This window comes from Enterococcus sp. AZ063 (genome assembly GCF_051715045.1).
Classification (GTDB): domain Bacteria; phylum Bacillota; class Bacilli; order Lactobacillales; family Enterococcaceae; genus Enterococcus_D; species Enterococcus_D casseliflavus.
Map to the genome: position 1 here is coordinate 634,387 of NZ_JBIOTA010000001.1, position 57,671 is coordinate 692,057.

The 57,671-nt window shown below is 43.5% G+C and carries 51 protein-coding genes, 1 rRNA gene and 1 other RNA gene (2 of these 53 only partly in view); 40 read left to right on the forward strand and 13 right to left on the reverse strand.

Translation table 11 applies throughout. The annotated features are described in order from the left end of the window. The 5 genes in view from IGK61_RS02890 to IGK61_RS02910 are tightly spaced (at most 53 nt apart) and all read left to right on the forward strand, a layout consistent with a single transcriptional unit that may run on beyond the window. A protein-coding gene (locus tag IGK61_RS02890; protein ID WP_438844677.1) for a lipopolysaccharide biosynthesis protein crosses the window boundary here: on the forward strand, nt 1-1,099 show its 3' portion. It extends 317 nt beyond the left edge of the window; 1,099 of the gene's 1,416 nt are visible here — the last part of the coding sequence; its start codon lies off the left edge, out of view; its stop codon occupies nt 1,097-1,099. Continuing rightward, nucleotides 1,096-2,127, forward strand: a complete 1,032-nt coding sequence (locus IGK61_RS02895) for a glycosyltransferase family 4 protein (RefSeq protein ID WP_438844678.1) — start codon at nt 1,096-1,098, stop codon at nt 2,125-2,127. The genes IGK61_RS02890 and IGK61_RS02895 overlap by 4 nt, the downstream gene beginning before the upstream one ends. Nucleotides 2,128-2,159: 32 nt before the next feature. After that, nucleotides 2,160-3,257: a non-hydrolyzing UDP-N-acetylglucosamine 2-epimerase gene (gene wecB / locus IGK61_RS02900; RefSeq protein WP_438844679.1), complete on the forward strand. Its 1,098-nt coding sequence runs from the start codon at nt 2,160-2,162 to the stop codon at nt 3,255-3,257. Nucleotides 3,258-3,271: 14 nt separating this feature from the next. Then, complete coding sequence (locus IGK61_RS02905) at nt 3,272-4,732, forward strand: helix-turn-helix domain-containing protein (protein WP_438844680.1); 1,461 nt, start codon at nt 3,272-3,274, stop codon at nt 4,730-4,732. Between the two features lie 53 nt (nt 4,733-4,785). Further along, entirely contained in the window at nt 4,786-5,148 is a 363-nt protein-coding gene (locus IGK61_RS02910; RefSeq protein WP_438844681.1) for a DUF7006 family protein, read from the forward strand. A gap of 117 nt (nt 5,149-5,265) precedes the next feature. Here the strand turns inward: IGK61_RS02910 and IGK61_RS02915 are convergent, their stop codons facing one another. Beyond that, complete coding sequence (locus IGK61_RS02915; RefSeq protein ID WP_167827352.1) at nt 5,266-6,753, reverse strand: helix-turn-helix domain-containing protein; 1,488 nt, start codon at nt 6,751-6,753, stop codon at nt 5,266-5,268. Nucleotides 6,754-7,235: 482 nt separating this feature from the next. On the opposite strand from IGK61_RS02915, the gene IGK61_RS02920 reads away from it, so the two are divergent. From IGK61_RS02920 to IGK61_RS02970, 11 genes are all read left to right on the forward strand, one after another. Further along, the gene (locus IGK61_RS02920; RefSeq protein WP_008377999.1) at nt 7,236-7,631 is read left to right on the forward strand and encodes a DUF7006 family protein; all 396 of its coding nucleotides are present in this window, start codon (nt 7,236-7,238) and stop codon (nt 7,629-7,631) included. Nucleotides 7,632-8,010: 379 nt separating this feature from the next. Continuing rightward, nucleotides 8,011-8,235, forward strand: coding sequence for a hypothetical protein (locus tag IGK61_RS02925; RefSeq protein WP_240934954.1), 225 nt, complete (start codon nt 8,011-8,013; stop codon nt 8,233-8,235). A gap of 1,185 nt (nt 8,236-9,420) precedes the next feature. Next, nucleotides 9,421-9,789, forward strand: a complete 369-nt coding sequence (locus tag IGK61_RS02930) for an LPXTG cell wall anchor domain-containing protein (RefSeq protein ID WP_167827353.1) — start codon at nt 9,421-9,423, stop codon at nt 9,787-9,789. A 12-nt stretch (nt 9,790-9,801) separates the two neighbouring features. Then, nucleotides 9,802-10,626, forward strand: coding sequence for a WxL domain-containing protein (locus IGK61_RS02935; RefSeq protein WP_142968082.1), 825 nt, complete (start codon nt 9,802-9,804; stop codon nt 10,624-10,626). Nucleotides 10,627-10,649: 23 nt separating this feature from the next. Continuing rightward, the gene (locus tag IGK61_RS02940; RefSeq protein WP_167827354.1) at nt 10,650-11,576 is read left to right on the forward strand and encodes a WxL domain-containing protein; all 927 of its coding nucleotides are present in this window, start codon (nt 10,650-10,652) and stop codon (nt 11,574-11,576) included. Between the two features lie 92 nt (nt 11,577-11,668). Beyond that, entirely contained in the window at nt 11,669-12,733 is a 1,065-nt protein-coding gene (locus tag IGK61_RS02945) for a WxL protein host-binding domain-containing protein (protein ID WP_167827355.1), read from the forward strand. 1 nt (nt 12,734) lies between these two features. Further along, nucleotides 12,735-15,755, forward strand: a complete 3,021-nt coding sequence (locus tag IGK61_RS02950; protein ID WP_167827356.1) for a WxL domain-containing protein — start codon at nt 12,735-12,737, stop codon at nt 15,753-15,755. Nucleotides 15,756-15,836: 81 nt separating this feature from the next. Further along, a complete protein-coding gene (locus IGK61_RS02955; RefSeq protein WP_167827357.1) occupies nt 15,837-17,255 on the forward strand; it encodes an HTH domain-containing protein in 1,419 nt (472 codons plus the stop codon). Nucleotides 17,256-17,330: 75 nt separating this feature from the next. Then, a complete protein-coding gene (gene lepB / locus IGK61_RS02960; protein WP_151196460.1) occupies nt 17,331-17,810 on the forward strand; it encodes a signal peptidase I in 480 nt (159 codons plus the stop codon). 74 nt (nt 17,811-17,884) lie between these two features. Next, nucleotides 17,885-18,649, forward strand: a complete 765-nt coding sequence (locus IGK61_RS02965; protein ID WP_438844682.1) for a hypothetical protein — start codon at nt 17,885-17,887, stop codon at nt 18,647-18,649. A gap of 47 nt (nt 18,650-18,696) precedes the next feature. Continuing rightward, nucleotides 18,697-19,863, forward strand: a complete 1,167-nt coding sequence (locus IGK61_RS02970) for a hypothetical protein (protein ID WP_438844683.1) — start codon at nt 18,697-18,699, stop codon at nt 19,861-19,863. Between the two features lie 54 nt (nt 19,864-19,917). Here the strand turns inward: IGK61_RS02970 and IGK61_RS02975 are convergent, their stop codons facing one another. Next, on the reverse strand, nt 19,918-20,367 hold the full coding sequence (locus tag IGK61_RS02975) for a MerR family transcriptional regulator (RefSeq protein WP_008378019.1): 450 nt from the start codon (nt 20,365-20,367) through the stop codon (nt 19,918-19,920). A gap of 89 nt (nt 20,368-20,456) precedes the next feature. On the opposite strand from IGK61_RS02975, the gene IGK61_RS02980 reads away from it, so the two are divergent. Further along, the gene (locus IGK61_RS02980) at nt 20,457-21,506 is read left to right on the forward strand and encodes a zinc-dependent alcohol dehydrogenase (RefSeq protein WP_438844684.1); all 1,050 of its coding nucleotides are present in this window, start codon (nt 20,457-20,459) and stop codon (nt 21,504-21,506) included. 114 nt (nt 21,507-21,620) lie between these two features. Here the strand turns inward: IGK61_RS02980 and IGK61_RS02985 are convergent, their stop codons facing one another. Both IGK61_RS02985 and IGK61_RS02990 read right to left on the reverse strand, forming a co-directional pair. Next, nucleotides 21,621-22,799, reverse strand: a complete 1,179-nt coding sequence (locus IGK61_RS02985; protein ID WP_167827361.1) for an NAD(P)-dependent malic enzyme — start codon at nt 22,797-22,799, stop codon at nt 21,621-21,623. 30 nt (nt 22,800-22,829) lie between these two features. Beyond that, nucleotides 22,830-24,158: a 2-hydroxycarboxylate transporter family protein gene (locus tag IGK61_RS02990; RefSeq protein WP_015509017.1), complete on the reverse strand. Its 1,329-nt coding sequence runs from the start codon at nt 24,156-24,158 to the stop codon at nt 22,830-22,832. A 167-nt stretch (nt 24,159-24,325) separates the two neighbouring features. Here IGK61_RS02990 and IGK61_RS02995 point away from each other — a divergent pair, with 167 nt between their 5' ends. After that, entirely contained in the window at nt 24,326-25,855 is a 1,530-nt protein-coding gene (locus tag IGK61_RS02995) for a Spo0B domain-containing protein (protein WP_167827362.1), read from the forward strand. After that, on the forward strand, nt 25,852-26,535 hold the full coding sequence (locus tag IGK61_RS03000; RefSeq protein WP_156236320.1) for a response regulator: 684 nt from the start codon (nt 25,852-25,854) through the stop codon (nt 26,533-26,535). The genes IGK61_RS02995 and IGK61_RS03000 overlap by 4 nt, the downstream gene beginning before the upstream one ends. A gap of 266 nt (nt 26,536-26,801) precedes the next feature. On the opposite strand, the gene IGK61_RS03005 is transcribed toward IGK61_RS03000, so the two are convergent. After that, a complete protein-coding gene (locus IGK61_RS03005) occupies nt 26,802-28,295 on the reverse strand; it encodes a helix-turn-helix domain-containing protein (RefSeq protein WP_438844685.1) in 1,494 nt (497 codons plus the stop codon). Nucleotides 28,296-28,504: 209 nt separating this feature from the next. On the opposite strand from IGK61_RS03005, the gene IGK61_RS03010 reads away from it, so the two are divergent. The 7 genes from IGK61_RS03010 (at nt 28,505) to IGK61_RS03040 (ending at nt 38,753) form a co-directional block, all read left to right on the forward strand. Then, the gene (locus IGK61_RS03010) at nt 28,505-30,751 is read left to right on the forward strand and encodes a VWA domain-containing protein (protein WP_438844686.1); all 2,247 of its coding nucleotides are present in this window, start codon (nt 28,505-28,507) and stop codon (nt 30,749-30,751) included. 172 nt (nt 30,752-30,923) lie between these two features. Continuing rightward, a complete protein-coding gene (locus IGK61_RS03015) occupies nt 30,924-31,724 on the forward strand; it encodes a MurR/RpiR family transcriptional regulator (protein WP_005232001.1) in 801 nt (266 codons plus the stop codon). A 113-nt stretch (nt 31,725-31,837) separates the two neighbouring features. Then, nucleotides 31,838-33,208: a glycoside hydrolase family 1 protein gene (locus IGK61_RS03020; RefSeq protein ID WP_167827365.1), complete on the forward strand. Its 1,371-nt coding sequence runs from the start codon at nt 31,838-31,840 to the stop codon at nt 33,206-33,208. 5 nt (nt 33,209-33,213) lie between these two features. After that, a complete protein-coding gene (locus IGK61_RS03025; protein WP_008378054.1) occupies nt 33,214-34,503 on the forward strand; it encodes a PTS sugar transporter subunit IIC in 1,290 nt (429 codons plus the stop codon). Nucleotides 34,504-34,611: 108 nt separating this feature from the next. Further along, the gene (locus tag IGK61_RS03030) at nt 34,612-36,318 is read left to right on the forward strand and encodes a glycoside hydrolase family 3 N-terminal domain-containing protein (RefSeq protein WP_167827366.1); all 1,707 of its coding nucleotides are present in this window, start codon (nt 34,612-34,614) and stop codon (nt 36,316-36,318) included. Between the two features lie 24 nt (nt 36,319-36,342). Next, the gene (locus tag IGK61_RS03035; protein WP_240934957.1) at nt 36,343-38,409 is read left to right on the forward strand and encodes a glycoside hydrolase family 2 TIM barrel-domain containing protein; all 2,067 of its coding nucleotides are present in this window, start codon (nt 36,343-36,345) and stop codon (nt 38,407-38,409) included. A 146-nt stretch (nt 38,410-38,555) separates the two neighbouring features. Further along, the gene (locus IGK61_RS03040; RefSeq protein WP_254777467.1) at nt 38,556-38,753 is read left to right on the forward strand and encodes a hypothetical protein; all 198 of its coding nucleotides are present in this window, start codon (nt 38,556-38,558) and stop codon (nt 38,751-38,753) included. A gap of 125 nt (nt 38,754-38,878) precedes the next feature. On the opposite strand, the gene IGK61_RS03045 is transcribed toward IGK61_RS03040, so the two are convergent. Together IGK61_RS03045 and IGK61_RS03050 are read right to left on the reverse strand one after the other, a co-directional pair. Next, nucleotides 38,879-40,663: an ABC transporter ATP-binding protein gene (locus IGK61_RS03045; protein ID WP_074536570.1), complete on the reverse strand. Its 1,785-nt coding sequence runs from the start codon at nt 40,661-40,663 to the stop codon at nt 38,879-38,881. Beyond that, nucleotides 40,656-42,389: an ABC transporter ATP-binding protein gene (locus IGK61_RS03050; protein ID WP_074536569.1), complete on the reverse strand. Its 1,734-nt coding sequence runs from the start codon at nt 42,387-42,389 to the stop codon at nt 40,656-40,658. Before IGK61_RS03050 ends, IGK61_RS03045 begins: the two co-directional genes overlap by 8 nt. 106 nt (nt 42,390-42,495) lie before the next feature. Between IGK61_RS03050 and IGK61_RS03055 the strand changes: the two genes are divergently transcribed. The 6 genes from IGK61_RS03055 (at nt 42,496) to ffs (ending at nt 46,811) form a co-directional block, all read left to right on the forward strand. Next, a complete protein-coding gene (locus IGK61_RS03055; RefSeq protein ID WP_080646970.1) occupies nt 42,496-43,299 on the forward strand; it encodes a MerR family transcriptional regulator in 804 nt (267 codons plus the stop codon). A gap of 99 nt (nt 43,300-43,398) precedes the next feature. After that, on the forward strand, nt 43,399-44,148 hold the full coding sequence (locus IGK61_RS03060) for a YczE/YyaS/YitT family protein (protein WP_015509025.1): 750 nt from the start codon (nt 43,399-43,401) through the stop codon (nt 44,146-44,148). A gap of 137 nt (nt 44,149-44,285) precedes the next feature. Continuing rightward, entirely contained in the window at nt 44,286-45,653 is a 1,368-nt protein-coding gene (locus IGK61_RS03065) for an RsmB/NOP family class I SAM-dependent RNA methyltransferase (protein ID WP_074536568.1), read from the forward strand. Between the two features lie 68 nt (nt 45,654-45,721). Next, a complete protein-coding gene (locus IGK61_RS03070; protein WP_005227636.1) occupies nt 45,722-46,057 on the forward strand; it encodes a hypothetical protein in 336 nt (111 codons plus the stop codon). Nucleotides 46,058-46,188: 131 nt separating this feature from the next. Next, nucleotides 46,189-46,695: a tRNA adenosine(34) deaminase TadA gene (gene tadA / locus IGK61_RS03075; protein ID WP_074536567.1), complete on the forward strand. Its 507-nt coding sequence runs from the start codon at nt 46,189-46,191 to the stop codon at nt 46,693-46,695. A 29-nt stretch (nt 46,696-46,724) separates the two neighbouring features. Next, nucleotides 46,725-46,811, forward strand: an RNA gene (gene ffs, locus IGK61_RS03080) — signal recognition particle sRNA small type. A 213-nt stretch (nt 46,812-47,024) separates the two neighbouring features. Here the strand turns inward: ffs and IGK61_RS03085 are convergent. Beyond that, complete coding sequence (locus tag IGK61_RS03085; protein WP_005227640.1) at nt 47,025-47,432, reverse strand: type II toxin-antitoxin system death-on-curing family toxin; 408 nt, start codon at nt 47,430-47,432, stop codon at nt 47,025-47,027. After that, entirely contained in the window at nt 47,429-47,671 is a 243-nt protein-coding gene (locus IGK61_RS03090) for an addiction module antitoxin (RefSeq protein WP_005227642.1), read from the reverse strand. The genes IGK61_RS03085 and IGK61_RS03090 overlap by 4 nt, the downstream gene beginning before the upstream one ends. Before the next feature lie 326 nt (nt 47,672-47,997). Here IGK61_RS03090 and IGK61_RS03095 point away from each other — a divergent pair, with 326 nt between their 5' ends. The 4 genes from IGK61_RS03095 (at nt 47,998) to IGK61_RS03110 (ending at nt 51,498) form a co-directional block, all read left to right on the forward strand. Further along, complete coding sequence (locus IGK61_RS03095) at nt 47,998-49,380, forward strand: bifunctional metallophosphatase/5'-nucleotidase (RefSeq protein WP_074536565.1); 1,383 nt, start codon at nt 47,998-48,000, stop codon at nt 49,378-49,380. Nucleotides 49,381-49,470: 90 nt separating this feature from the next. Then, nucleotides 49,471-50,091: a YutD family protein gene (locus IGK61_RS03100; RefSeq protein ID WP_074536564.1), complete on the forward strand. Its 621-nt coding sequence runs from the start codon at nt 49,471-49,473 to the stop codon at nt 50,089-50,091. 1 nt (nt 50,092) lies between these two features. After that, entirely contained in the window at nt 50,093-50,863 is a 771-nt protein-coding gene (locus IGK61_RS03105) for a TIGR01457 family HAD-type hydrolase (RefSeq protein ID WP_061053784.1), read from the forward strand. Then, the gene (locus IGK61_RS03110; RefSeq protein WP_074536563.1) at nt 50,860-51,498 is read left to right on the forward strand and encodes a TIGR01906 family membrane protein; all 639 of its coding nucleotides are present in this window, start codon (nt 50,860-50,862) and stop codon (nt 51,496-51,498) included. The genes IGK61_RS03105 and IGK61_RS03110 overlap by 4 nt, the downstream gene beginning before the upstream one ends. A gap of 56 nt (nt 51,499-51,554) precedes the next feature. On the opposite strand, the gene IGK61_RS03115 is transcribed toward IGK61_RS03110, so the two are convergent. From IGK61_RS03115 to IGK61_RS03125, 3 genes are all read right to left on the reverse strand, one after another. Next, nucleotides 51,555-52,064: a phosphatidylglycerophosphatase A family protein gene (locus tag IGK61_RS03115; protein ID WP_005227653.1), complete on the reverse strand. Its 510-nt coding sequence runs from the start codon at nt 52,062-52,064 to the stop codon at nt 51,555-51,557. A 108-nt stretch (nt 52,065-52,172) separates the two neighbouring features. Then, nucleotides 52,173-52,814, reverse strand: coding sequence for a bis(5'-nucleosyl)-tetraphosphatase (symmetrical) YqeK (yqeK, locus tag IGK61_RS03120; protein WP_074536562.1), 642 nt, complete (start codon nt 52,812-52,814; stop codon nt 52,173-52,175). A gap of 5 nt (nt 52,815-52,819) precedes the next feature. After that, on the reverse strand, nt 52,820-53,797 hold the full coding sequence (locus IGK61_RS03125) for an NAD(P)/FAD-dependent oxidoreductase (protein WP_008378083.1): 978 nt from the start codon (nt 53,795-53,797) through the stop codon (nt 52,820-52,822). A gap of 140 nt (nt 53,798-53,937) precedes the next feature. Between IGK61_RS03125 and IGK61_RS03130 the strand changes: the two genes are divergently transcribed. Continuing rightward, entirely contained in the window at nt 53,938-54,525 is a 588-nt protein-coding gene (locus IGK61_RS03130; RefSeq protein ID WP_005227659.1) for a peptidylprolyl isomerase, read from the forward strand. 90 nt (nt 54,526-54,615) lie between these two features. Here the strand turns inward: IGK61_RS03130 and IGK61_RS03135 are convergent, their stop codons facing one another. Continuing rightward, entirely contained in the window at nt 54,616-55,797 is a 1,182-nt protein-coding gene (locus IGK61_RS03135) for a MalY/PatB family protein (RefSeq protein ID WP_074536561.1), read from the reverse strand. Nucleotides 55,798-55,890: 93 nt separating this feature from the next. Between IGK61_RS03135 and IGK61_RS03140 the strand changes: the two genes are divergently transcribed. From IGK61_RS03140 to IGK61_RS03150, 3 genes are all read left to right on the forward strand, one after another. Further along, entirely contained in the window at nt 55,891-56,271 is a 381-nt protein-coding gene (locus IGK61_RS03140; protein WP_005227662.1) for a CvfD/Ygs/GSP13 family RNA-binding post-transcriptional regulator, read from the forward strand. A gap of 67 nt (nt 56,272-56,338) precedes the next feature. Beyond that, nucleotides 56,339-56,701 (forward strand): hypothetical protein, encoded by a 363-nt coding sequence (locus tag IGK61_RS03145; protein WP_005227664.1) that lies wholly within the window; start codon nt 56,339-56,341, stop codon nt 56,699-56,701. A 565-nt stretch (nt 56,702-57,266) separates the two neighbouring features. Then, a 16S ribosomal RNA gene (locus tag IGK61_RS03150) occupies nt 57,267-57,671 on the forward strand; it runs 1,154 nt beyond the window's last position.

Consider the following 57,671-nt stretch of genomic DNA (forward strand, 5'->3'; position numbering starts at 1 on the left):
GTTTGAATCTCCACACTACACCCGTGCGATTTATTTATTTGCTCTTTCGTCGGGGTTGCTGATTTTTGAACGGTTTCTTTTGTTAACGGTTCGAATGCAAAACAAAGCGATCCAGTTCTCCGTATACAGTATTTTAGTGAAATTCATGGTCTTGTTCATCACGCTGCTGTTTCTCTTTTTTGGTCCGCCGACCTTTATTACGGTGGTCTATGGCATGCTCTTCGGTCAGATTATCGGTGATTGTCTATTGATTTTGGCAAACCTGGCGCTTTTTATGCCGCTCATTCGCCAAATCGATCGCAACCTGATCAAAAAGCTGAGTCGTTTTGGCTTGCCGACGGTGGTGGGAACCTTCCTCTATAGCTTGTTGATGATTATCGACAAAATGATGCTGCGCTATTTTGCTGATTTTGCCGCATTGGGCATCTATACGGCTGCCTTCAAAGTGGCGAGTGCCTTGATGATTCTACAAGTTAGTTTTGCCAATTTTTGGATTCCCACCTCCTATGAATGGTTCAAAAAAGGCAAGCCGTTGATCTATTACGAACGCGTCAGTCACTTTATCATGTTCGTCTTGTCGATTTTCTTTTTACTGATGGTCTTTTTCAAAGAAACGATCGTCATTTTATTGTCGCAGGACTACTTAGAAGCCCAGTACTTGTTTCCCTTGTTATGTTTTTATCCCTTGATGATGACGATCAGTGAAACGACCAATCTGGGGATCGTTTTTTGTAAGAAAAGTCATCTGAATATTGCAGCCTCTTTGCTAGCGGTCTTAGCCGCCTCCTTTTGTCATCTCCTGCTCGTACCGACAATTGACGCCACAGGAGCGGCTTGTGCCACGGCATTAGGGTACTTGGTCTTCTTTTTTGCCCGTACATATTTTTCGATGACCTATTGGCAGGGATTCTCAGTCAAACGGCAAATCAGCTTGTCGATCGTGCTGTATTGCTTTGCACTGTTTACGGCATTCAATCGCATTCTTTGGCTGGAAAAGAGCCTTGTGTTGCTGCTGCTGCTCTTCGTCGTTGTTCTTTATCGTAAGGAACTAAAGCAGGTAACTAGATTTGTACAAGAAAGGAAAATCAACAGAGCATGAATATCTTACTTATCGGTCCAGATCCAGCAGCAAAAGGGGGGATCGCAACGGTCATTCATAATTTCCAAAAAGCAACAGCGCCAGAGGACGTGCGGTTTGTCGTTCACAAGACCTGGTCGGAAAATGGGAAATATTGGACGCAGCTTAAAGCGTTTCTGACGTTTCGTCGGCATATCAAAAAAGAAAGGTGCCAGATCCTTCATTTCCACGTTGCGCAAAAGGGCAGCTTTTATCGCAAGAGTTTGCTGTTGTTGTTAGCACCGAAACACTGCAAGACGATTTTTCATATGCATGCTTCGCAATTTGATCAGTTTTATCAAAACAGTCCTTCTTGGGCAAAGGGGTGGATTCGTTTCATTTTGTCTCGGGTGGATCAGCTCGTAGTGCTCAGTAGTAGCTGGGCAGCTTTTTACCAAACGATTACAGATACCCCCATCGAGGTCCTGCCAAATGCCGTAGCGGTGCCAGAGGAATCCCTCTATAATCCCACCGCCAAATGGATCATCACTCTTGGCAGGATTGGGCAAAGAAAGGGCAGTTTTGATCTGTTGGCAGTTGCCAAAGCAATGGCTGTTTCCTTCCCTGAGGTTCGCTTTATGTTATTTGGCGATCAAGAAAACCAACAGGTTGCCCAACAACTCCACGAAGAAGCCCTCACCAATGTGTTCTTAAATGAATGGGTCGCAGCCGCTGCGCTGCCAGCTGTTTTTCGTAAGGCAGCCATCCATTTTCTCCCTTCTTATCACGAAGGCTTGCCGATGGCGATCTTAGAAACCATGGCGGCAGGAATCCCCAATGTAACGACGAAGGTGGGGGGAATCCCAGAGTTGATCCAATCGGGTGAAAACGGCTACCTAGTAGCAGCCGGTGATACTCAAGCAATGATCGAGACCTTGAGCGGTCTGTTAGCTAACGAGGAAGAACGAATCAAAAGCAGCCAACAAGCCAGAGCAACGATTGAGCAACAGTATGCCTTAACGCCTTATATGAAGCGCTGGCAGAAGATTTACAAAAAGCAACTTGATTAATGTTCAAATTGTTGAAAAAAAGGAGAGGTACGATGCAAAAAATAAAGGTATTATCTATTTTTGGTACACGACCAGAAGCCATCAAAATGGCGCCGGTCATCAAAAAACTAGCAAAAGATCCACGCTTCCTATCAAAGATCGTCGTGACAGGGCAACATCGAGAAATGCTTGAGCAAACGTTAGCTGCGTTTGAGCTGACCCCTGATTATGACTTGGCTATCATGCGAGAAAATCAAACCTTGTCCAGTATCACCAGTCGTATTTTAGAAGGACTCGAAGGTATTTTTCAATCAGAAGAACCAGACGTAGTGTTGGTCCATGGCGATACGACGACGGCAGTCGCAGCTGCGCTGGCCGCTTTTTATCAGCAGATTTTGATTGGTCATGTGGAGGCGGGGCTGCGAACGGGCAACAAGAAAGATCCGTTTCCAGAAGAAATGAATCGACGATTGATTGATCAACTAGCGGATTTTCTCTTTGCACCGACGGATCAAAGTCAGGCAAATCTGCTAAAGGAAAATCACCCCCACGACCGCATCGTCGTTACTGGCAATACGTCTATTGACGCTTTGTACCATACCTTGGCACAAAAAAAAGCGCGAAAACCAATCAGTGAGAAAAAAATCCTCTTAGTTACGATGCACCGACGAGAAAATATTGGGCAACCCATGGAACAAGTATTTCGTGCACTAAAACGCATCGCTATTGCTTATCCAGCACTGACGATCGTCTTTCCCATGCATAAAAACCCCCGTGTTCGTAGACTTGCTCAGCGTTATTTAGAAGGACAGCAAAATATTGAGCTGATCGAACCGTTGGATGCCCCTGCGTTCTACCAATTACTGGCAGGCAGCTACCTTGTTTTAACCGATTCAGGTGGGATTCAAGAAGAAGCGCCCTCCTTGGGGATTCCCGTCTTGATCGTACGTGAAACGACGGAACGCCCAGAAGGGGTGGCAGCAGGGACCTTGAAACTGATCGGTACTAATGAGGAGCGTGTGTATTCAGAAATCGTTCATTTATTGTCTGATGAGGCAGCGTACAAACAAATGGCGCAAGCCAAAAATCCCTATGGAGATGGAGAGGCGAGTGAGCGGATCGTGGCTGAATTAAAAAGTTATTTCGAGTAGAGGAAGGCGAACCTATGAGACAATTCCAATCATCTTTTGTCATTAGTAAAACGACGCTAAGATGGCTACATTTGCTAGAACATATGGAGCATACTTCTCATACACCAATCCGTGGATTGTCAAAAGTGATCAAAAGCTCTAGCCGAACTATCATTGAAGATTTACAAAACATTAAAGAATATTTCGAGGATGCTATCGACATGGAAACGTCAAACAGCGGCTATCAGCTGCAAGTCATCGATACAGAAAGCTACTTAGAAAAAAAGCGGAATTTGATCAGTAACGAGCCGTTGTTTCGCATCTTTGAGAGCATTTTTTTAGGGGAGATATTGACCATCAATGAGTGGTCAGACATTTTGTTTATTTCCCCTGCCACGTTGATGCGTTACTTTCGAAAGATCGACCCGATTTTAGCGCAGTACCAGCTAACGTTAAACAAAACCACCGTTGATCTTATTGGTGAGGAAGTCAATATTCGCCATTTTTTTCTGAACTTTTATTATGAATCCGATAGTACGCCGCATACCGTATTTCCGCCGTTGATCATTCACGAGATCGGTTTAAATTTGAAAAAAGAAGAATTCGACAGCAATTTCTCTAATCTCGCCTTTGAGGAAATCAGTTATATGCTTTATATCATTTTAGAGCGAACCTCTCATGGCCATTACGTCACGATCGATCCAGCCATCGTCAAGCAGTTTCGTAAAGAGTATTATCTTGAGCTGAAAAAAATAAAGACGATGTTATCGAACCATTTGCAAACAACGATCGCCGAAAAAGAGATCATCTACTTTTATGCGTTATCGATGGGAAAACGGACGGTGTTTGATATTGATATGGAAAGAAATTTTTGTGCCAAGTTAGGCAAAGATTCTCAGGTCTTGCAACTAACACAGCGTTATCTAAAGGAGACGATCGTACCGCCGTATGCGCTGGAATATAGTACGGTTTTGATCCATTCTTTTTTCGCTACGGTCCTACTAAAGAATAGATTTTCCCCGATTTTGAATAAAGTGATTCCCGATTTGATTTCCTTTGTAAAAAAACAATTTCCAGAAGAAATGGCACAAAATACAGCGTTCTTACAAAAACAATTCAAGCAACTGAAGGGTCTGTCTTTAGACATGATCGTAGATATCAGCGCAGTGTTTACCATTCACATGGACTGTGTGAAAGAATTGTACTGGGGGAAGCCTAAAAAAATCGCGTTCCTGTTAGAAGGGAATCAATTTATCTCGCAACGAATCCAGGTCACTGCCCGTAAGTATCTAGGCAGTTATCAGAAACTCTTTTTTCCGAATGTATTAGATATCAATCTCGGTTATTTTGAGGCGAACCAATTTGATATCGTCGTCACAAATTATAACGAACATATATCGAATTTTTCTTGTTCTGGCGTGTATTTACTGTTCAATAAAATCCCGAACTCAACCGATTGGCGTAGACTCATGTCATTGATCGATTTTAAACTTTAACAATGGTCTAGGTGCAAAATAATTCACAGATGAAAGATAGGAATGATGCAATCATGATGAAAAAAGGACATATGACACCAGAAGCCTATTTAAATAATTACAGCGAACTTTGTTACTTGCAGGAATTTCCCCTAATCAAACAAGTATGTACAGAGTTGCAAACACGATTCAAAGAAATTTGCTATACCGAGTACGATAATGTGCTACAACAAATGGCAGATCTATTAGAAATCGATGCCCAACTGCAAATGTTTTTAGAGTTTTTCCGACATGATTTTTTTAAAGAAATCGAATTAGCAGAAAAAGAGATCGTCGAAATGATCAAAAAGGACAAAAATGTCTATTACCGCCAAATGGCAGGGATCGGTACGAACCAAAAAGCGCCCCATGGGTTGATCTACCTCAGCGAGAAATGAACACTCTGATCGGCTTGATCGATCAGAGTTTCAACCACTCGTTGTGTAGGAGATGTTCTTATAAAATAATGTTTTGTAGCTGCAACGATTCCGCAAGATAGTGCCTAAGAAAATGACCTATGCGTTGTTCAAAACGACCAGACGCAAGATTCGTGGATTGATTTGGTTAAGTAATCGATTCCAATCCGTGGCATCTGGAAAAGATTTTAGTAAGATACACTCGACTTCAAGCAAATATTCCATCGTATATTCCGAATAGTTGGTTACTAGCAGATCAATTTGCTTTTCCTTTAAATAGGCTGGGGAGAGTTCGCTGGCATCAGGATAATACAACGTGTGGAAGCGTCCTAGATATTTCCGTACGATACTTTCGGCATATTCGCAGACATATTCATTTCCTTCAAAAATCACGGCGATCGTCCGTTGTGTCCCCCAATTTTCTTCTTTGATCGCTTCCATGTGAATCGTTAGACTGGCACAAAAGTCTTCGAGATAGGAGGGCGAATAGAGCTTTTTGACTAGCTTATGCTTTGCCAAAAATGCATAGTTTCTCTTATATTCGTGGGAAAACTTGTCTTTGACGAATTGGGTAAGATCGTCAATATTGACGTTCATGATGGGAGAGAGCATGTCGCGTATTTTCACGATCGTAAAAAACGACTCTAACCAGTGCAAGTCTTTTTGTTCATCGTAGGAATTGCCGCGATTAATGGCATAGAAATCTTTTGCCACTTGTTTGATCTCAGGCCAGCGATTGTAGGATTGGCAAAATTCTTCGATCGAAGGATGATTGATTTTTCGGCGACAGATAAGGCAAAGAAGCAAATAAATGATTTCATCTTCAGGTAGGCGATAATGAAAATAAGAATAAAGGATCTCCGTCAACGTATCGGGTGAAATCAATGAATCGTAAGCATAAAAAATCTCCTTCAGCTCAGGAGAAAGTTCGACCTGCAACCCTTTCTTGCTGCGTTCCAGCGTAATGTAGAGAATATAGGAAAAGTAAGAAAAGGTAGAAGCTGGCTGTTTTTTTGAATGCAAAAGATTCGTGATCTCAATCACGGCATCTTGGACATCCAATGACGGGAAGATCGTATTGACATTGATATCGGACTCGTAATAAAACAGACAAAAAAAGCGGCGAATATCGATCTCAGAACCCACCAGTGTGACTGGATTCGTTGACAAACGAAGGTTGAAGGGCTTTAATAAACCATTCATTTTTTTTAAGTAGCCAAGCAATGCTTGTTCAGAAAGATTAAGGGTCAGGCTCCAATCTAGCACCGATTGTAATTCATCGAAAAAAATACTTTCTAAAATCATAAAAAAAGGTTCATCTTTGACTAGATTTTGTTTTTGTTTGATATATGCCTCGGGATCCAGTTCTTCAAATAAATAACCAAACTTCGAGGAGTAGATTTCGATTGCATCATTGAAATGTTCACGAATCATAGCAATGTCCGCAATGATCGTGCGAGTACTGCTTTTTGTTACTTCTGATAAATCGCCCAATGTTGAAGACGGATTCTTCTCAAATTCATTTAATAATTGCAATCGTCGAATTAAAGAACGATTTTTGATAAACTTTAGCTGAAAATTTTTCATAGATGCCCCCGTTGAATTTTAAAAAGAATTAATCATATTATAAACAATTGGTTAAAATACTTCAATTTTTATGTTTATTTTTAATTTATTTGACTAAATATAAAGTTTTTATTATTCTAATGGATGTAAACGTTTGAAACTATTTGGAACAATGTAGGTTTTTTCACCGACAGGTGAAAATTGCTATTTTTTTTTAAAGAGATTTGACGCTATAGTGAGACCATAGTCCGATGCTTAGGAGTATTTGTTTTTTCTCAAGAGGAAACCTGTGAATTGTTGGTTGGATCAAAAGAGAGAAGATGGAAAATAAATGGAACTAGCAAGTGCGTGAATGTGCCATCAATACCTAGAAATGCAGTGTAGTTGAAGGCTGTCCACGAATGAGATAGAAGGAAAAGACATTGATTGGTTGAAGAAAATCTACGGTTACTAGAAGAGGGAAACTGGGAACGATCGTACAGATAGATTACGAGGAGGCTAATATGCTGGCAGAAAAGATAGCGGGAGCAGAAGAATATTTGGCGCATTTTCAAACAGAGCTAGAAAAACAAGGGGTGTTACGCTTTTTTCCAAAAATAAATGCCTTTTATCATCGGTTAGCAAAAGAGTTTTTAACGATTTTTCATAGCAAGGAAGAAAACCTGTTTGTTCAGTGGGGCCACTTATTGGCGATTGATGCACAATTGCAAATATTGATGGAAATCAGCAACAATCGCAAAGAGGGATTGCTAGATGACCTTGGGATGAGTGAGGAAGAAGTCATTGAAATGATAGAAAATGACCATAAGTATTTTTACCGTGAGATCACGGGGGCAAAGTTAACGCAAAAACCCAAAATGGGCTTGATTTATTTGAGTGAACACTTAGCGGAGTCCTGAATTTTTATGTCTAATACGTCGAGTAGACCTGAGAGTTAGGAAAAAAATTGAGATAAATGGGAAACGATGATGTTCAATAGACTATTGGGGAAGTTTTATAGATAGTTTTTTGGAGAAATAAATGGAGAGTAGTAGTGGGGCTAAAAGGATGATTTTCAGGTGGAACGTACCCTTGAGAATGACAGAGAGCAGATGGACTACTCAAACAACGCAGTGGGGAAGGCAATTGGTTGGTCTTCCTTGCTTGAGTAAGAGTTGTTTTTAAGAAACAACAGATTGACCGCTAAAGTCAACGACAAAGGCGAATGTTTTTTGCTCTTCATTAAAATAATTACTGTGTAAGACGTGAAAAAAAGCAAAAAGCGCTTGAAGGTAGGACATGAACGGAATGAAACTTTTTATTATTTTTGCCTACTTGTCGGTAGGCATATCGGTGGCACAATATGGCATGTATTATTTCTTTCCCAGCATATCTGTGATCCTTCGCAGCTGGTTTCAATTGGGGCAAACCATTCTTTTGCTGGGCTATTTCTTTCTGCTGGTTATGTATTTTTGGGTACAGCGTGGCAGAACAAGGAAAGAGAAGCAATCTTTAGGAGAATGATCGAGAATTAAACAGCAATGATCTACAAAGAAGCGTTTTTACAGTAGGAAGAAATCGCTTGTTTGTAAGCAAAAGTATACATAAAATAGTACGACCGAGACGAGCCTTTCGTGGGCTCTTACTTAACATAAACAAATCTGCAGCAAACGTTTGCTTCTTTTGGTGAAACTAAGAAGGGATCGTTTGCTGTTTTTTTGTGCTAACAAATAGGCCTGTTTTCAAATGTCCCGTGGAGAGCTTTTTTCAAGGAAATGAAAAATTCTTAAGGGGGAGGCCGGAAGAATCGATTCATTCTGTAAATAGTAATCAAAAATGGGCGAACGAAGAACTATATACGAGAGAGTCAATAAAATGCTTCGTTGAGGAATGGCTGATTTGGCCAAGCGGCATTTCAAGGGAGTACCGAAGGATAATAGATAGAGAAGATAAAGCAATGGACAGAAACACCAAAGTTTTTAGCGCTGCAGTAGCTATTGGAGTATGCGTTGGTTTGGCTGCATCTGTATTGGCAACAACAGAGTACCGGGAAAGGGCTGGATAAGTGAAAATGAATGGGAAAGGTGGCGCTCCGAAAGAAGAACCATAGCTGATGATCCGCCAATCGTCGAGGAACCACCCAACTGTTTTCCGTGGAGAAATACCAAACGAGCAGGAGATGACCACTGACAGGCATGCTTCATGTTCTTATCAGTTTAGTGATTCTAAGAAAACGACATAGAAGAAAGAATACCCGACAAACGTAGCTTGGGGGATCAGATGAAAAGAGAGGAACGTTCTTAATAAGGATAATCCCCCCCCTTGTTTTTTATCGTTATTTTATTGTGGCTTTTAAAGAATGGAGAACTGCAGGTGCTTTGGAAATTGATATATGATTTTTCTATGGTAACAAGCATTTTGGTAGATGTTAAGGATTTCTCGCTTTAGCCAGATTCTATGGCGAATTATTTATTTAAAACGGGGGTTTGTTTTTTTATTTAGGCATAGATTTCATCAGCCAGTGAATTTATTGATTTTTCCCGCATCACAAAGATAGCTATAATGAAGTATATCGAGGATAAAAACCAGCGTTTTTGGAAGCCAACTGAAACAAAGACCAATCGTCTTTGTTCAAGGTTACCGTCTAAGTAAAGGTGTCTAAAAAAGGGTGGTTTTTAGGCTTGATGATGTCAAAAAGGGGGAGGGAGAATGAAAAGAGCGAGGGGGAATTTTTTGGTCAAACTGATGATCTTCGCTGCTTTTTTTCAAGTGATCAGTGCTTCGACGATTTTAGTTTCGGCACAAGAGGAGCGTTCCGTCGATACAGAAGGCTCAGTCCAGTTCACGGGTGTCTATGAACCAGACAAACCAGAACCTTCACCACCGACCGGACCGACGCAACCTGGCGGGGATGGGGGACGTTTGCCGCAGACAAATACCCGAAAAAGTTCCAGTGCCACGGCACTCGGATCATTGCTGCTATTGATCGCTGGCTATTCAACAGTGAAGAAGACACGCAGGTACCAAAAAGAACGAACAACCTCAAGAACACAAGAAAAGTTGAGTAATAGAGAATAAGGGAATGATCTTATGAGATTTTTGCGATTTGCAACGAGCACCGTACTTGCCGCAACCCTTTTGACTGGTGGGATCCAAGGGACCGCCGCTGAAGTAAGAGTCGCTGAAACCGATGGGCAAGTCAGTTTTGTGCCCAATGATCGAGACCCGACGGAAGTGTTACCGCCTGATCCAGGCCCCGATGGCCCCGATGTGGAGATACCGCCGATCGGACCAGATGGACAAACAGGACCATTGACGATCGCTTATGCGCCGACTTTGGATTTTGGTACCCAAGAAATCTCCAACCGAGATGCCGTCTATTCGATGGTGGCAGAAAAGCAACAATTAGCGGATACCCAAGGGGAAGAAAACCAAGTACCGTATGTTTCCTTCGCCCAAGTACAAGATACCCGTGGGTCAAATGCTGGCTGGCGTTTGACTGTAGCACTAAGTGCGTTTGAATCAGGGACGCAACACAACGAACTGCGAGGGGCACAAATCATCTTTGCCTCACGAGAAGTTGACTACAATAGCCACAATCAAGAAAACGCACCGGACGCACATGAAGCCGGCTTGCGTTTGGATGCCAATGGTTCAGCACAAGCTGTTCTGACTGCTGATGCCGGCAAAGGGGCAGGCACTTCATCCGTCGTTTGGGGCTACCAAGATGAGTTGAATGCGCAGGTCCAAGCCCAGGCGCCGGTGGTTCGCAATGAGGCGATCCAATTGTTCGTCCCGGGAGCGACTGCTAAAGATGCAGCCTTGTATGTGGCGACTTTGACGTGGCAATTGACGACCACTACCTCGCAATCAGGAGAAACAGTTCCAACGGCGCAAGCCGATGAAACAAACTAAAAGAAAAGAAAGAAGGAATAAAAATGAAATGGATTCGATTAGCAACAGTCGCAACACTGACCTCTACGATCTTCGCAGGCGGTGTACAAGTAGTAGCAAATGATGAACCAACACCGAACCCAGAGCCGAGTGAGGAAAGACGTAGTCAGGAAACAGAAAACAATATTGAGTTCCGAGCTGGTGATGGGGAGAGCGTAGAGGTCGTTCCTCCTGTACCGTATCCACCAGTAACAATCGTTGATCCAGATCCACCAACCGGACCGTTAACGATTGCCCATGTACCGAAAAAATTTGATTTTGGCATACAAAGAATTTCAACTACTAATGAATTTTATCCAATAATCGCTGAACAAGAAAAGCTTGTCATCGGTGATGATGATGAGGAGGAAATCTCAAGAGATAATGACGAAGAGGTAAGAGTACCATATGTATCTTTTGCACAAATCGTTGATACTCGCGGATTGATTGATTCACAGTGGGAACTGAATCTTGATTTAACAGAGTTTACTACATCAAGCGGGAGTAATTTGAGAGGGGCTTATTTAGAACTCCTTGAACCAACTATTGTTCACAATGGGGCTACTGAGGAAGAGCTGCAGGCACTGCCTGATGACCATGAGGATAAGGATTATTTACTACAATTACTTCCTAATGCCTTTACCACACCAAACGAATTAGGAAACCAGAGTTTGATTATCCCTGCAAACTCGACCAACGTTCCAGTGATGTCTGCTACCGAAGGTCAAGGGCAAGGTACATCGTCTATTTATTGGGGAGATCAAGAGGAATTGACTGCTGCTCATGAGGCAGGAACAGATCCAGTTTTGAATCAAGCTATTCGCCTGCATATCCCGGGAACGGCTACACCACAAGCTGCTGAATATACGGCAACACTAACTTGGCATTTAACAAGTGCGACGGATGGAAATGGCGAAACAGTACCAGACTAAGACGACTAATCTTCAAAGTAACGCAACAATAATGTGAAACAACTGGCAGGAGTAGACCGTTATTCCTGCCTTTTTTGGAAGGAGAAACAACAGTGATTGAACAACCAACAAACCAACGCTGGCTGCGGCTTTTGACTGCAATGATCGTGCTATGCTCATTGATTGCTTGGCCGACACCAGTACGAGCAAATGATGACATTGAATCAGAGTTGAATTTTTTTGTAACCCCGATATTCCCTGACAGTCAGATCGAAGGCGGTGCTAGCGGTTATTTTGATCTGAATTTAGGCGCAGGGGAACAAGAAGAATTGCAGCTACGCATCCAAAATACATCGGAAGAAACCATCGATGTCGAAGTATCGGCTCATACTGCTTTCACGAATGTCAATGGGGTAGTAGAATACGGTCGTGATGCAGAAGCTCCTGACCCGACATTGCCTGCCTCGATTGCCGAATTGATTGAAGCACCAGGGGTCATCACCTTAGAAGCCCAAGAAGAACGGATCCTTACACTGCCTCTGACGATGCCTGAGGAAGAATTTGAAGGGATTTTGGCTGGGTCGATTCGGGTAGAAGAGGTCCGCGATGCTGGGGCAGCAGAGTCGGAAACAGAAGGCATCGGGATTCGTAATGAGTTTGCCTTTATTTTAGGAGTCGTCGTAAGCAATAACCGCTCGTCAACGGATCCGGGACTTGAATTGCTGGACGTTTTTGCCAGTCAAGTCAATTATCGGAACGTGATCAGTGCCAAGATTCAAAATTATACACCGACTTTCGTCAACCACATAGAAATTGATGCCGAGGTTCGTGCCAGCGGTAGCGACACCGTCTTGTATGAAACACAGCGCACAAGTATGCAGATGGCACCAAATTCGCAGATGGATTTTCCGATCCCTCTAAATGGCGAGCGTTTCCGTCCGGGGGACTATGTCCTGACTATGACGGCCCGTTCACAAGGAGAGGAATGGCATTGGGAAGAGCCCTTCACGATTGCGGCTGCTGATGCCCGACGTTTAAATGAGGAAGACGTGACATTGGAACCAGAAACCAATTGGTGGCTGATTGGCGGAATCGCCGCACTTGTTTTGTTATTGATCATCGTTGTTGTTTTAATCATTAACAAGAAAAAAAAGACAAAGGAAGGTGGGGATCAGTAAAATGAAAAAGAAAACACTAAAGATAGTACTATCACTTATGGTAGGACTATTTAGTGTTTACTTGTTTTTTCCGTCTATTCGTGTGTTCTTTTTTGAACCACTACATGCATGGCAAGGAAGAGAAGGTACGTTAGGCGAGGTGTTCACTGGATCTTCTTTTGAAGAATCTTTAGAGGATCAAGAGGAGTTGGTGGTTTCTTTTCTGGAAGAAATCCAGCAAGCCTATGTTGGAGAAGTGTTTCCGATCATGTTTTTAACAAACCTCCCACTAACAAGCATCGATATCCAGCTGCCTGCAGCCACGATCATAGAAGAAACACTTTTAATGGAAGAAATAGTGATCACCCAAACCGAAGATCCCGAGCAATGGCTTCTGAACTCCGAAGTGCCGTTGACGTCGTTTAGTCTACCACTGATGATAGAATCCGTAGGTACTTATGAAATAACGGTAGCAGAGACAGTGCTTACCTTGAACGTGGAAGAAAGAAAATCCGGAGATGAGGGGGAGAGGCCCCCTATGGAAACGGACGACCACCCGAGTGGCACTAACTTAGCAGCGGATCCTGTCACATCAGATGGTTCATTTTTTGATGACATCGAGGTGGATGAAGGCAATCTTGATCTTTTGGAAGATAGGCGAAGAGAACAAGAAGTAGGCTCCTGGCTAGAATTTTTAGAAGCTGTCATGGACCCAGAGGTGAATCATATAAAGTTGATCGACAGCTTTGAATCTAGTGATAATCCGATTGAAGGTATAGCTTCAGGCGTATCAGGAAGTACAATTAATATTTCGAGTGGAGACTCTTATGTCTATATCAGCCAACCGGGAATCTCAAGAACTCTTATTATTGATGGACAAGGAAAATACCAAATTGATTTTCGTGCGGTTGCTGTTGGCTTCTTGGATAGTACGATGGTACCAGAATCTCCTTGGGATATTTCGTTTCAAAATATTACCCTTTATCATGGGAATTATTACGGACCTATGAACGTTACTACTTTGGGTGCTAACAATCAAGCCATATCCACCATGCGGTACCATAATGTTGAAAACATTGGGAATCAGCTTTTGCATTCCCTTGGTACAACCGCAGTGCTTTCAGGAAAGGTTGCCTCACATCAAGCACGAAGCTACCGTTCGACTTTTAATGAAAATTGGCAGATCAATGCTTGGAATCAAGCAAATTTTGAAGTCCATCGACTTTTGATTAGTCCCAATGCAGAAGTAGAATTGTCGACGATCAGTTCAGGAAATTTATTTTATCATGGTTTTAATCATCCAGAACTGATTATTGGAGAGAATGCCAAAGTTTCCATGAAAGCAAACTTTGAGGGGAGTAGAGGGGAAGCCGATGGTGTGAATGTCTATTTTGGAAATAGTGGTGGGAATCTGACTGTTGGCAAGGGAGCCGAATTAAAACTTGACACTCAGATCAACGCCTCTGCGATTTCCACACTTCATGGAAACCATACCATTGATCTCTTGGAAGACAGCAAGGTGCATATCCAATCCTTAGAGAATCGAAGCCACACCAATGGATGGAATTGGAATATTCTTTCATTTCAAGGAGGCAACACCCATATCAAACTAAAGGAACGTAGCATGTTAAAAATTGATGCGGAAAATCAACCCAACTTATCGGCACATGTTGTTGGCTTCTGGGAACCTCAAAACAGTATCACCGTTGGCAAAGATGCTGTTTTAGATATTCGTTCGGACAGTCGCAATGATTCTCAAAATTTGATCTTTTTTGGAAATCTTTCGAAGTTGACATTCAATGAGGCTCAAAAGGTCAATTTAGAACGAATGGCGCCACTTTCTTTTAATAACGGAAGTTTGATCAACTTAAATGGAACCAATGAACTGGAAATCGAATTTCAAGGAATCAAACAATGGCAATACGGTGAGTTTGATGAGGTGCAGCCTACCCATGAGTGGATGCCTTTGATTCATATGAGTACCAACTTTACTTGGATCAATCCAACAATCAACAGTGTCGTAACTTTGGATCCAACAGTGGAACAAGGGGTACGTAGTCATTTTTCGACTCATAGCCAACGATTGCTTTTCGAGCAAATTTCTGAAGTTGAAATAGAGTTGAATCCATTAACGGAAGATCCGACCTTATCAAATTCTCGGATCATCTCTGGAAGAGCAAATCCTAATAGCTATATTCGTTTTGAGCGGGAAGCATTTATGCCCGAACCAGATCCTTCCATTGGCACTGTAACGGATCCAGATGGACGCAGAGAATTCTTTCACGTCCAAGCTGATGAAGAGGGAAACTTTCAGTTTGATTTATCCGAATTTCCAAACTTCCAACATTTTCGTCACGAAGAGCTAGTGACAGCCGAGGCGTTTTTGAATGGGAGATGGGGAAAGGATTCGGTGATTGTAGAGAAAATCGACATTGTGGACCCGCGGGATCCTTTTCGCCCGGATGAAACGGTCGATCCTGTGAATCCTCCTGTTTTGCCAGAAAACCAGGGATTTGTCAGCATCGACTTTATTTCTCAATTCGATTTTGGAGAAGTACCAATTCTTTCAAGTACCACTCGATATCCAGCAAAGCCGCAGGCGTTGCGGGAAGTTTATGAGGATGTGCATGAAGGGGACCGCCCCAATTATATCCAAGTATCGGATCGGAGGGTCGCTACTACTGGTTGGACACTGAGTGCTCGCTTATCTGAAGAGGGTTTTGTGGGTACGCATGATGAAAGGCAACGACTAAGAGGGGCAAGCGTTTATTTGTCAAATATCCATATGGTAACCACTGGTTCGAATGAGTCGGAGACGCCAGACTATCAAGAAGCCATTGAACTTATTGCAGGTCAAAGTAAAACCTTGGCTTCGGCTCAAGAGAATCGTGGTGGAGGGACGTGGATCCAACATTACGGCTCAAGTGAAACCATGGAAAACAGTGTGGAACTGGAAGTCCCGCTTGGTGCCAACCCCCAAGCAACTGCCTATCGCGGCACGATTTATTGGGAATTAAGCTTTGTTCCTGGACCTGAGTCATAAAAGTTTGAATAAGAAGGAAGCAGAAGCTGCTGGAAGTCGCCTGCAGCTTCTCTTCTTTCGAATGTGTGGGGAGGTGAAACGATGAGAAACAAGCCGTCTTTATTGATGAACAGTTTATTTTCAATGACGTGCAAGCGGCAATTGACGATTTTGCGGCAGTTGGAATGTTGCGGTCCTTTAAGTGGGCAACAGCTGGCACAAGCGTGCGGTGCTTCACGGCGGACGATTATTTCAGACATTGAGGAACTACGTCAACTGTTTGGGGCTTCGACGATCCTTGCATCGGCGAGCAATGGTTATGAATTGGTGATCCAAGAATTGGCGGAGTATCAGGAAAAAAAGCGAGCATTGCTGGCGGATGACCCAAATCTGTTGTTTCTGCATTTCTTGTGTCAGCAAGAAACGGGGATACCTGAAAAACTGGCTGCCATCACAGGGTTAGGCAATCAAACTTTTTTGAAACAATGCCGCCAGCTTCAGACCTTGTTCGCTGCTTATGAGCTGACTTTGAATAAAAAGCAGTGGTGCCTAGAAGGGGCAGAAGGAAACATACGGTATTTTTATAAAGCCTTTTATTTTGAGGAAGAGGAACAGCCCCACCAACTCTTTGAGCAGCTGGCTGAGACGTTGACACTGCGGTATCGTCCATCCTTGCCAATCGATCCAGTGGTTTCGCTACAGTGGATGAAGGTCTTTCTTTTGCGGGCGCAACAAGGTGGGCGCTTGGAGGAAAATTGGGAAATGGCTGACTTTTGTCGGTTGTTTCTAGAAAAAACGGGCTTTGTCATCGAAGGCTTGGAGGTCTGCAGGTCCTTGTCGCAGCAAGAACGGTGTGTCCTATTGTTTTTGATGATGGCAGATGAAGGGGTACTTTCGTTTTTATTAAAACATCCGTGGATCGAAGAAACGGTGCCGTTTGATCCAATCGATAGTTTGCGAGAAACTTTTCCTAAGCAAGCAGACAAATTGATAGAAGACCGCGTGTTCATGCAAATCACGTTAGCAGTCATGTTACTGGATCGTCTCTTCCATGTGCCACCTCCTTTGCTGCGGGATCGTCAAAAGCCAGCAGTGTCGGGTAATGGAAAGTCTAAGGTACTTTCTAGCGCTGCTTCTCACTATTTGCTGACAATAGGCGAGTCCTATCTAAAGAAGCAGCAGTTAAAAAACAACCAGCTGATGATCACCTATCATTTGTGTGGAAATGAGAAAATCAAAGGCTGGATCAAACAACGTCTGAGGGATTGGCTGGTTGGACAAGGAGTGGATGTTGTCGTCGAGACTACGAGTGAGCTGTCCATTTTCACCGCCCGCCAGGTGGTAGTCACTGATCAACCGCTCTTTTTGCTGGAATTGGAACAGCCCATCTATCGGTTGGAACGACCGATTGAGCCAAATTCCATCGAACGCCTCGGCAAGGCGATTTTAGCCGATTTTCTTGGTTCATGTGAAGGCTCTGTTCCTAGTGAAGAGCTTCAAGCAGCGTCTGCCTCTCGCTAAAAGGGTAGAGCCAACGGTATAATCAGTCAAACGCTACGTACGACGTAAAATTATGGTAGAGGAGCAACAGGTATCATGGGTCGATTCCAAAAGCAATGGGCACTTCGTGTGTTGGGAATAAGTTGTCTGCTACTGCTGCTGTTCTTTTTCTTTTCAAACTACAAAATTGCTCGTGTCAGCGGTGAGTCGATGGCCCCCATTATTCAAAACAACGAGTTAGTCGTTATTCAAAGGAATCAGTTGCCGCATCGTTATGATCTCGTCGCTTTTGAGCATGAAGGGCTGCTGATCGTAAAACGAGTGATCGGGGTTCCTGGGGATTCCTATGCGCGCAGTGGCAATCGCTTGCTATTGGGTGCCTCAGGTTCCTATTATGATTTTTCCTATACTTTTACGCTGACGCAAGAAACGGCGAGGGAACTGCCAATCGGAGGCATCTTGCAACCAGGTGAGTATTTCGTCGTCGGGGATGCGATCATGCACTCAATCGATAGTCGTGAATTTGGGATGGTGACGAGCGAGGCGCTTCGTGGGATCGTCTTGAATTTATTTTAAGGGTTCAACGAGGTCAGTCAGCGTGTCGGATTGAAAATCGAGACTTATTTAGAGACCGAAAGCTGGAAAGGGGGATGTCCGTGAAGATGGTTTATGGCAGTATACTGATGCTTTGTTTTGTGGCGATCGGGGTACTTGCTCAACGGGGATACCTCGAAATCTTTGTTCGAAGGCTTGAGCGGCAAACAAACATGACGGAGTTGGAAAAAAGAAAACTGGCTTTTTTTAAGCATAAGATTCGTAATGAACATCCGTTAGCGTTGCTAATGGTCAGTGGTCTGTTTCTTTTAAGTCTGCTGCTTTTTACCTTTCCCCATTTTTCCTTACAGACGCAAGTTCGTAGGATTGAAAAGGAAAGCCAGCAGCTGAAACAGGGAATCTTACATTTACAAAAAGAACAGATGGAAGGGATGCAACAATCGTTATCGGTGTACCCGTCTGCGGGGCTCCCTTTTGAAAGCCTTGCTTGGCAGACGCTGCTGATGGCGGATGATCGAGAAGCACGGTTTCAGCTAGAAGAAGAATTTGGGGCGCAAGTGACGCCCTTTTTAGGACCGACAGTCGTGCTGATCCATATTGATCAACCGCTGCAAGAAATCACCTTAACGAGTGCCAGTCATTTGCACTCGGTTGCCGATTTTTCCACTTGGGAGGCCAACTTGGAACGAATCATCGATGATCTATCACAGGCACAAGGCGTGCAACGGTGCCATTTCGTTTTACAAGTAGCAGATACGCCCGATACATCATTTGAACAAACGATCGTCCGCGATGCACAAGGACAGTGGCAAGTACTCGACCGAAAAGAGCTTGTCCAAGCTTCAGAAACGGGAACTTAGAATGAAACAATCAAAAGAGTTATTGACGAAAAGGAGGGATTCATGGGATGAGTAAGAAGAAGGGGCGTGGGTGGTTTTCTGCTCAGATACTATTCGATGAAATGAACCAAGTATCATTGAAAGAATTAAAAGGATTTGAAGAAACGTATGAGAAAGAAAAAGGATCCGCTGAGGCAGCTGTTGCCAATGGACCGGCGAAAGAAGCCTTCGCCGATACTTCAAAAAAGAAGCCTACTAATAACGACCAAGAAATGACGGGTACCAGTAGTAAACCCCAAAAAGGCAAAAAACAAGGGCAACGAAGCGGACAGGCGCCGGCACCGTCTCCTTCAGCACAAGCGGAACTAGAGGAACGATTGGAGCCAGAAGGATCGCCTAAGCACTCGACGCAATCCTGGTCGTCGGAAACGGGCATGCCCCATCCGTCATCAAGCAGTAAAGGGAAGAAAAAGCGTAAAAGCACCAAAAAGCGCAATGAAACCGTCAATGCACCCTTGCCTAGCTATCAAGAAAAACGCTCTTTTGAAGCGTTTACCGCGGAAGCAAACGGGGAGCAGTTGGAACTGGCGCCTGTCTCACCAGCAGATATGAGCTTTGAACAAACCCATCAAGAGTTAGCATTGGCACGAACGAGAATCACAGAACTTGAAAAACGGCTCCATGCAGAAACCTTGCATCGCTCACAGTCGGATATCCAGCAAGTGAAAGAAAAAGCGATTTTTGAACGCTTGGATTGGGCAAGAGAAAAACAATGGTATGAAAGCAAAGCCCAAGAACAAAAACAGCTGCTGCTCCAAAAAGAAGAGGTCATCACAAATTTGGCAAATCAACTCGCTGAAAAAGAAGCACAGCTGGAGGAGCAGGCTCGAGGCGTTCAGGAAGAAGAAGCTGCTGCGCTTCGCAAAGCGGTCAATGAGCTGCAAAAAGAAAACCAAGAGTTACAAAAAGAAAATCAGCAGTTTCAAGCGGAGATGCGAGAGATCTTGCTGTTTGCTAGAAAGAAAGCAGACCGGACACTTGAAGAAGCGCGGGTTGAAGCAGAACGGATGATCTACAACGCTGAAATGCGCTTGAATATCGCCCATCGTACGGCAAAAGAGATCCTTGATGAAGTGAGCGATACGAAAGAGAACATGAATACTCTCTTTGATTATTTGTATGAACAAGTCTATTCACTAGCAGACAAGCAAGTATTTGAAAAGTACCAAGAATAGGTTTGCTTCGGATCACTAGAAGCAGGCAGATAGTCCTGTGAACGTTACATAACGTTAGCGATCTTCGCTTTGGGCGGTGATCGCTTGAAACTTTTCTTTGTTTCTCAACGACATTTTGATTGGGAAATGGATTTGTTCTGTACCGGCTGCGATCGCTGATTCATAATACCAGCACTTATGGTCGATCAACGCCATCGATTGCTGCAAAGCGTCTATCTGCGCTTGCAGCGCTTTTTTTTGTTCAAGAAACATTTTATGGCGTTCTTGCAGCGAGTCATCACCAAGGCGTGTCAATTGTGCATAATCTTTGATCTCTTTAATGGTCATGCCTGTTTCCTTCAGACATTCGATCAATTCCAGCATCTCAATTTCGGTATCTGAAAATAAACGGTAGCCAGATTCTTTGCGCGCTAACGTCGGCAAAAGGCCTTCTTTGTCGTAATAGCGGATGGTTGACGTAGGGATATTTAAGGCTTTCGCAACTTGGGATATCGTATAGGTCATTTTTTTCACTCCTTAACATTGACTTTAAAGTTAACTTTAATGTTAGTATGACAGTAAGCAAAGGAAAAAGCAATGAGGAGGAAACAGAAATGACAGAAAAAACCATGAAAGCTGCTGTATTAAAAGGACCAAAAACGATCGAGGTCAAACAAGTCCCTGTGCCGAAAGTGGAAGAAGGACTGATCGAGATCAAAGTTTCAGCTTGCGGCGTCTGCGGCAGTGACGTGCATATGTGGCAAGCAGGGAAAGGTTGGGGCAAAACAGGGGAGTCCGATTTTATCATGGGTCACGAGTTTTGCGGTGTCGTGACGGATGCAGGCGATAGTTCCTTTAAAATCGGCGATCGTGTTGCTTTTTGGGCCAATCTTTATTGTGGGAAATGTGATATGTGCCAAAAAGGGCAAGAGCATTTGTGTCGGGAAGTAAATGGCACCAATTATATCGGCTTTGTCTGCAATGGCGCCTATGGCGAACGGTTTGTCGGAAAAGCGTCCAATGCTTATAAATTGCCAGACACAGTTTCAGATACAGCGGCTAGCTTGATTGATCCCTTGATGGTTGCCTATCATGCCGTCCGCAAATCCAACATCAAGTTAAATGACAAAGTCTTGGTTTCTGGAAGTGGGATCATTGGCCAATTGATTGGCGAATTGGCAAAAAAAGCTGGGGCTTCATATGTGGCGATGTCCAAAATCAACGATACAAAAATAGAGAAAGCCAAGGAATTGGGAATCTTTGACGATTACTTTGACGCCAAGGATCCAAACCGTGGGGAAGTATTGAAAGACGCGTCTGCTGGTGGGTTCGATTTGATTTTTGAAGCAGTCGGTTCCAGCAGTTCCTTAGCGACGTGCATTGAGGCTGCTCGTCCTGGTGCAACGATCGTGGCGATCGGAAATTCCGTTGCTCCCGAAATTCCTTTTTCATTAAATCGGTTGGTCTTGCAAGAAATCAAGCTCATCGGCAGCGTTTCATGCACCCGCCAAGAATTTGAACAAACGATCGACTTGATTGCTAGTGGCATGATCGATCCCACAAAATATATCACGGATGAATACCCATTGGAAAAACTGCAAGAGGTGCTAGAACGCCAAACGTTAGAAGATGATCCATTGGTCAAAGCGGTTGTGACGTTTTAACGCTACCTGCGGCACAGAAGTGAAGAACTTCTGTGCTTTTCGTTTATAAAAAAGCATCTGGAATAAAAACACAAGCCCCCTCTCAATGTTGATTTGTTGAGAGGGGGCCAATCTTCATTTTATGGCGTAACTATTTTTCCCAGCATTCTTCACGCTTTCTGCCACGACTTTAGCAACATCAGGCTGAAACGCATCTGGAATGATATTGGTCGGAGTCAATGCTGATTCGGGGATCAAACTAGCGATCCCTTGTGCTGCTGCGATCTGCATCTCGATCGTGATGTCTCTTGCTCGAGCGTCTAATGCGCCTCGGAAGATTCCTGGAAAGGCCAAGACATTATTGATCTGGTTAGGGAAATCACTGCGACCAGTACCGACGATAAAGGCGCCAGCTGCCAGTGCTTCATCAGGGAAAATCTCTGGCGTTGGATTCGCCATCGCAAAAATCACTGGTTTTTCTGCCATCGTTTTGATCCATTCAGGGTGCAACACACCAGGAGCGGACACGCCTACGAAGACATCTGCTCCTTTGAGGGCATCTTCTAGTGTTCCTGTTAGCTGTTGACGATTTGTGACTTTGGCAATTTCTGCGTGATGGGGCGCAAGTTCATGGTTCGTTTCTGAAAGGATCCCTGCTTTGTCGACGACCGTGATGTGTTTGATGCCAGCAGCCAGAAATTTTCGGGTAATGGCAAGGCCAGCAGAACCACCGCCGTTGATCACGATTTTGACCTCTTCAAAGGATTTGTCGATCAGCTTCAGGCTATTGATCAAAGCGGCTAAAACGACGATGGCAGTCCCGTGTTGGTCATCGTGGAACACGGGGATCGGTAATTCCTCAATCAAGCGTCGTTCGATCTCAAAGCAGCGAGGGGCGCTGATATCTTCTAGATTGATCCCACCAAAGGTTGGTGCGATCGCTTTGATCGTTTGAATGATTTCCTCGGTGTCTTGCGTGTCTAGGACGATCGGGATAGAGTCGATCCCAGCAAAGCGTTGGAACAAGGCCGCTTTGCCTTCCATGACCGGCATAGCAGCTTTGGCACCAATGTTGCCCAAACCTAAAACCGCCGAGCCATCGCTGATCACGGCGACGGTATTTTTCTTCGTGGTCAAGGTGTAGGCGAGTTCTTCGTTTTCCGCAATCGCCGATGAAACAGCTGCGACCCCTGGAGTGTAAGCGATACTTAAATCTTCTTTTGAGTCAATAGTGACTTTAGAAACAACAGCTAATTTTCCCCCATTTTCCTCGGCTTGTTTCATAGCTGCTTCTTTGACATTGATCGTTGACATTCTTCATTTCTCCCTTCCGATTTCAAACAATTAAAATAATAGTCGTAACAGTGCGGTCATTGAGATAACGGTGATCGCACCACCCAAACGTGTAGCTACTTGGGCAAATGGCATCAAATTCATGCGGTCGGCTGTACTTAAGATCGCAACATCGCCAGTTCCTCCCATCCCGCTTTGACAAGCAGAAACGATGGCGGCTTCGATGGGGTACATATTCATAAAGCGAGAAACGACAAAGCCCGTGGCGATCACGGTGAAAACAACGCTGATAACGACCAAAAAGTACTGCCAGGTCAGCATGCCGACGACATCCTTCAGAGGAATATAAAGCAGTCCTAATCCTGCCATTAATGGAAATGTAAAGTTACCCGAGATGAACTTGTAAAGCTGTTTCGATCCTTTTTGGGTTTCTTTTGGTACGACATTCAAGTATTTCAAGAAAGCGGCTGCCACGATCATGAGAACAGGTCCAGGAAACCCAGTGACGTGTTCCAACAGACCGCCTAGAATAAAGAGCGTACAAGCGGTAAGCACGCCTGCGCCCATCAGTTTGACATCGATTGGCGATTGATCTTCAATCAATGCATCTTTCAAATCATCCCCATCACTCATTTTGACGAGTTGGCCTTTTCCTGAAAGCCGCGGTTTTTGTTCCCCTAAGCGAGTCAACAAGCCAGTACAAACGATCGCGAAAAAGTTGCCGATGATGGTGGCTGGAATCAACTGACCGACTAATTGCTCGCTACCTAAACCAGTGATGGCACTATAGCCTAAGGAAAGCGGCAAGATTCCTTCCCCAATACCGCCAGCTAAAACAGGAGTCACAATAAAGAACAAAGTGTGCTTCCAATCTAGCCCTAACAGGACGCCGACAAGAGTACCTACACCCATCGCTAAGACCATGCCTAACATCATAGGAATGATCATTCGCATCAACCCTTGGACTAAGATTTTGCGATTCATCCCTAAAATACTGCCGCAAACCAGACAGGCGATATAGAAATAAAGGAAGTTCGCTTGCTTCATTAAGATATTGGTTGATTCCAATACGTTTTGATTGATGAGATTAAAAAAGACCAAGATTGACGGAATCAACAAAGAAAAAATAGCGGGACCACCGAAATTCTTAATGATAGGGATGTTGGCACCAATCGTTCCTAATAACCAGCCTAAACTTAGGATAACTGCGAAGCCACCCAGCATATTGACAGGCAGTTGCTGCAGAAAAGCAGTGATCAAGATAATGGCAGACATTACCAGATAGACGGGCAAGGGAACGGAACCAACATAGAAAGACCACCACTTTGCTTTGGTTTGCGTTTTTTCAACAACGGGTTGTTTTGCGACGACTTGTTTCATTCAAATACCTCCTTTGGATGTCTCTAGTATAAGGAAGCGCTCACAAACAAAGAAGATTATTTAACTAATTTAATTAAATGCAACTTAAAAAAAGACCTTCGGAAAAAGATTCCTATGTTAAAATGAGCGTGTAATGAACGCTTATTAGCAATTGAGGAGGAACGACTATGCGGGAGCGGCCAGTCCGGCTGTGGGTGCTGTTAGTAGGGATTTTTACCAGTACCTTATGTATCGTTCTAACATTATTTTATGTACTGATGATGATGGAACAAAAAGAGCAAATGCACCGAGATGAAGAAACGCTGCTGCTATCGATCGGCCGTCAGTTAGCGTCAGAAGCGGAGGTCAAGCAAGCACTGCGGGATGAGAAAGCCAGTCCCCAGTTGCAATCATATACCAATGAATTAGCAAAAAACTATGGGTTGGACTTTATTGTTTTGATGAACCAAGACGCTATTCGGATCACGCACCCAGATCCTGAAAAGATTGGTCAACCTTTTACTGGTGGCGATGAAACACCTGCCATTGAAGGCAAGGAGTCTCTCTCTATTGGCAACGGCACTTTAGGACAATCCTTACGGGGGTTCGTTCCAGTGAAAGAAGATGGAGAACAACTTGGCGTCGTGGCATTAGGGATTAAAATGACTTCACTGCAATCGTTGATCTTACTATCGCAAAAAGGCTATCGGAAAGCATTGTTCATCAGTTTGCTATTAGGCGGGGGGATTGCATTATTCGTGGCATTTTATTTGAAACGCCAACTGCATAATCTGGAACCGCAAGAAATTTCACGTCTGTTAGAAGAGCGCAATAGTATGCTGGAAGAAACCAAGGATGTTGTTTTTGTCTTGGACTTAGCCAAGAACATTTTGCTGGCAAATCGAGCCGCCACGGCATTGCCGCTTGCTACTGCATCAGAAGATGGCTTGGTTGGCCAATCCCTGCTAACGATCCTGCCTGCTTTGCAGCATGTTGATTTTGACAAGAAGCAAGAGCGATTAGTACAGCAAGAAGGGCAGGACTATGTCTTTTCATCGGCGCCGATCATCGTGAGAAATCAGCAGATAGGGTATATTATTTTTCTAAGAAATGCGACAGAGTCCTTATTCATTGCGGATCAGTTGGCAAATACGACAGCCTATGCGACGGCACTGCAAAGTCAAGCCCACGAATTTATGAACAAGCTGCATGTCATCTATGGTTTGGTGGACTTAGAAGCCTATGAAGAGTTGACAATCTATTTAGATGATATTTTGAAACCAGAGAAAGAATTTGCTCATCGGCTAGCGATTCTCATTAAAAACCCCTTGCTGGCAGGGTTTTTGATTGGCGAGCGGCAAAAATTTTTAGAAAAGAAATGCCAGCTGTTGGTTGAAATTTTTCCAGAGATTCCCCAAGGAGCCGTTGCACATGAAACCAAAGTCTTATTAAACCTTTATCAATATATTCATCATCTTTTGCTGCAAAAGCATTTGACCCAAGAGGTATTTATGAAAATCGAGTACCAAGAAAATCAACTGCAAACGAGTTGGCAGCTAGCGGAAGAAATGTTGACACCCACAGAACAAGTGACTTTACAGCAAGTTGGCTATTTTCAGCAATTGTTGCATGAAGTCAACGGGAAAATCACTTTTCAACAAGCCCAAGGTGTTTTGGAAGTGACGATCACGAATGATTATCGGAAGGAGCAGCTATGAAAGCCAATATTTTGATTGTTGAAGACGACCCGATGGTTCAATTTATTCATCGCAGCTATTTAGAACGTTTGGCGGTTTTTGAGCGAATTTTTTCGGTGGAAACAGTGGAAGAAGCGCAAGAAATGCTGCAAAAAGAAACCATTGAGCTGCTCTTGCTGGATATCCATTTGAAAGATGGCAATGGCTTGGAGCTGTTGCAAACATTACGGGAACAACAACAGGCTGTGGATGTCATCATGATCACGGCTGCCGATGAAACACGATTGATCAGCCAAAGCCTGCATTTGGGGATGCTGGATTATTTGATCAAGCCGTTTTCCTTCGAACGATTTGCCCAAAGTATCCAAGTATTTCAGCAACGACGGGAAAGCCTCAAACATCCGCGAATCGCTCAGCAGCAAATCGATCTGCTGCTGCAGGGAAACCAAAAAAGTCCGTGGATCGAACTGGAAAAAGGGTTGACAGAAGACACGCTTCAGCTGATCCAAGAAACGATTCGTACCATCAAACAGCCATTTACAGTCCAAGAATTGGCGCAAGCTTGTGCATTGTCCCATGTATCGGTACGAAAGTATGTCGCCCATTTAGAAAAGACCAAAGCCATTTGCAGCGAAAATGTGTATACAAAAATTGGGCGTCCATATAAACAGTATTTTTTGATCACTGACAAAGAAGAGTGAGCGTTGTTTTCAAGCAGCTGTTTTATATCCTAATCAGTGTTTTTGAAGCTAGCCAGTTCACAAGGTATCCACCAAAAACAACGGTTCAAGTGATCTACCACTTGAAGGGGCGGTCGGTGATAGTGGCTAAGTCAAAAGAAACAAGCAGACCCAATGCAAGTAGGAAGGGCAAGCATCTGAGTGTCATCATGTTTTTTTCACTCTGAGAACGACTTTCTACAAAAAACCCGCTCTTGTCATTCAGCCAAGAGCGGGTTTTTTATCCTTTATTTATCTAACGTTTCAATCGCCTGATGAATCGCTAGCAAATCAGGGACGGTGACTTGCGCATTGATCAACAGGACGGGTCCTTTTTCAAAGGTTTCAGACAATGGAGTGGTGCTTAGACAGAGATCGTAGTCGTCGTCGACAAACTGATCACGAATATCAAGGTTGTAGAACCCTTGAAATGGCGCTTTGATCAGTTCTCTGATGGTCAGCGAAATCGCCAGTGGCAAGTCTGTTTCCAGTTTGATCTTGATTTTTTGCTGAAAATCAGCTGGCGGCAAAATCAACGTCCACGCCGTAGCGACATAAAGAGAAAAGCCACTGCGTTTCAGCGGATCTGCTTGGTAGAACGAAGTTTTCGTCACTAGCTTTTCGGCTTGCTTTTGTAAATCAGGAAAATGTTCGGTTAAAAACTGTGCAGTATTATAGCCAGCTAATGTATGGTCGACTGGACCAAACAATTCGATCGTTAAAAGCCCATTCAAGAGGGTATTCACGACCCTACTTTTGCAAGGACGGGTCAACTTGGATTTTGGTGCGAAAGCGGTCATCGACCAGAGCAGTTTTTGGATGCTGGTCGTTGTTTTCTTGGGGGAAAACGCAGCGTCCAGTTGCGCAGCGGCAAACGTTCGATCAAGATTGGATGCTAGCCACAGAAAACAAAAGCGGCATTCATTTGCATCAAGAAAGAAGTGTTCCACTAGTTCTGACGATAAATGGCTGTAAATAGCGGTCTCTTCATCAATCAGAGGGTGAAACAGGGAAAGATCTGACCCAATCAAGGGCGGTTTGATCGCCACTGCTTCTGGCGAAATCCGTTGTCCTTTGCGAAACCGCAAAATAGTGACGGCCAAAATGTACGTGGTCATTTTCAATTCGATCGGGTTAAAGGGAATCTGGTTGTTTTGGTAAAAGTCTTGAGCGATGGTTTCGCATTTTTTCTGGGAAAGACCAGTAAAGGGCCAATGCAGACCAGCAAATGTTCGCCAAAAGAAGACCATCATAAAGTAGCGGATACGGGCTTCACTGCCTACGAGTCGAACTGTCCCTTTTTGCTTTTGCAGCTGAAATCCCAATGGAGCAAGCAGTTTTTGCAACGCATAGATTCGTTTGCGAACGGTTGATTCGGAGAAGTAATGATCAGCGGCGAATTGGATCAAATTGATCTCATTTTGCAGCAAAAGAGTTTCCAGCAAATAAAAAAAGGGATTCGCTTCCAGCAACTGCCGACTCAATCGCTTGTAGTCTCGCTTCGTCCCAATAAAGGATAACCCCAAGCCGTGTTTGGCAACCAAAAGCGGTGAGGGATCGTCTTGCAAGGAAAGCGAGCGTTTGCTTAAAGTGTCGAAGCTTTTTTGGATGGAGCGGCGATCCAAAGCCAACGATTGACTGATCTCTTCAATGGGAACAAAGCGTTTTTGAAGATATAAAAACCGCAGCAAGTCGATATCTCTCTTGAGGGTGTGTCCAAAAAATGGATAAAAGCGTTCCATAATCCAAGCTCCGTTCTAAAGGTTTCTCTATGTACTCGATTCTCTTATGATAGCACAAAAAACGTGATTTTTTTGCAAATGAAATCGGCATTTTTTTGTCTCCTTTTCGCAGCAAAACCTTCTATACTGTTTTCTGATAAAGACTCGCTTTCCTCATTACTCAAGAATTTTTGTGAGGAAAGCAGTGCGGAAATAAAGGAGCGAAAGCGATGAAACACAAAAGAGGTTGGCAAAAGTATGCAGGGATTTTTTTCCTGTTGTTGATGGGGGTTCTCATGGGCAGTCTGACTGTAAACAGTGAAACCACCACGTATGATTTTGACTATCAAACTGATGCGACCGGGCAGTATTTGACAAATGGAACGGCGCAAGGAGATACGTACAATTACAAGTATGGACAGGCGCCGGGGGTTGCTTTTGATGAAGAGAGCTATGTCAATTATGCAGATGAAGCGTATCTGAAAAAGAGTGTCAAAGAAGCAGCGGATCAAGGACTATTTGATGTAACGTTAGCTGTCAAAGGCAATCAGACCAGTACCCCTGTTGATCTGGTCATGGTGATTGATTACTCATCCTCCATGACTGGAGAAAAATTGACCAACGCCTTGTTGGGGCTGCAACAGTTTGGAAATGAATTAGCTGATTCGCTAGCGAATGGCTCCATTCGGATCGGGATCGTTGCCTACAATCGAGAAGTTTACACTACCAACGGTTTTTCTACCGATATCGCCTACTTAGAACAATTTCTGCGGGAGACGGCCGAAACCCATTCTGGCACCTTCATGCAAAAGGGCTTGCTGGCAGGGCAACAGCTATTACTGGAAGAAAGTCGACCAGAAGCGGAAAAGCTGTTTATCCATATTGGTGATGACAGTGCCAATCGTAGTTATTTGCCAGCAGATGATGCAACGGTTTATCAAAATACCGGTGCAATCAGTGATTATAACGGTTATCACACGGAAAGCTATGTCGAGTCATTTCAAACGTCGGCCATTGCTTACCATACGACAAGTAAAAATCCATCAGATCCGCAAGCCATTCCTGTTAGCAGTACGGTGGTGACAGACGAGACCCTTGGCACGATCGTCGCGCTTAAAAAATCTGGTTTTACCTATTATTCGGTAGCAACGGCGCCTTCCGCACGAGGGGAATACATTGGGCGCAATCTGGCGTCTGCACCGAGCAATTACTTAACGACGGATGAAAACCTGAGCGGATTGGGTTCAGCATTGACAGAAATCGCCAATCATATCGATAAAACCATCCCTGATGGGACGATTACAGATCCGATGGGAGAGGGCATTCTTTTGCAAGGGGCAGGTAATTTTGATGCTGATCAGTATCAGTTAGTCGGGTGGCGCAAAAATGCGCAAGGAGAGTGGGTCGAGGCGCCGGAAGTTGCAACTGGAGTAACCGTTTCTGAAAAGGATCAGACTATTACCGTCAGTGGGATAGCCTTAGGTGAAAATGAAAAATTGACCTTGACCTACCAAGTTCGCTTGAATACGGAAGCCCCAGATTTTAAAGGAGAGACGTGGGTGTTGTGCAATGGCCGTACGACCTTAACCCCAGCAAGCGGTGATGAAGCATTAGATTTCCCAATTCCTTCCATCAAAGCACCCAGTGTTTCCCTTGCGGTTCTTAAAAAGTGGGTCAATGTTTCAGCAGCTGAGATTCCCGATCAAATCGATTATCAAGTCAAAAGAACCACTACTACGGCAGCAGACAGTTGGCAGCAGTCAGACCGTTTGACCCTTGAAAAAGCCAATAATTTTCAAGCATCATTTACAAAGGTACCCGTTGCTGGTCAAATGGCAGATTTACCAAAATACAACAATCAAGGGGAAGACTTCGTGTATTGGGTTGAGGAAGTCAATGTCCCCGACGGCTTCGAAAGCAGTGTGACGACTGAGGGAGATACCCTTGTAATCACCAATACAAAAAAAGAAACCGAACCAAGCACGACGGAACCAAGTACCACAGAACCAAGCACGACGGAACCAAGTACGACGGAGCCAAGCACCACAGAACCAAGCACGACGGAGCCAAGTACCACAGAACCAAGCACGACGGAGCCAAGTACCACAGAACCAAGCACGACGGAGCCAAGTACCACAGAACCAAGCATCACGGAACCGAGTACCACAGAACCAAGCACGACGGAACCAAGTACCACAGAATCAAGCACGACGGAGCCAAGTACGACGGAACCAACCACCACAGAACCAATCACCACCGAGCCAAGTACGACGGAATCAAGTATGATAGAGTCAAACACAAAAGGATCAAGTACAATGACGCAAAATAGTACTAAACCAAATTCTACCGAGAACAGTACGTTACCGTCGAAAGGAAAACAACTTCCCAAAACGAATGAACGAGCCGCCGACTGGTTAGTCGGTTTGGGGGTAATGATTGTTGGAATCGCTGGCTTATTAATATTTAAGAAAAAGTAATGCAATAGTACGTAATAGAAAAGATCAGGATTACAAACAGTTTTCCTGATTTTTTCTGTAATTCGTTTCTAATAAAAAATGCCTGACAAGCTGGAAACTTATTTATTTCAACTTTGCTTTCCCTAGCTTTCATTGTATATTTAGGTGAAAGCGTATTTAGGAGGTAGATCGAATGGAAAATAAAGGAACCTCAGTCAGAAGTCTTTTGTTGCGCTATTTAAATAATCAGAAAAAACAAGACAATAATTACTTTATTGCACAGGCGATTCTAAGAAGTTTTTCGAAAATCCCTAAGATGACCATTTATGAACTCGCAGAAGAATGCTTTGTGTCGACTGCAGCGATTTCGCGATTCATTCGAATTTTGGCTTTTTCATCTTATACGGAATTCAAACAAGCAGTTGAAAAAGAGATCGATATCGTCAGCGATTATTCCAAAAAAGTGATCCAGCCCGTGGAACAAAGGGAGGAATTTCTGGACGAATTCACCTCAAATCTTTTGATCAATTTGAGGTACGCCAAAGAACATCTCTCGATTTCAGAACTTGAAACAGTGGTCTCTGCGATCCATGAAACAGAAAACGTTGCTGTGTTTGGCTTAGAATTTGCTGCTTTTATGGGACAGCATTTGCAAAGCAAATTAGCAAGCATGGATAAAATTATTCGGATTGGTTTTACAGTGGAAGAGCAATTAAAAATTGTGGAAGAAAGCTCGCCAGATAGCTTGGTTTTGATTTTTTCGATGGAGGGTGGTTTCTTTTACTTTAGTGAAAAAGTGATTGCAGCATTGAAGAAAAAGGGAATCAAAATTATCGTCTTTACGTTTAAGCATTCTCCAATCATTGAGCGAAGTGCAGACCAAATTATCCTCTGTGGAGAGATCAACGAAAACACCGAAGGACGGATTGCTATTCTATACATGATGGAGTTACTGATTTATATGTATATGAAAAAGTTCTATTTGCCTCAATAGTTTCATATTTTGAAACAAGACCTTTGGATTTGAAACCAGAGGTCTTGTTTTGTTGTCGTTAGAATTAATTCTGAATGGTATCGTTTTCTTATAAGGGAAAGGTGGAAGGAACAATGGTCAAAAAAGATTTTTATTGGGGGGCATCAACCTCAGCATTTCAAGTAGAAGGAGGCTTTGGTGAAGGTGGAAAAGGGATTGCAACAACAGATGTGCGTCACGTACCGGAGGGAATTGCAGATTCGAAGATCGCGTCCGATCACTATCATCATCTAAGCGAAGACATTGAATTAATGGCAGACTTAGGGATCGATCTCTATCGTTTTTCGTTCAATTGGACACGTGTCATGGGTGATGGTGATCAGCCGAATCAAGAAGGCATCGAATTTTATAATCGTTTGATTGATGGGTGTCTTGAAAAAGGAATCACACCTTTTCCTACCCTCTATCATTTTGAAATGCCGCAAGCATTGGTAAACAAATTTGGCGGATGGAAATCAAGAAAATGTATTGATTACTTTGTTGCTTATGCAAAAGTTTGCTTTCAGCATTTCGGTGATCGAGTCAAGTTGTGGGGAACGATCAACGAGCAATTGATCGTCACAGCAGCTTCTGATTTAAATGGCAATCACGAAACGGATGCAGATGAAAAAATGAAGCAGATGTATCAAATGAGTTACAATATGTCGCTAGCTGAGAAAAAAACAATTCAAGTTTTTCGAAAAATCGTAAGAGATGGTCAAATTGGTCCCGTGTGCTCTATGCAAGTTGTTTATCCTGAAACACCTTCGCCAAGGAACATCTTAGCAGCTAAGAACGCCGAAGACTTTTTACAAAATTGTTTTCTCGACATGTCAGTATTCGGCGAGTACCCGAAAAGCTACTGCAATTATTTGATTGAAAAAGGTTGGTATCCAGAAACGGAACCAGCTGATCGAGAAATTTTGAAGAAGAATAAACCAGATCTTATAGGGATAAACTATTACTGTAGTACCTGTATTCGTGCCGTTGAACCGGGAGAAGATACAAGCAAACTACCACCATTTTATCGAAATGAGCGATTTACCTTAGGGAACAATCCTTATTTAACGAAGACGAAATGGATGGAATTTGGTATTGACCCTGAAGGATTATATATAGGTATGCGGTCGATTTATGAAAAATACCATTTACCAATGATGGTAACTGAAAACGGTTTAGCGTATTCTGATCGTATTGAAGACGGGCAAATTCACGATGTCTATCGTATTGATTACTTGGAACAGCATATTAAGCAATGTGAGCGTTTTACAGAGGAAGGATATCCTTTATTGGGTTATAGTCCTTGGTCACTACTTGATTTGGTTAGTTCACACCAAGGGTTTAAAAAGCGATATGGTTTGATTTTTGTTGATCGCACAGATGAAGATCCGAAAGAATGTCGACGAATTCCCAAAGACAGTTACTATTGGTACCAAAATAAAATAAAAAACACTAAAAAGGGGTAAGAAAAATGAATGCATTTATCCACTTTATGGAAAAAAGATTTATTCCCGTTGCGAATAAAATTTCTTCGAATCGCTATTTAAAAAGTGTAAGTACAGGTTCGATGTCATTACTAGGCGTTATTATGTTAGGTGCCATCTTTACAGTTATTTCTAGTTTAAGCTGGGAACCGTATCAAAACTTTCTATCAGTGACCAACATTGGGACAGTGATGAATTATATTCCAGCTTACACAATTGATTTATTAGGTTTGTATATGGCATTTAGTATTGCCTACTGTGGAGCAGGAATATTCGGGATCAAAGAACAAGCTTTGGGGACGGGGTTCATCTCATTGGTATGTTTCCTGTTATTAACGCCACTCACTGAAAATCCCGAAGCAAGAGCTTCATTTTTAAGTACCAATTATTTAGGCGCGCGCGGGGTCTTCGTGGCAATTTTCGTTTCACTGATTACGATTCAACTGATGAAATTGTTTGTGGAAAAAAATATTACGATCAAAATGCCCGATGGGGTGCCAGAAATGGTGACCAAGTCATTTACTTCTTTAATTCCAGCAGTTGTGATTGCATCACTTTTTGGAATTGTTAAATTTGGTTTTAGTGTAACTAGTTATAATTCGGCGACAGATTTTGTTTATACATTGCTTCAAGAACCATTGCAGCGATTGACGGGTTCCTTAACTGCGTTTTTGATTCTTATTTTGATCTCGAATCTCTTATGGTTTTTCGGGATCCATGGTTCAATGACCGTATTGCCAATTCTCATGCCGATTTTCTTGGGTTATCTTGCAGACAATAGTGCTGCTGTGGCGGCGGGAGAAGCAGTCCCTCATGCCATTAATTTTGGGTTATACGATTTGGCATGTTTAGGGGGCAGCGGTGCAACGATTGGTTTAGTGACTGACATGTTTTTATTTTCCAAGAGTAAGCGCTACAAATCATTTTCAAAAATCGTATTTCCAAGCGGTCTTTTTGGTGTAAATGAACCAGTTGTCTTTGGAATGCCGGTAATGTTGAATGTGATGCTTTTGATTCCGTTCTTATTGACGCCATTAGTGATCACTTCTCTTGGGTACGCATTGATTTCCATGGGAATCATTACCGCACCGATTGGCATCCTAGGGGCGGGCTCGTTACCTCCGCTGATCCACGGCATCGTTCAAGGGAGCCTCTCTTTTGGTATCTATCAACTATTTGCAGTTGCTATTTCTATGGCTATCTATTACCCGTTCTTTAAAACCTTAGATAATCAAGCAGTTCAAGAAGAACGTTTAGCACAAGAACAAGCTGGATAAGAAACTCGCACAGGATTTACAGTTAACTATAATAACAACAAACGAGCGCAAGAGTGAAGTGATTCTTGCGCTCGTCGTCTGTGAAACTATCGATTGGAGGACAACTCAGTGAGAGAGACAAGAGAAACACTTTTCAAATTTACAGAGACAAGGAAAAAACAAATTCAGAAGATCGTAGAAAACATGTCAGTTATGGAAAAAATTGGTCAGCTTTTTTTCGTGATTGGACAATCAGGTTCTGTAAAGGAATTGACGGCTTTTATTAAGAAATACCAACCGGGAGGAATGATGTATCGCCCCGACAATGCTGAAAAATTGAAGGATCAGCTAAGAGCAGTCCAAGATGCTAGCACAATACCGTTATTTCTTTCAGCAAATTTAGAGTCAGGTGGGAATGGTATTCTTACGGAAGGGACATGGGTCGGTAATCCTATGCAGATCGCCGCTACAGATTGCACCGAAAATGCCTATTACTTAGGAAAAATTGCTGGGCTGGAAGCAGCTCAAATTGGCATTAATATGGCTTTTTCACCGATTGTCGATATTGATTATAACTTCAAGAACCCAATCACGAATACTCGCACATTTGGAAGTGATCAAAAACGAATTATTCGTATGGCTCAAGCGCAGATAGACGGTTTTTCTGAGAGTAACATCATTCCAGTGATCAAGCATTTTCCTGGGGACGGTGTTGATGAAAGGGATCAACATTTACTGAGTTCGATCAATTCACTCTCCGCGAATGAGTGGATGGAATCGTATGGGACTATTTATCGCCAGTTTATAGAAAAAAACGTCAGCTGTATCATGGTGGGACACATTTATCAGCCTGCATGGGAGCGAAAACTTTCACCAACGATCAGAGAAACCGAATTTATGCCTGCTTCTTGCTCGAAACTTCTAGTTAACGGGTTACTAAGAGATACACTGGGCTTCAATGGTTTGGCTATCACTGATGCAACACCAATGGTCGGTTACACGACGATCATGCCTCATAGAGAGCGACTCGTTGCTTCAATCAATGCAGGAATCGATATGTTGCTTTTTAATAAAAATATTGATGAAGATTATGAAGTGATCGCATCTGCTGTAAAAGAGGGAAGCATTCGTATGGAACGTTTGGATGAAGCAGTCGCACGAATTTTAGCAGTCAAGATGTACCATGGTTTATTTACTGAAGTAAGGGAAGAGACAGTCAATAGTACTCCTAAAAGTGTCATCGATCGTACTGAATATCAGTGGGTAACGAAAAAAATTGCTGATGAGTCGATTACATTGGTCAAAGACAGAGAAAAACACTTACCACTCACCCCACAACGATACCCTCGAATCCGTCTCGTTATTTTGGGTGATTCTGACGACGGTGGATTTAAAGAGGGAGGACGAGTGGGTCCGCTTTTTAAAGCTGGATTAGAAGCTGCTGGATTTGAAGTCAACCTTTTCGATAATCAACAATTGGATTTCCAAGAGGTTTTCGAGGCAGGGGTTGAGGATCTTAGAAATAAATTTGATTTGGCATTGTATGTTGCTAATGTTGAGACCGCCAGCAATCAGACAACAGTTCGTTTGGATTGGAATCATTTGATGGCCGCAAATGCTCCCTGGTATGAAAAGGATCTCCCTACCATTTTTGTTTCTACTGCCAATCCCTATCACTTATTTGACATCCCTTATGTTTCAACTTTTATCAATGCGTATACAGGAAATCCAGAAACAGTGGAGGCTATAATCCAGAAATTGCTAGGGAAAGAACCGTTTAAAGGTAAGAGCCCGATCGATCCATTTTGTGGGGACTTTTTAGCTAGAGCAAAATAACTTTTATAAGAAGGAGGAGAAAAAATGAGACAAAATCGATTACTGAATGATGGCTGGCAATTTCACTTAGATGAGATAGAAGAGCCAATGAAAACAGTCAGAAAAGCCGCAGCTATCGGTGGCTTGGCAGCTCCGCTTGAAAATGAAGCGGGGGATACTGTTTTGATAGGTGCTGGTGGAGAACATTTTCTACGGCTGATTGCTCAAGGTGATCGTGAAAAAGGCTTGAGAATGTTGGCGAACACTGCTTTGGAAAGTGAACTTGACGAAGATTGGGTATCTGTTGATCTCCCTCATGATTGGAAAAATGAACTTCCGTATGTTAATGATCCCGATTTACTGATGAGTGGATCAAAGCCAGACGGCATTGCCTATTACCGTAAGACTTTTGCGTTAACTCCAGATGAAGTGAACGAAAAGCAAGTGACTCTCCACTTTATGGGCGTCATGCGTATGGCATCTGTCTGGTTTAATGGTGTATTTCTAGGTGATCATTACAGTGGATACTCTGATTTTTCTTTTGATGTCTCTGAACTGATACGCATCGGCTCAGAGGGAGTGAATGTGGTGTTGATCAAAGTGGATACGACGAAAGGCGCGGAAGGCTGGTGGTATGAGGGAGCAGGTATATATAAGGATGTATATTTAGAAATAAAACCAAAGCTTCAGATTGTGGCAGAAGCATCGTTTATCGAAACAACTGAAATAAACCAGCAGGAAGCGCTCCTTAAAATCACCATTGGTCTTGCTAACCATCATTTTGAGAAAAAACAAAAGATAACGATCAAAAGTCTGGTGGCTGATCAACAAAATATCCATGAGTGTAACGTAGATCCTTTGGAGACAACAGAATGGAGTTATTGTCAAAAAATCTGCGCGCCTCAGCTATGGTCTCTCGAGAATCCACATCTATACCAAGCTACTTTTCAACTATTTGATGGCGAGAACCAAATCGATGACTATCAGCTTTTTTTTGGTATTAGGACAGTCGCATATACTACGAAAGGTTTTCTGCTTAATGGGGAACGTAAAGAATTAAGAGGGGTCTGTGAGCATCAAGATTTTGGTGGTCTAGGTGTCGCATTACCAAAAGATATTTTACGGTATAAGCTGTTGAAAATGAAAGAAATGGGGGTAAACGCCTATCGCAGTGCACATCACTTTGCTTCTAAAGACCTCCTTGAATTATGTGATGAGTTAGGTATCATCGTTATGAACGAGAACCGCATCTTGGAATCTAGTGAGTGGCGGACAAATGAGCTGGCAAAAATGGTGAAGCAAACACGTAATCATCCTTCTCTTTGTTTTTGGTCCCTTTGTAATGAAGAGGTGATTGGTCATACGCCGCTTGCTTACCGAATGGCACAAAAATTAGCAGCTGTGATCCGAACCCATACTTCGCAAAGTCTTATTGTTTCAGCGGAATTACTTAATCCTGCTGGTCAGGTGGATGCTTCTTATATGCGTATTTTTGATGTGAACGGGGTCAATTATCCTGAGGCTGCTGTAAATGGGACAGGTTTAGTTGCTGTAAAGGAAAAGTATCCGCTATTTTCATATCTTAGTACGGAAAGTGCTTCTTACTTTTCGACAAGAGGGGTCTATCAAGATAACAGCGAAAAATGTCATACTTCAAACTTTGGTTCTCTTTATTCTATGGTCTTACCTGGGAAACGAAAGCCTGAAGAGCCAGGAACCGGTGGTACGGCTAAACCGACAGAAGTACTGCGTTACTTAGAAGAACATGCCTATATGGGAGGTGTCTTCTTGTGGACATTTATGGATTACTACGGTGAGCCAGCACCGTTTCGCTGGCCTGGGATCAGTTCTCAATTTGGAATTACAGATACGGTCGGATTTGAAAAGGATTCTTTTTATTATTATCAATCAAGGTGGACTGAAACACCAATGGTTCATGTGTTTCCTCACTGGAACAAAGAAGGGTTAACAATTGACCAAGGGGTTACGGAGGTGAGGATTTTTTCTAATTGTCATACTGTTGAGTTGTTTCTGAACGGGAAGAGTTTTGGAAAGAAAAAAATGATAAAGATGGCCTATCTTGGCGTATTCCTTATGAACCAGGTTGTTTAAAAGCCATTGGTGTCAAAGAGGAACAAACAATTGAAGCAACTCGAAAAACAAGCGGTCCGACTGATTCTGTCACAGTTAAAGAACGATTCTGTGGAGCGGACTACTCTCTATTTGAGATCCAAGGAATCGATTCAGAAGGGATCGAGGTGCCAACTGCAGACGAACTTGTAGCGGTTTTGGTAAAAAATGGAACAATCCTCGGACTTGCTAATGGCGATCCCGCAGATCTAGACGGGTATAATTGCCAAGAGAAAAAACTTTTTTCAGGAAAATTAATGGCAATCATAAAAAAAGAACCAGGAAAAGTACCGCTTATCCAAGCAGCACTAAAAAAAGTTGAGTAAAAGAGAAGCAATTGAAGGTAATAGTAGTTAGCCTTGGTGCTCACAGATTTTTACGGAAAAAGAAAAAAGCCGACCCACAACCTCGACAGTTTATAAAGTCATTGGTTGGTGGTTCGGCTTTTTCATCAAGCTGTTGCAAACTGGCTGTTATATAGTTGGGCGTAAAGGGAATCTTGTGCCAGTAGTTCTGTGTGGGAGCCTTTTTCGACGACGGAGCCGTCTTTCATCACTAAGATCAAGTCAGCGTTTTTGATGGTAGAAAGACGATGGGCGATGATAAAGCTGGTCCGTCCTTGGGTCAAACGATCCATCGCCGTTTGGATCATTTGTTCCGTCCGCGTGTCGACACTGGAGGTGGCTTCATCAAGGATCAGGATCGTTGGGTCTGCTAAAATCGCCCGAGCGATCGTCAATAATTGTTGTTGTCCTTGTGACAGTTCGCTTTCGGAACCAATGACGGTATCGTAACCGTTGGGCAGGGTCCGCACAAAGTGGTCGCATTGGGCGGCTTTCGCGGCAGCCAAGATGTCTTCCCGAGTGGCATCGGGATTGCCATAAGCGATATTTTCAGCAATGGTTCCTTGGAACAGCCATGTATCCTGCAGCACCATACCGAATTTTTTCCGTACTGCCGGTGCCGAAAAGGACATCATGTCTTGATCGTCCAGCAAAATCTTTCCACCGTTTAAAGGATAAAAGCGCATCAAAAGATTGATCATGGTGGTTTTTCCAGCACCTGTTGGTCCAACGATCGCGACCGTTTGTTTTGGTTTGACGGAAAATTCGACGTTTTCCATCAAGAGTTTTTCCTTGCTGTAGCCAAAGGAGACGTGTTGGAAATCGATTTTTCCTTTGATGGTTTGTGGAACTGGCAGTTGTTGGGTCGCAGTTTCTTCTTCAGGATAATCAAGGATCTCAAAAATTCGTTCGAGAGATGCTAAGGCACTTTGCAAGGTATTCATAATATAAGAAGCTTGCGTGATCGGTTCAGACACTTGGTTGATGTATTGCAGATAGGCTTGTACGAGACCAATGGATAATTGGCCTTGCAACACCATCAGACCACCAACGACGGCGCTTAAGATAAAGCCGATTTGATTGATAAAGCGCACGAAAGGATTGATCGCTGCACTGACGAACTGTGCTTTTCGAAAGGCTTTAAATTGGGCTTCGCTCAATTCCGCCATTTCCGCTTCAACGGCAACTTGCTGGTTGTAGGATTTGATCAGCGGATTTGCGGTATAAAACTCTTCCGCACGACTGCTGACAGCGCCTAATGTTTCTTGGTTTTTGGTAAAGTAGCTCAAGTTTTTTCGTGCGAGAACGGTGGTCACAAAAGCACTCAAAAGCAAAATCAGGACCACACCGATCGTCAGTAATGGGCTGAGATAAAGCATAGCGATCAAGCCGAAGGTAATGCTGATAGTTGCCGTGATCAACTGCATCAAACCGACTTGCAAGACTTCGGATACTTTATCTAAATCGAGAATCACTCGGCTTAAAATATCGCCAGTATGATGTTTGTCGTAAAAACTGATAGGCAAGCGATTGAATTTGTCACTGATTTGTTTGCGTAAAGTCAAGGTCAGGGTTTCACTGACACTGGCCATCGTATACTCTTGCAGCAAGGAAAAGAGACTAATCAAAAGCCACGTTCCCGCTAAAAGGACGACCGGGCCTAAAATACTTTGCCAAAAATCACTGATCTGCCAGCCTTCTTGTTGAAACAAGGCAATCAGATTATCCAGTCCACGCCCCAAGATCAAAGGGGCGATGGACATCAGTAAGGAAAAGAACAAGGCGGAAGCGATAATCAGTAGAAAGCGGGCTTTTTGTTCCATCAGCAAACGCAGCAAGCGTCGGCTTGTATGTTTCATGTTTTTTGGTGTATCTATTGTTTGTTTACTCATCCTTCATTCCTCCCATTCCTTGAGATGAGGCAAACTCTTGATAAGTTTGGCAATTGCGTAATAATTCTTCGTGGGTTCCTTTACCGACCATTTTGCCGTTATCCAAGACAATGATTTGATCGGCATTTTTGACGGTCGATACCCGCTGAGCCACGATAATGACGGCGGCATCTTTCGTGTATTCTTTCAATGCACGCCGCAAGTTGGCGTCTGTTTGATAATCCAAAGCAGAAAAGCTGTCGTCAAAGAAGTAGATTTCTGCTGGCTTTGTCAGCGCTCGGGCAATACTCAATCGTTGCTTTTGACCGCCAGAGAAATTGCTGCCTTTTTGAGCAACTGGACTTTCATAACCTTCAGGCAAGCCTTCAATAAATGACTTGGCTTGAGCAACTTCAGCGGCTTTTGCCATCGCCTCATGGGTTGCTGGACGATTGCCGAAACGCAAGGTTTCTTGAATCGTGCCGCTAAGCAAGAGCGCTTTTTGCGGGACATAACTAATTTGGTCCCGTAATTCGGCTTGTGAGATCTCTTTGATGTTGCGGCCAAAAAGCGTGATCGAACCAGCAGACACATCTTTGAAACGCAACAGCGCTTTGGCGATGGTGCTTTTGCCAGAGCCAGTTCCGCCAACGATCGCTGTCGTTTTGCCTCGGTGGATCTCGAAGCTGATATCTTCTAAGACAGGTTCTTCGGCGCCTTCATACGTAAACTGCACGTGATTGAAAGCGGCGATCGTTTCTGACACGGCGGTCTTGTTTAAGGTTTGGTCACCGTCGATCAAATCAATTGGTTCTTCCAAAACTTCTGTGATCCGTTGCAAGGAAGTCAAGCCTTTAGGCACCATCACGATCACCATCGCTGCCATAGTCAAAAACCAGAGACTCAGGATCGTGTATTCGATGATGGCAGTAATACTACCAATAGCAAGGTGGCCCTGCAGACTTTGATAGCCGCCGTAGACAAGGATAGTCGAAATCGAGAGGCCCATTACTAAATTGACGGTCGGATTCAAGACAGCAAAGAGGCGATTGACTTGGATCATGGTTTTCGCATATTCCGTCAGTGTTTGATCTGTCCGTTCTTTTTCGTAAGCAGCTTTGTCGAATGCTCGAATCACCCGAGCGCCAGTAAAGGTTTCTCGTAAGATCCGCATCATTTTATCGACTAGATTTTGCGTGATTTGTGATAATGGGATCGCTTTGCGAATCACTCCATAAGCGATCATTGAAAAACATAGGATCGCTACGATTGGGACCCAAATCATCCGTAAAGAGACGGTGCCGGTTAGAAAAATTGAAGCAGCGACGATCATTGGGGCTGGCAAAATCATTTGCAGCGCCATCATCAAAATTTGTTGGATGTTGTTGATGTCGCTGGTGGTACGTGCCAGCAAAGTGGGCGTACCATAGCCATCAACAGCGGATACAGAGAGTTCTTGTGTTTTTTTGAAAAGGCGCATCCGCAAAAAATGCCCGAATTTTCCTGAAAGGTGGGCAGATAAATAACTACCGCCTACAGAGACGATCACGGTGCCGATGGCAATGGCAAACATCCACCAGCCATTGTGCCAAATGGCTGTCGTGTCGACTTTCAAGATCCCTTCATCAATGATTTTAGCCAAAAAATACGGCAACAGGAGTGTGCCGAAGGATTGGACCAGCATCAAAAGAAATAAACTGAAAAAGAAGCGTCGTTCTTCTTTATAAAATAACTGTAATTGTTTCATGATTTCCCTCCAAAAATGTCGTTCTATGGTAGAATAAACTGTAACGTTACGTTATAGTCAAGCAAGGAGTGAAATTTTTTTGAAAAAACAATTGACCATCAGTGAGATGTCCGCTTATGCTGGCGTGAGTCGGCGCACATTGATTTATTACGATCAGATCGATTTGTTCAAACCGCAATCGATTGGTGAAAACGGCTATCGCTACTACGGCTTTGAACAATGCCTTGAGTTAGACGTGATTTTGCTCTTGCGTTCTTTAGACATGCCCTTGCAAGACATTCGTCAATTTTTAAAAAATCGCAACCCGGAATACACGCAAAAGGAACTTGTGGAACGGCGAGGAGAAGTCCGTACGAAAATCGCTGCGCTACAAGAATTGGAACGAACCTTCGATCGCTACATCCAGCGCTATGAAAAAGTACAGAAAGCCGATTTTGAGACCTTTACGATAGCGCACCACGAAGCAGAGGCGTTTATCGTTTCTGAAGAGATCGCTGGCGATGATCCAGAATCTGCTTATCAAGTGTACGCCCGTTTTTATCCGCTAGTGGATTATAAAGATGCCTTCAGTGGCTACCCCATCGGCTTTTTAAGTGCTGGAACGACATTAGAGGATCAGACCTTTCACGCATCGCCTTATCGGGCACTGATCTTGATTCCCCAAGATCGGCTGCATCTCTATCCGGAAAAGCTGATCATCACGCGTCCTACTGGCACGTATGTGTCTGGGTTTGTCAGTGAGGGAGAGGAACAAATTGCTGCTTTTACCCATCGCATCCAAGCCTTTCTAAAAGAGAATCATTTAAAGATCGATGGCGATGTTTGGGAATTGTTATGGCAAGATGAAGTCTTTACCGCCCAAAAAGAATTGCAGATATTTGAAGTGATGGTCCCAGTGAAGCCCGAGTAATGGACGAGGCACGCGTATCTGTAGGAACCGAAAATCAAGATACGCAATCGCAATGGTTGTTGCGGGCTTTTCAATGGAAGCAAAATAGAAGCAAAGGAGATGGACGAAGCCAGATCGTATCCCTACAAAGAGCCCTGTGAAGCGTTGAAATTCCCATTTTCCTTTTTTCTCGTTATACTTGAAAGAACAGATGAGAAAAAAGGGGAAATTTTAATGAAAAAAGAAACAGGATTACGCTCGCTTTATGCGTTGATTGGTGTCGCCATTTTAGGATTCGGGGCGGCATTGCTGCGGGTCGGCGGAGTAGGGCTAGACCCATACACAGCTGCCAATATCGGTGTCGGCGAGCTGCTAGGGTTATCTCTTGGGGTCTATCAATTGATGATCAATATCGCTGTCCTAGTATTGATTTTTATCTTTGGCCGTCGCCATATCGGCATCGGGACGGTCATCAATATGGTGCTGACAGGATTCTTCATCGACTTTTATACCAACGTCTTTGATTGGTTATCCGTCGGTCCAAATAACTGGTGGCAGCAAGGCTTGTTCTTGTTGATCGGGATCATCTTCTTTACCTTCGGTGCGTCGTTTTATATGTCAGCGAATTTGGGCAGCGCCCCCTATGACGCGATCGCCCCAACCATCGTCGATCAGACGAAAGCCAACTATCGAGTGGTGCGGGTGATTCAAGACGTTGCCTTTGCCTTGATTGGGCTCTTCACAGGCGGGCCTATTGGGATCGGAACCTTCATCAGTGCCTTTTTAGTGGGCCCACTGATCAAATTCTGGGACAACCGTGTCTCTCAGCCATTCATCGAAAGCAGTGTCAAAAAAGCGATTTTTAAATAAAAAAGGTCTGCAGCAAAGAGAAGTCGAAGCGATTAGTCGCCCACTTCACTCAGCTGCAGTTTTTTTGCCATTTGATCAAGGAATTCTTGCATAATTGCTTCTCAGTCGCTAGAATAAAAAGCCGAGGAGGGGTAAGTATGCAATTACCAACACCATTTATTGAAAAATACCAACGGTTGCTAGGAGAAGAAGCACCAGCTTTTTTTACCGCTTTAACCGATAATCAGCCAGTCAAAGGCTTTCGCTTGAATGTTGCTAAGCCGCACGCACAAGCGATGCTGGCAAAATATGGACCAGCCGCTGTACCCGCCCCCTATGCAGAAGCTGCTTATATTGGCGAAGTCAAAGGCCGTTCGCTGCTCCATCAAGCTGGCTATGTCTACAGCCAAGAACCTAGTGCGATGATCGTAGCAACGATCGCAGCCGCTCAACCAGGGGAGCGGATCTTAGATTTATGTGCGGCGCCAGGGGGCAAAACAACGCAGCTGGCAAGCCAATTACAAGGAAAAGGGCTGCTTGTAGCAAATGAGATTTTCCCGAAGCGTGCCAAAATCCTATCAGAAAATGTGGAGCGTTGGGGCTTTCCGAATGTAGTCGTCACCAATCAGGCACCGCAAGAATTGAGCCGCCATTTTCCTCAGTTTTTTGACAAGATCGTGGTGGACGCCCCATGTTCTGGTGAAGGAATGTTTCGTAAAGATCCCGTCGCCTTAGAAGAATGGCAAGCAGAAACACCTGATCAGTGTGCGATCCGGCAAAAAGACATTTTGGCACAAGCCGTTGCGATGCTAAAACCGGGGGGCCAGCTGATCTATTCCACCTGCACCTTTGCCCCAGAAGAAAACGAAGCGATGATGGCTTGGTTAATGGAGGAGTATCCCTTCACGATCGAAGCGATCGACTTGGACAATGTATCTCATGGGCGCAGGGAGTGGGGAGCTGCACCTGGGATTGAGAAAACCATCCGCTTATGGCCGCATTTAAACCAAGGAGAAGGTCATTTCGCTGCGAAATTGACCTCCCAAGCAGAAGCAGCGCCAGTGAAAAAGAAGAAAAAAGGCAAAGGAGCGATAGCCAAGAGCCCATTAGATGCAGCGACTCAAAAGTTGTGGCAAGCCTTTCGCAAGGAGTTTCCTTTTTTACAGGCACTGAATGCGACGCCACAGCTGCTAGGAGAAAACCTCTGGCTCGTTCCTGAAGAAATGCCTTCTTTAAAAGGGATCAAGTTTATGCGCCCAGGTTTGCACGTCGGCGTCGTTAAGAAGAATCGGATCGAGCCAAGTTATGCGTTGGCATTGGCGATCCATGCAGAAGAAGGGGCACCGACAGTGCCGATCACTTTGCCGCAATGGCAGCAGTATGTGGCAGGTGAAACCTTGAGCGTGCCAGGAAATGCTGGATGGGTGATTTTGACAGTCGATGAGATCCCAGTCGGTTTTGGAAAACAAGTCCAAGGAACCGTAAAAAACTTCTTTCCTAAAGGGTTAAGATTCAAAGCGATTTAAACGAAATAGTGTTTTTATTTCAGTCCTCGTGCTATGATGGAAGTAGCAAAATAAGGGAGCTGATCGATATGAAAACATCTTCAAAAGTAACGATTGGATTAAGCATTGCAGCGATCGCTGGGATCACTACTGCCGTCGTTGTATCAGACAAAGTATTCAATAAAGTACGCTTCGCTTGCAACCGACACAAAGTAAAGAAATTTGTCGATGACAAATTCAACGGCAATGAAAAATTGCTAGATGTCGTAGACGGCTTGTCTGACAATGAATTGGATTCGTTGTTAGGTGTGATGAAAAAAGTCAATGAGGGCCGCAACAAAATCTCTGTTTACGGAGACAATATCAAAGATTCGACAGAACATGTCAAAGACAAGTTGACGAGCTTTGTTGATTCCGTCTTTTAAGCCAATCATTCCATTTGAAACTCGCAGGGACATCGGTCTTTGCGAGTTTTTCTCGTCTTTCTAAGCGTTTTTCGTTATACTAACAAGGAAATGCACGAAATGGTGCGAGGTAGAGGAGTGAAAGTGAAGTCGTGGAAAAAACAAGTACCTTGACTGCCGAGGAAAAAGCCTTCTTTATGGAAGAAGCAATCAAAGAAGCCCGAAAAGCAGAAGGGATGGCAGAAGTACCGATCGGTGCTGTCGCCGTCTTGGATGGCAAGATCATTGGTCGTGGGCACAATCTACGAGAAACGCAGCAGCAAGCCGCAGCGCATGCGGAGATGTTTGCGATCGAAGAAGCCTGTCGCACTGTCGGAAGTTGGCGCTTAGAACAAGCGCAGCTGTTTGTGACCTTGGAACCATGCCCGATGTGTAGTGGGGCGATGTTATTGGCACGGGTGGAAGAAGTGTATTTTGGTGCCTACGATCCCAAAGGCGGCACTGCTGGTACATTGATGAATTTATTGGAAGATGAGCGCTTCAACCATTGGTCCTATGTGGAAGGCGGCATTTTAGAAGAAGCATGCGGCCAGCTGCTAACAGATTTTTTCCGAGCATTACGAGAAAAGAAAAAACAAAAAAAGGCTGGCAATCTCTAACGAAATACGTTATACTAAGTTTTGCCGAAAGGCTAGGACAATGGAGGTCTTGTGAAGCGTGTCAGATCCGGAAGGAAGCAGCACTAAGCAGGATTCTCCATGTGTCTGATTGAAAAACTGCCTGCTATTGAAGAAAGCAGTAGTACTAATTGAATCGATGATCATTCAAACCTGAGACAGACTGTCTTAGGTTTTTTTATTGTCTGAAAGTCTTTAGTTGAGTCTTCTCTTTGATAAATTTTCATGATCAATTTTTAGCCAATCTAGTAAAAAGTGAATCACGATTGTTTGATTGTAGGTGAAGAATTGCTGATTAGCTAGTTACTTTTTTACGACTTTCTTGTGTATTTTCGAAGGTAGTCAGAGGTTGATCGTTTTAAAGTATCAAATTTATTTTCGTCATATTTCGCAATGTGCACCAGAAATGCAATCGTTTGATTTTGTTCGAAAAAAGTTTCATAGTGGTTAAGCTTGAAAAAAACATCCGTTGCCATGAAAGCCGTTCGTTTATTGGCATTATGAAAGGGATGTTTTTTGATTAAGTTGATTAGAAGGATTGCAGCTTTTTCCTCCATTGAGGGATATAATTCTTTTGAAAAAACGATTTGTTGCGGTTGTTTTACAGCCATGGCTAATCCAGATGGATCACGCAAGCCGATCTCTTCATTTGGTGTTTGACTTTTGATAAGCACGACATTCATTTTTATGATTTGTTTTTCTGATAAGTAGATTGTCAATGATTTGCGAGCTCCTTATACATCTCTTCATATTGAGAAAAAGATTGATCGATTAAACGATTGATTTCGAGTTCCTGCTCAGAAGGTAATGACTTTTTCGTGATTGCAGCAGCTAATTTGTCTTCATCAACAAATACGTAATCATTTTCTTGAATTCCTATTTTTTCTAATAATTCTTTCGATAATGTTAAAACAACTGAATTTCCGCTCTTTCTAATTTTTCGTTCTTGAATACTCACTTTACATCTCCTCCTTATATCGTATATACAGTATATACGATAAACGAGAATTACTCAATAATTGTATGATCGTATGTTAGTGCTATATATTTTGGATCGTATTTGCTTGGAAAAAAATCATTCCAACAATTGAGCAAAACATGGCGGTACTTTTTGACAAATGACTGTCTATTTATTCCATTCTTTTCCAAGCATTCCAATGGTTTCCCAGAGATTTTATGCTATGCTTATTTTGTAGAGACTTCCGTCGTCTTTCTACTGGCAACCCTTGATGCCAATAGAAATGGATAGTGATTTCAGGCGACGTATTTGAAAAGAGGCGCACAATGGAAAAAATTACGATTATCCATACCAACGATCTGCATTCCCACCTAGAACATTGGCCGAAGATGCGGCGTTATTTGGATCAAAGAAAACGAGAAGCGGATACGACCGAAGAGACAGTGATCGCGGTCGACTTAGGCGACTTTGTCGATCGCTGGCATCCTTTGACAGAAGCAACTGACGGCAAGGCGAATGTCGATTTGATGAATCAAGGACATTACGATGCGGTGACGATTGGGAACAATGAAGGGGTCGGCAATCCCAAAGAGGTCTTGCAGCATTTATATGACCAAGCAGCATTTCCTGTCATTTTAGGCAATTTATTTGATAAGCAGGATTTACGTCCGCCGAAGTGGGCACAAGAATACAAAATCATGGAAAGCAATCAAGGCGCCAAAATCGGCCTGATCGCTTTTACAGCACCGTTTCCGCTGACATATGCCCCAAACGGCTGGGACATTCGCGAACCCTTGGAGATTTTGCCTTCATTGGTGCAGCATTTGCGCCCCGAAGTCGATCTGCTGGTCTTGATGAGCCATCTAGGTATCAATGCTGACCGTCAGATTGCGAGGGACTTTCCAGAACTAGATGTTATATTAGGTTCCCACACGCACCATTTGTTTGAAAAGGGCGAAGTCATCAATGGCGTTCAGATTGGGGCAGCTGGCAAGTTTGGTTTTAACATTGGCGAAGTCGAAGTGGTCTTAGATGATCACCACCGCCCAATCAAGCATCGCGCACGTGTGATTCCGACTGATTCACTGGTGGCTTTTCCGCAAGATGAGGAAGAGATCGCCGAATATCTATCGATCGGCCATCGCTTGCTGCGGGCAAATCAGGTGGCAGAAATTCCAGCAGCATTTACGAGGGATTGGCAAAGTCAACATTCCTTGGTTCGGGAGGCGCTTTTGGCATTATGTGCCAAAGGACAGACGGATGCCGCCATCTTAAATACGGGGCTATTTTTAGATGATTTGCCGCAAGGACGGGTCGATCAAGATCAACTGCACACGATTTTGCCCCATCCAATGCATTTGATCCGGGTGACGCTGCAAGGCGCGGATGTCATTCGATTGGTCTTAGAGATGGAAAAAAATCGCAACTTTTTGCGCAATTTCCCAATTATGGGAATGGGTTTTCGAGGGAAGATTTTTGGCGAACTGGTTTATGAAGGCATCCGCTTTGATGAAAAAAACCACCAAGTATTGTGGAAACAAGAGCCCGTCGATCCTGCTCAAAGCTACACGTTGACCCTTGTGGATCACTACTTGTTTATTCCGTTTTTCCCGACGATCGAGATTGCTGGAACCGTTGAGTTTCTTTTTCCAGACTTTATTCGCACAGTGGTCGGTGATTACCTGAGTCAGAAATACCCCATCCAGTAGTTCGTCACTCCTCCAGCTAGATTTTGCGAGAAAACCGCGACTATCATTGGGGAATAAAACAAGGTATAATAAACAACAGGTGGTGAAAAAATGACCGAAAAACAAACGATCACAGATGAAATGACATCTGTACTAGAAGAAATTATTGAAGAACCAGCGAAACAACCGCAAAAAGGCGAGTTGGTGACTTTGTTAAATGATGAAGAATTAATGATTGGCAATCGACAATACAAATTGGTCATGGATTATCGTGAAGGCTTCAATCCAGAAAAGCTTGGCGAGCGTTACAGTGAAGTGTTGGCACGTTATGATTATATCGTAGGCGATTGGGGTTATGAGCAGCTACGTTTGAAAGGCTTTTTTGAAAAAGATAACCGCAAAACATTACCCGATCAGCGTATCGACATGCTGGAAGACTATTTGTATGAGTATTGCAACTTCGGTTGTGCCTATTTCGTGATCCAACGAGTTGGCGGCAAGAAAGAAAAAAGTACCTCCCGCCGACGCAAGAAAAAGCCAACCCAAAACAATCAAAATCAAAACACACAACAAAACGCCCATATAGAAGAAAAGCGTGACACAGTACCGCAGAAAAAAAGCAAACCAACGATCAAAAATCGTAAACCAAAAGAAAAAAACGTCAAAAAAACCGAAACAACTACGGTGAAAAAAGGCAAAAAAGAGTTTACGATTCGACAAAGGGAAGAATAAGATGAAATATAAAGGCTATTTGATTGATCTAGACGGCACGATTTATTTAGGAAAAGAGCCGATCCCTGCTGGGAAACGCTTCGTAGAATCCTTACAAGAAAAAGGACTGCCCTATTTATTTGTGACCAATAATACGACCCGCAGTCCTGAAGTCGTGGCGCAGCGATTAGCGGATGAATTTTCGATCCATGTGGCACCAGAAACGATCTATACCGCAAGCTTGGCGACGATCGATTTTATGAAAGACCATGGCAAAGGGCGCAAAGTATTTGTGATCGGCGAAGCGGGGTTGATCGATTTGATTTTAGCTGCTGGGTTTGAGTGGGAGGAAACCAACCCAGATTATGTCGTGGTTGGCTTAGACAACCACGTGACCTATGAAAAATTTGTTTTAGCAACGTTAGCGATCCAAAAAGGAGCAACCTTTATCGGGACCAATCCAGACAAAAATATCCCGACGGAAAGAGGTTTATTACCTGGTGCAGGTTCACTGATCGCAATGGTGGAGACTGCCACCCAAACGCAACCGATCTTTATTGGCAAACCAGAAGCCATCATTATGGAAAAAGCGGTGGCACACATCGGCTTATCAAAAGAAGAGGTCTTGATGGTGGGGGACAATTACGAAACCGATATTCGCTCGGGGATCCAAAACGGGATCGATTCTTTGCTCGTTTTATCTGGCTTTACCCCGAAAGCGGCAGTTCCGACATTACCAGTAGCACCAACCTATGTGGTTGATTCTTTAGATGAGTGGGATTTTGAACAATGAAAAAACAAGTGTGGCTTGAACGCTTAGGATTTGTCTGCTTGTTTTTGTTTTTGGTCAGTCTAGCGATCACCCTAACGATCAATTTTCGACCGTTATATTGGTTTGATGTCGATCACTTGAATCTGTTGGATTATACCTCGCTAACAAGAGAAGAGTTGTTGAAGAACTATGGCTTATTGTTAGATTTTCTAAACAATCCCTTTGCAAGTACGCTCGCCTTGCCAGATTTTCCAATGTCTGAAGCTGGCGCTGGGCATTTTTACGATGTGAAGCAGTTGTTTCTATTAAATTATGCCGTGATGATCGTCACCGTGCTGCCCAGTATCTGGTTCGTCAATCGGTTACGGCAAAAACAACAGCAATGGCGCTTGATTCGTCCTTTTCAATGGGGGATGATATTGCCGCTGATTTTCGGGTTTTTGATGGCAGTCGGCTTTGATCGCTTTTTCGTTACGTTCCATGAGATTTTCTTCAGTAACGACGATTGGCTGTTTAATCCAGCCACCGATCCGATCATCAACGTATTGCCAGAAACGTTTTTCATGCATTGCTTTATTCTCTTTTTTGTCTTGATTGAAGTCTTCTTTTTTGCTTTCTATTGGTGGGGCAAACGAGGCTTGAAAAAAACAGCATAATGAAAAAAAGATCAACGATCCACTTCCTTTGAAGGAGGCGGATCGTCGGTCTTTTTTTATTGCGTAATGTAATGAGATTTGCTTGGGTGTTGATGGGCTAAGCGACTTGCGGCAGAAGCGGCGATGGCACCTACGATATCATCTAAAAAGGTGTGAACGCGGGGACCGTCGTGCTTGTTCAGTTCTTTCAAAATGCCCGGTTTGACTTTATCAATGTATCCATAGTTAGTAAAACCGATCGAGCCGTACACGTTAACGATGGATAGAGCGAGGATCTCATCGATCCCATAAAGCCCTTCGTCTTCTTTGACGATTTCTTGCAGTGGATGCAGCAGTTGATTTTCTTCTGCCAAAATATCCAATTGGACCCCCGTTAAAATCGTGTTGTGGACTTCCCGCTTGCTTAAGACAGCGTTGACGCTTTCGATACACATCTCCAAGGTGATGCCTTCAATGTAGTCTTTTTGCAAGAACATCACCAGTTCACCGATGTCTTGCAGCGAGACACCGCGGTCGGCCAACAATTCTCTTGCTTTGTCTTCAAGTGTTTTGCTTTCTAATACCATATAGTTCCCCTCCATGTAAAAATAGTTTATTCAAAAGTCAACATGCGACTGATGGATTGCGATCATAAGTAGTGCCCTATTCCAGTTGCAGCCCATGCCATTTGGGTTTTAGTCCCTTCTGACATCCATTGAAGCACAGGTGTTTGCTAGTTCTGCTTTGGCTGCCACTGCCCAAGGATGGGGGACCACCAAGTCACCAGCAAAAAGCCAGTCCATATAATACCCAGCGGCGGCTTCCAAGGAATCATCGAGGCGGTCTAATAAGCCGGTTAAAAAAGGTGCTTGATCTTTGCGATCCCATTTGATTTTGTCGGCTAAAAAAACGATCAGATCGAGACGACTATATTGGGCCTTTAAGGTGGTATGACAGCTGATGGCGGACAGAATGTCTGGATCAGACACCTGAAAAACCGTTTTTGCCAACAAAGTGGATTGCTGCTGATGCAGCAAAAAAGGTGCTTGCCGCTCCGCGTCTAAGATCGGTTCGCCTATTGCTATCTGCAAGGCGATTCGCTGGTCATGAGGGATGACGACGCTGACATCGTGCAGTAGTCCTGCCAAGTAAGCTTTCTCCGCATTGACTTGAAACCGTTCTGCCAATCGTTTGGCTTCTTGGGCAACGGTTAGATTGTGGACTGCCGTTTCGGCATGATCGAAGGCTTCCAGATACTGAACCATTTGCTCAGTGAGGGTCTTCCCCTGTAAAGGGAGAGTATAGGTGGCAAGTTGACGTTGACCAACTTGTTTCATCTCAGCTACTCCTTAAAAAGACTTGTACTATGAGCAGGTTGTGTCCGCGTTTTGGGATCAATGTAGTGGAGCGCATTGTTCACCGCGGTTGGGGCTTCCCCGAAACCAGTAGCGATCAAGTCGACTTTTCCATCGTATAAAACGACATCCCCACAGCCGTAGATCCCAGGAACAGACGTGCTCATATCTGAAGAGACGAAGACTCCTTGGCGGCTGCTTTTCATGCCCCAATCCTTGATGTTCAATGTGGAAGAAAAACCGTAATTGACGATCAAAGCATCCAACGAAAGGCTGACCGTTTCATCACCCTTGACTTGCTGCAACGAGACACCAGTCAAACGTTGCTCTCCTTGGAGCTCTTGGATCACATAAGGAGTCAAAATGTTGACGGCAGAAGCTTGTAATTTGCTGACGCTGTGTTCATGGGCACGAAATTCAGGACGGCGATGGATCAAGTAGACTTCACTAGCGATCGGCTCCAGCATCAATGCCCAATCGATGGCAGAATCGCCGCCACCGGCGATCGCTACTTTGCGTCCAGCATACTTCATCAAATCGGTGACAAAATAGTCTAAGCCGTATCCTTCAAACCGCTCGCTTTCTGGCAAAGTCAGTTTGCGCGGCTGGAAGGAGCCGTTTCCTAAAGCCAAAATCACGGCTTTCGAGTAATGGATTCCTTTGTCGGTGGTGACTTCGATATAGTCTTCTTGTTTTTCGACCGACAAGACGGTTTCTTCTAAACAATATTGGTGATTGAAGGTCGTCAACTGTTTTTCCAGGTTTTGGACAAGATCGCCCGCTTTGATTTTCGGATAACCTGGGATATCGTAGATGTATTTTTCTGGGTATAAAGTAGCAAGCTGACCGCCTAATTGCGGCAAGCTGTCGATGATCTTGGTTTTGGCGTTACGCATACCGGCATAGAAAGCAGAAAACATCCCGCTAGGTCCCGCGCCGATAATCGTTATATCAAAAATATCCATGTTATTCCTCTTTTCTAACCACGTTGGGGTGAAGCGTGTTCGTAGTGTACGAATAGCTTCATTATAGCAAAAATTATCCAAACTAGCATTTTTTCAATTTTCTGCTATCATGGATTTATGAGAGAGAAGGAGGAGTTAATGTGTCTGAATTTCCACAGTTAGCATTAGAAAAACAAACTGGCCATAAAGCAGTCATCAAAACCAATCGTGGGGATGTAGTTGTACAATTGTTCCCAGAATTGGCACCAAAAACAGTGAAGAACTTCGTTGAATTAGCGAAAAAAGGGTATTACGATGGGATCATCTTCCACCGTGTCATTCCTGATTTTATGATTCAAGGTGGCGATCCAACTGGTACAGGGATGGGCGGCGAAAGCATCTATGGCGGCAGCTTTGAAGATGAATTTTCAAAAGAATTGTTCAATCTTCGTGGCGCTTTATCCATGGCAAACGCTGGTCCGAATACTAACGGCAGCCAGTTTTTCATCGTAAACAATCAAAATGTTCCTAGCAACATGTTAGGTCAATTAGAAGGTGCTGGTTATCCAGCTGAAATCATCGAAGCGTATCAAGCAGGTGGTACTCCTTGGTTAGATTTCCGTCACACAGTCTTCGGTCATGTGATCGAAGGAATGTCAGTCGTTGATGAAATCGCTGGCGTGCAACGAGGACCACAAGATCGTCCAGTGCATGATGTAGTGATCGAAACGATCGAAATCAGCGAATAAAACAAAAGAACCCAAAAGCAGTTTCAACGGTCATCCTCAAGGAGATCGTTGAAATGGCAGCTTTAGGGTTCTTTTTTTCATAAGAAAGAGTTAACCGATCGGTTGGTCTTTAAACGCGGCGGCGATTTGATTGAGTGCTTTTTCTAATAGCTCTTTAGGACAGGCAAAGTTTAGCCGCATATGGTGACTGCCGCGAGGACCAAAGATACTTCCTTGATTCAATACGACATTGGCTTCTTTGATCAGTTTGCGCTGCAGCTGATTGTCCGTTAGGCCATAGGCAGAAAAATCCAGCCAGATCAAGTAAGTACCTTCGGGTTTTTGAAAGGTCACTGCTGGGAGTTGTTGAGTCAAAAAGTCGCAGACAAAGGTGCGATTTGCTTCTAAATAGGACAAAAGTTCTTCTAACCATGCTTCAGATTCACGATACGCTGCTTCAGTAGCGACCAAACCAAACGTATTGATTTCCCCTTGAACGTTGCGTTCTTGTGTTTTTGCAAATTGGCTGCGCAAGGTTTTGTCTTTGATGAATACCATCGAATTTTTGATCCCAGCTAAATTAAAGGTCTTGGTTGCTGAGGTCAAGATGATCGAAAAATCGGCAAAGTTTGGCTCGACTGTTTGGAAAGAGACAAATTGATTTGGTGCAAAAACGATGTCTTGATGGATCTCATCACTGACAACGATCACCTGGTGCTTTTGACAAATACGGCCGATCGTCAGCAGTTCTTCTTTTGACCACACGCGACCGCCAGGATTATGAGGATTACATAGAAGAAACAATTTTACCTTCTTTTCGATGATGGTTTGTTCCATCGCCTCAAAATCGATGACAAAGTGGCCATCTTTTTCTAGTAACGGTTCTTGAATTAAGGTCCGCTGATTGTTTTTGACAACATGGGCAAAGGGATGGTAGACCGGATCGTGGATCAATACGGCATCTCCTTCTTGCGTATAACTTTGGATCGCCAGTGCAATACTAGGGACCACACCGCTATTAAAAAGGATCGCTTCTTTATTGATGGTATAACCATGACGTCTTTGCTGCCAATCGATGATGGATTCAAGCAGCGAATCAGGGATGGTGGAGTACCCATAGATCCCTTGGGCAACTGCTTTTTCTAAAGCTTTTTTCACAGGTTCTGGTGCCAGAAAATCCATGTCGGCTACCCAAAGCGGCAACAAGTTTTCTTCCTTATAGGTTTTTGCAATGGTATCCCATTTGACGCTATTGGTATTTAAGCGCGGATGAACTTTGTCAAAATTGATCATGCGTTTCCCTCCTATATTGTGCAACGTTGTTTCTGATGCTTCAAATCTACCACTAGTTCAAGTATAATGAAAGTGGAAAAGAGAGGAAAGACTATGAATTATCAAATCGGGAACATTATAGAAGGAACAGTCACTGGGATTCAACCCTATGGTGCATTTGTTTCGTTAGATAAGGAAACACAGGGATTGATCCATGTTTCAGAGATCCAATCTGGGTTTACCAAAAATATCCATGAAGTCTTACAGATCGGGCAAAAGATCCGTGTACAAATCATTGATATTGACGAATACAGCCAAAAGATCAGTTTGTCCCGCCGTACATTGGAAACGAGTTTTGTTCAGCCACCCTTTAAGCGTAAACGCTACTTTACAAATAAGAATAAGCGGATCGGTTTTCGTACGATTGGAGAAGCTTTACCAGTGTGGGTGAAAGAGGCCAAAGAAATGTTAGAAAAAGAAAACAGCAGCAGATAATCGTGCATATTTTCTGAAAATGTGCTAAAATTAGTTTACAAACAGATGAATAACTGAGGTGGGTATTTTGGGATCCAAAAAAGTAGCGGGTACAGTTATGATGCACTTAGCAAATGGTTCGAAACGATTTTTGATGCAAATACACGAAGGCACTGCGGAATTAGCGTCAACGGATTTTTCTGAAGATAAAACCGGCTTGGCTACGATCTTACAATTGTTTAAAGACCGTATCCACCTTGATGTGACAGCGATCGAACTCGTTGAGCTCACAAATGGCAATATTGATACGCAAAACATTCCTTTATTTGTTTTTGAAACACAAGAAGCAGGACAAACGCAACAGCTGCCAGAAGGGTATGCGTGGGAAGAGCCCAATATCTTTCGTAAGATCATTGAAGACTACGAGATTGAAGGCGTTCCGTTCTTTTAGCACCTGAATATTAGCGAAAAGACTGAAGACCGTTACGACGGTCTTTTTTTATTGAAAACTTTTTGTAAATAAAATGAAATATTTCCTTGACCTGAGTCAAGAAGAATGGTAAATTAGTCAACGTTGGCAATTGAGCCAGCGGGTCAAAACAACAGTTGAAAAAACTTCAAAAAAAGACTTGACCAAAAATGAAACAGATGATATTATAACGAAGTCGCAATAATAAAACAGTTAATCAATGTTGATACATCAACAAAATTAATTAAAAAAAGTTGTTGACAAATAACAAATCATTTGTTATTCTAATTAAGCCGCTGAGACAGCCGCTACGAAGTTGAAAAACAACGAGCGAAAAAAACTTTTAAAAAAGAGTTGACAATTAAATGTCGCTCTGATATGATATAAAAGTTGCTAACGCAGCACGGTAGACCTTTGAAAACTGAACAAAGCAAGCAAACGAACCAATGTGTAGGACGTTTCAATTTATTGAAACAAATACATGCAAGCAATAGCTAGCAAAGTTAATTTTTATGAGCTTAATGACCGTATGGTCATTCAAACAAATCATTATGAGAGTTTGATCCTGGCTCAGGACGAACGCTGGCGGCGTGCCTAATACATGCAAGTCGAACGCTTTTTCTTTCACCGGAGCTTGCTCCACCGAAAGAAAAAGAGTGGCGAACGGGTGAGTAACACGTGGGTAACCTGCCCATCAGAAGGGGATAACACTTGGAAACAGGTGCTAATACCGTATAACACTATTTTCCGCATGGAAGAAAGTTGAAAGGCGCTTTTGCGTCACTGATGGATGGACCCGCGGTGCATTAGCTAGTTGGTGAGGTAACGGCTCACCAAGGCAACGATGCATAGCCGACCTGAGAGGGTGATCGGCCACACTGGGACTGAGACACGGCCCAGACTCCTACGGGAGGCAGCAGTAGGGAATCTTCGGCAATGGACGAAAGTCTGA

What these genes read in the sequence shown, in the direction of transcription:
- IGK61_RS02895 (WP_438844678.1), top strand. Translation starts at nt 1,096, where the DNA reads ATGAATATCTTACTTATCGGTCCAGATCCAGCAGCAAAAGGGGGGATC.
- wecB (WP_438844679.1), top strand. Translation starts at nt 2,160, where the DNA reads ATGCAAAAAATAAAGGTATTATCTATTTTTGGTACACGACCAGAAGCC.
- IGK61_RS02905 (WP_438844680.1), top strand. Translation starts at nt 3,272, where the DNA reads ATGAGACAATTCCAATCATCTTTTGTCATTAGTAAAACGACGCTAAGA.
- IGK61_RS02910 (WP_438844681.1), top strand. Translation starts at nt 4,786, where the DNA reads ATGATGAAAAAAGGACATATGACACCAGAAGCCTATTTAAATAATTAC.
- IGK61_RS02915 (WP_167827352.1), bottom strand. Translation starts at nt 6,753, where the DNA reads ATGAAAAATTTTCAGCTAAAGTTTATCAAAAATCGTTCTTTAATTCGA.
- IGK61_RS02920 (WP_008377999.1), top strand. Translation starts at nt 7,236, where the DNA reads ATGCTGGCAGAAAAGATAGCGGGAGCAGAAGAATATTTGGCGCATTTT.
- IGK61_RS02925 (WP_240934954.1), top strand. Translation starts at nt 8,011, where the DNA reads ATGAACGGAATGAAACTTTTTATTATTTTTGCCTACTTGTCGGTAGGC.
- IGK61_RS02930 (WP_167827353.1), top strand. Translation starts at nt 9,421, where the DNA reads ATGAAAAGAGCGAGGGGGAATTTTTTGGTCAAACTGATGATCTTCGCT.
- IGK61_RS02935 (WP_142968082.1), top strand. Translation starts at nt 9,802, where the DNA reads ATGAGATTTTTGCGATTTGCAACGAGCACCGTACTTGCCGCAACCCTT.
- IGK61_RS02940 (WP_167827354.1), top strand. Translation starts at nt 10,650, where the DNA reads ATGAAATGGATTCGATTAGCAACAGTCGCAACACTGACCTCTACGATC.
- IGK61_RS02950 (WP_167827356.1), top strand. Translation starts at nt 12,735, where the DNA reads ATGAAAAAGAAAACACTAAAGATAGTACTATCACTTATGGTAGGACTA.
- IGK61_RS02955 (WP_167827357.1), top strand. Translation starts at nt 15,837, where the DNA reads ATGAGAAACAAGCCGTCTTTATTGATGAACAGTTTATTTTCAATGACG.
- lepB (WP_151196460.1), top strand. Translation starts at nt 17,331, where the DNA reads ATGGGTCGATTCCAAAAGCAATGGGCACTTCGTGTGTTGGGAATAAGT.
- IGK61_RS02965 (WP_438844682.1), top strand. Translation starts at nt 17,885, where the DNA reads ATGTCCGTGAAGATGGTTTATGGCAGTATACTGATGCTTTGTTTTGTG.
- IGK61_RS02970 (WP_438844683.1), top strand. Translation starts at nt 18,697, where the DNA reads ATGAGTAAGAAGAAGGGGCGTGGGTGGTTTTCTGCTCAGATACTATTC.
- IGK61_RS02975 (WP_008378019.1), bottom strand. Translation starts at nt 20,367, where the DNA reads ATGACCTATACGATATCCCAAGTTGCGAAAGCCTTAAATATCCCTACG.
- IGK61_RS02980 (WP_438844684.1), top strand. Translation starts at nt 20,457, where the DNA reads ATGACAGAAAAAACCATGAAAGCTGCTGTATTAAAAGGACCAAAAACG.
- IGK61_RS02985 (WP_167827361.1), bottom strand. Translation starts at nt 22,799, where the DNA reads ATGTCAACGATCAATGTCAAAGAAGCAGCTATGAAACAAGCCGAGGAA.
- IGK61_RS02990 (WP_015509017.1), bottom strand. Translation starts at nt 24,158, where the DNA reads ATGAAACAAGTCGTCGCAAAACAACCCGTTGTTGAAAAAACGCAAACC.
- IGK61_RS02995 (WP_167827362.1), top strand. Translation starts at nt 24,326, where the DNA reads ATGCGGGAGCGGCCAGTCCGGCTGTGGGTGCTGTTAGTAGGGATTTTT.
- IGK61_RS03000 (WP_156236320.1), top strand. Translation starts at nt 25,852, where the DNA reads ATGAAAGCCAATATTTTGATTGTTGAAGACGACCCGATGGTTCAATTT.
- IGK61_RS03005 (WP_438844685.1), bottom strand. Translation starts at nt 28,295, where the DNA reads ATGGAACGCTTTTATCCATTTTTTGGACACACCCTCAAGAGAGATATC.
- IGK61_RS03010 (WP_438844686.1), top strand. Translation starts at nt 28,505, where the DNA reads ATGAAACACAAAAGAGGTTGGCAAAAGTATGCAGGGATTTTTTTCCTG.
- IGK61_RS03015 (WP_005232001.1), top strand. Translation starts at nt 30,924, where the DNA reads ATGGAAAATAAAGGAACCTCAGTCAGAAGTCTTTTGTTGCGCTATTTA.
- IGK61_RS03020 (WP_167827365.1), top strand. Translation starts at nt 31,838, where the DNA reads ATGGTCAAAAAAGATTTTTATTGGGGGGCATCAACCTCAGCATTTCAA.
- IGK61_RS03025 (WP_008378054.1), top strand. Translation starts at nt 33,214, where the DNA reads ATGAATGCATTTATCCACTTTATGGAAAAAAGATTTATTCCCGTTGCG.
- IGK61_RS03035 (WP_240934957.1), top strand. Translation starts at nt 36,343, where the DNA reads ATGAGACAAAATCGATTACTGAATGATGGCTGGCAATTTCACTTAGAT.
- IGK61_RS03045 (WP_074536570.1), bottom strand. Translation starts at nt 40,663, where the DNA reads ATGAGTAAACAAACAATAGATACACCAAAAAACATGAAACATACAAGC.
- IGK61_RS03050 (WP_074536569.1), bottom strand. Translation starts at nt 42,389, where the DNA reads ATGAAACAATTACAGTTATTTTATAAAGAAGAACGACGCTTCTTTTTC.
- IGK61_RS03055 (WP_080646970.1), top strand. Translation starts at nt 42,496, where the DNA reads ATGTCCGCTTATGCTGGCGTGAGTCGGCGCACATTGATTTATTACGAT.
- IGK61_RS03060 (WP_015509025.1), top strand. Translation starts at nt 43,399, where the DNA reads ATGGACGAAGCCAGATCGTATCCCTACAAAGAGCCCTGTGAAGCGTTG.
- IGK61_RS03065 (WP_074536568.1), top strand. Translation starts at nt 44,286, where the DNA reads ATGCAATTACCAACACCATTTATTGAAAAATACCAACGGTTGCTAGGA.
- IGK61_RS03070 (WP_005227636.1), top strand. Translation starts at nt 45,722, where the DNA reads ATGAAAACATCTTCAAAAGTAACGATTGGATTAAGCATTGCAGCGATC.
- IGK61_RS03095 (WP_074536565.1), top strand. Translation starts at nt 47,998, where the DNA reads ATGGAAAAAATTACGATTATCCATACCAACGATCTGCATTCCCACCTA.
- IGK61_RS03100 (WP_074536564.1), top strand. Translation starts at nt 49,471, where the DNA reads ATGACCGAAAAACAAACGATCACAGATGAAATGACATCTGTACTAGAA.
- IGK61_RS03105 (WP_061053784.1), top strand. Translation starts at nt 50,093, where the DNA reads ATGAAATATAAAGGCTATTTGATTGATCTAGACGGCACGATTTATTTA.
- IGK61_RS03110 (WP_074536563.1), top strand. Translation starts at nt 50,860, where the DNA reads ATGAAAAAACAAGTGTGGCTTGAACGCTTAGGATTTGTCTGCTTGTTT.
- IGK61_RS03115 (WP_005227653.1), bottom strand. Translation starts at nt 52,064, where the DNA reads ATGGTATTAGAAAGCAAAACACTTGAAGACAAAGCAAGAGAATTGTTG.
- yqeK (WP_074536562.1), bottom strand. Translation starts at nt 52,814, where the DNA reads ATGAAACAAGTTGGTCAACGTCAACTTGCCACCTATACTCTCCCTTTA.
- IGK61_RS03125 (WP_008378083.1), bottom strand. Translation starts at nt 53,797, where the DNA reads ATGGATATTTTTGATATAACGATTATCGGCGCGGGACCTAGCGGGATG.
- IGK61_RS03135 (WP_074536561.1), bottom strand. Translation starts at nt 55,797, where the DNA reads ATGATCAATTTTGACAAAGTTCATCCGCGCTTAAATACCAATAGCGTC.
- IGK61_RS03140 (WP_005227662.1), top strand. Translation starts at nt 55,891, where the DNA reads ATGAATTATCAAATCGGGAACATTATAGAAGGAACAGTCACTGGGATT.